The sequence below is a fragment of the Limnoraphis robusta BA-68 BA1 genome (genome assembly GCF_034932365.1).
GTDB classification, from domain to species: domain Bacteria; phylum Cyanobacteriota; class Cyanobacteriia; order Cyanobacteriales; family Microcoleaceae; genus Capilliphycus; species Capilliphycus robustus.
Genome location: NZ_JAYGHR010000077.1, coordinates 1 through 57,671 on the forward strand (window position 1 = coordinate 1; position 57,671 = coordinate 57,671).

The following is a 57,671-nucleotide window of genomic DNA, read 5'->3' on the forward strand; positions in this document are numbered from 1 at the left end:
CACTGTCAACTCGTACTCATAAATGTAGTTGTGGATGTGAATTGCAACGTGACCACAACGCAGCCCTGAACATTCTCAAGAAAGGATTAGGTACGGTAGGGCATATCGGAACCAAGCTCATAGAGCATAACGCTTCTGAAGAGACGACCTATGAGTTGACGGGTTAAAACCAGTCAGTGAAAGCCGACTCGTTGAAAGAAGAATCCTCGTAATTTATTGCGAGGAGTGTCAATGACAGCTCGGGCTGATTCGTGAGTTGATCTAAAATGAGTTTGATATTTTGTTGATTCAGAGCGCCATCTAACCTTACCTTGCTTCTCGATTATGACTTCAGTACCCGTAGTTCGTAGCGATACCGAAATCCCACCTATTTTCACACCCTCTCCGACACCGACTCCCACACCCACACCGGGAGAACCCACACCCACACCCACACCGGGAGAACCCACACCTTCCTTTGATGATGCCAGACGAATTGATGATCCCACAGGTGATACGCTGCGAGGAACAACAGGTGCAAATTTACTCCTGGGTGATTCTGGCCCCGATACGATCTACGGTGGGGGAGGGGCTGATTCGATTTATGGACGTGGCCCAGAAGATAATGATGATAGTGGTGACTCTCTACTGGGAGAAGATGGGAATGATCGCTTATTTGGCAATCAGGGACTTGATACTCTACTCGGCGGTGACGGCGATGATACGATTTTTGGGGGTCAAGGGAATGACTTGATTTTTGCGAGTGAAGAAGACTCAGATCGAACCAATGATGAGGAGTTATTATTTGGGAACTCGGGTAATGATACGCTGGTCGGGGGTTTGGGTGATGATACCCTCTACGGAGGTCAAGAAAATGATAGTCTATTTGGACTTGAAGGTGATGACTATCTCTCGGGCGATCGCGGTAGTGATACGCTATATGGGGGTGAAGGCGAAGATTCTTTTGTGATTGGTCGGGCAGGAGAGACTTCTATCGCTTCCCAAGCCGATGTTATTCTTGACTTTACCGACAATGATGATGAAATTCTCCTCACAGATGGTCTACGTTTCGGAGATTTAGAGATTGAAGATACAACAATTGGCGGACAAAGTGGTGCTTTGATTCGGATTGATATAGATAGTAACACGAACGATTTGTTTATTGGGTTTGTTGTTGGGGTCAATGCGAATGATCTCTCATCAGGTGATTTCCGCACCTTAAGTCAATAAGTTGTTAAAATCAATAAGCGTTTGAGCCTTTATTCGTTAAAATATGCAGGGCTTTCTCAATCTTAATAAATCGGCGGGTTGGACTTCCCACGATTGCGTGGCAAAGGTGCGTCGTCTCCTGAAGTTAAAACGAGTCGGACACGCAGGTACACTAGATCCGGCGGCTACGGGAGTTTTGCCTTTGGCAGTCGGAAAAGCCACTCGTTTGCTACAATTTTTGCCGTCTCAAAAAGCTTATCGGGCGACCATTCGCTTTGGGGTTACAACGACAACGGATGATTTAGAAGGTGAAACTCTCACGACTCAGAAAGTTCCTGAGTTAAAGTTAGAACAAATTCAGGCGATTTTACCCCATTTTTTAGGTAAAATTGAACAAATTCCCCCTCGTTATAGTGCGATTCAAGTTCAGGGAAAACGGTTATATGATTTAGCCCGTCAAGGAAAAGTGGTAGAGATTCCCAAGCGAACCGTTGAAGTCTTTGATATCAAAGTTCTAGATTGGCATTCCCGAGAGTTTCCTGAATTAGAGTTAGCGATTCATTGTGGGTCAGGGACTTATATTCGCTCAATTGCACGGGATTTAGGTGAAATGCTGCATACCGGGGCAACATTAGCCAACTTAGTTCGCACTCAAAGCAGTGAGTTTTGTTTAGAAGAGAGTCTCACCATAGAAGCGTTAGAAATGCAGATTCAGCAAGGCTGTTTTCAACCGATATCGGCGTCTGTGGCTTTGAAACATTTAAAAGCGATGACTCTCAATTCGGCTGAAGATGCTAAACGTTGGTGTCAGGGACAACGGATTGTCTGTGAATCTGAAAATACCACTCCCTCGATTTTAAGAGTGTATCATCCGGATGGTTTACTATTGGGGCTAGGTCAACTAATTTTCAACGACTCCCAAAGCGTTTTAAGTCCTCAAATCGTTCTAACTGAATCTGAAGTTGCTCTCAATCAGGGCAAGGCAAACTGAACCCAGTCATGCCCTACCCAAAAGAGATTAAACCTTAGAATACCTCGAAATCTCCAACCGTGAGATCGGGGTTGTTCAAGAAGGTGGCAACAAGTTCTCCATCAAAGTACAGTTCACCTGTTTCTCGGACATAAACCAAAGGAGTCTCTGCGTCCCCTCTTTGAGCATCGACATCAACCGCAGTAAACTCGGTAGCTTCAACATCTCCACCCAGAGAGGAGAACACATCCCCACCTAGAGCAATTGTTTCTCCAGAGGCAAAGTCTACTACTGTGTCTGCATTGGCTTCACCCGTCTCGGTAAAGACGAAAGTATCGGTTCCTGCACCCCCAATTAAGCGATCTTGTCCCTTATCACCCAAGAGAGAGTCGTTACCGTCTCCACCTTGGAGAGTGTCATTGCCTTGACCGCCGAATAGGGTGTCACTTCCGGCTCCACCTTGGAGAGTGTCATTGCCTGCGTTGCCGTAGAGGGCGTCATCATCATCGCCGCCATTCAGCAGGTCGTTGCCCTCACCCCCAAACAGAGTATCGTTACCGCCGCCTCCATCTAGGGTGTCATTACCCAGATCCCCTTGTAGTCGGTCATCATCATCTCCACCCAAGAGATAATCATCTCCTTCACCACCATAGAGGGCATCACTTCCTGAGCCACCTTTGATGGTGTCGCTACCTTCGTTTCCAAAGATCTCGTTGTCTCCCTCTCCACCAATAATGGAGTCATTGCCACTCAAACCAAAAATGGTGACATCGGCTTCAGCACTTCCAACAACAATCACATCATTTCCGCCTTGTCCTCGGATTTCTGTGACACCAGTCAGGGTCGGTTGGATTCTATTTGCGCCAGAGGCTTCTTCACCAATGACGAGGTTTCCTCCACCTATTCCACCACCTACAATCTCTAAACTAGAACTTCCACCAATATCTGACATATCTCCTCCGCACGAGAGTTGTACACTTGAATTTCAACAATGGGATTCTACAATAGGAACCGCTAATCTGGTAGACTCAATCTGTTATTTGAGTAAAAACTTACCAGATATTACGCTTAGTTTAAGCCAAATCCGGTCTGGCTTACTTAGAAAAATAACAGAATACCCAGTGTATCAAAACACTATAGGATCTAGGGGATAACTGGGCATATTTTAGTGGCTTGACTTTAAGTTTTCATTATGGGACACTTATTTGTCCTCACTCGGGTGAGGGATAGTTATCAACAAGTCAATTCCTAAAAATTCTGTACTAGAATATCAGAAGTGCTTGAGAGAATGCAATAGATTGGGGTACAGAATGCGAAACAATTGGATGCAGCCAATACCAAAAATCTGATGCAAACTAAGCCTCAATCACCTCCTCAATTAAAACACTCTCACCCTCAGACCCCCTATTTAAAAAACACCTCGGAAGAACTATTCTTGCTCAACTGTAGAATTTTATCAGGTTTCGCTTCGGAACTATCTGATCACAGATGAGGTCAGGAAACGGGGGCCGGGACAGACGAACTAGAGAAACACCAAATAAAAACTATGTGTCACCATATCATCTAGCGTGACAATATTTGTGCGTGAAATGTTCCCGACCAATCCCAAAAACTGAGAAAATAAACAAATTGGGAAAATAGGCGACGAATTGGGCCAGGATGTCCGACTAAAAGTAGCAAGCGTTTGGGGTTTGAGGGTGACGGATCAAGGATTGGAGTGATCAAGACCTGAAATCTTGAACTTCTGTTCTGAAGCTGGGTTTATACGTCGTGCTGAATTCGTTAAAATTCTCACAGTATCTCAAAAAATTCTATGACTAAACCACGTTTTACCATAAAAAAGGCTTGTTGTATTAATCAAAAGTTTCCACAAATCCCTTTAGTCCCTATCTTCTCCCCAGTCAGAATCCGTCAATTGAGTTTAACATTAGTGTTGGGAGTCACCCCATTACTGGCAACCCCTACCCTAACCAACGCTCAAATTTCCCCTTCTCCTAGCCAACTGTTTCCTCAAACTCCCCAAAGCGAACAATTTGTTCAAGCCCAAGTCGTTTATGTTGATCCCGTCAATGGGGTTGATAGCGAAACTTCTGGAAATCAAGCCAATCCCTATCAAACCCTAACCTACGCCCTGCAAAAAGCAAAATCCGGTGTGACGGTACAACTCGCCCCTGGAACCTACAGCCAACAAACCGGAGAAATCTTCCCCATTTCTGTTCCCGACGGGGTAGTGCTTCGCGGTGATGCTTCTAATAATGGTCAAAATGTGGTGATTATGGGGGGCGGAAATTTTGTCAGTCCTACTTTTGCTCGTCAAAATGTGACACTGAGAACTGTAGGAAACAGCCAAATTAGCGGAGTCACCGTCACAAACCCCAACACACGCGGAACCGCTTTATGGGTTGAATCCTCTGCACCTACAATTAGCAATTCAACGTTTGTTAATAGCAAACGAGATGGTATTTTTATTAGTGCAGAAGGTAATCCCAAAGTTGAGAATAACATTTTTGCTCAAAATGAAGGGAATGGGATTTCAGTGGCGCGTTCAGGTCAAGGAGAAATCCGCAGCAACTTATTTCAAAATACCGGATTTGCTATTTCTATTAATGACCAAGCGGCTCCTCAAATTGTTGAAAATAAAATTATTGAAAACCGAGATGGAATTGTGGTTTCCCATACGGCTCAACCGATTATTCGCAATAATCTGATTGAAAATAATACCCGAGATGGAGTTGTAGCGATCGCTCAATCTCAACCCAATTTAGGAACCTCTGAAAATCCTGGAAATAACATCATTCGCAGCAATGGTCGCTATGATGTTTACAACGCGACTCGCGGAAACACCCTGTTAGCGGTGGGGAATGAGATTGACGAAAGCCGAATCTCCGGGGCGGTGGAATTTGTAGCGGCATCTGTGAATGCACCGAATGTTGATCTGGCGGCGGGTACTTTATCTGATTTACGGGGTCATTGGGCGCAGGCTTATATTGAGGCTTTAGTCGCTCAAGGAATTATGTCTGGGTTTGATGATGGTTCCTTCCGTCCCGATGAACCGATGACTCGAGTACAATTTGCGGCAATTGTCCAGAAAGCGTTTTCACCCGCTCCCCAACAACCGATGGCTGACTTTAGCGATGTTTCTGCGAATTTCTGGGGATACAACGCCATTCAAACCGCATATCGGGGGGGTTTTCTCTCGGGATATCCTGATGGTCAGTTTAGACCGAATGAACCGCTTACTCGGATTCAAGGGATTGTCGGGTTAGCGAAAGGTTTGGGTTATACTTCTGAGAATACCGATGTTTTATCGGTGTATCGCGATCTCAATGATATTCCCAACTGGGCATTACAAGACGTTGCAGGAGCCACCCAGAAGCAACTGATTGTTAACTATCCTCAACAAAATCAGTTAAATCCCAATCAAGTCGCCACTCGTGCCGATATTGCTGCCTTTGTTTACCAAGCTCTGGTCAACGCGGGAAAAGCCCAAGCGATTGATTCGCCCTACCTCGTAAGTAATCCTTAGAAGCAGAATTCGGGAACAGGAAACAGTCACCCGATATCCAACCTCTGTACTTTACAACAGAACACCAGTCCTTCCGAGGAGGAAAGCTGGTGCTTTGTTTTGCTTGTTATAGTTAGGGTCTTTATTAAAGCTGACCCCATTTGAACGATAAAAAGGGATTTATACTTAGGGTCTTTATATTTGCTGACCCCATTTGAGCTTGTTTATACATTTTTGCAGGGATCATCGAGAATCTTTTGTTTCGTAATATTTTCTTTATTTTCTTTTGTTTACGGGATATATCGCTTTGTCTAAAATTGTAAAGTTATGTTACTTGGACTGGGAGGAACGACGGGCGATTCGTTTTTCCAGACGAAACAGCCACACCATCAAAGCCACAACTCCCACCTGAAGGGCAAAGTTGGGTAAAGCAGTCGAAACTTGTCGCCCTGCTAACAGTTGCGCCAAAAATACTAAAGCCCCAATCAAGCCAGAAGCCCCAAATCCTACATAAATAAATTGCCGTAGCCCTCGGTACGGGGCTTTGAGTTCAGCTTTGAGACGTGCGTATTTTTCGGGTGAGAGTTGACTCTTAGGAGGCTGACGGTTTGAGTTAGAATTGGACATGAATTTTTGCCAAGAGCTGCTCGGTATATCTTACTACAGGTAATGATCAGTGTTTCCCTGGCTGGGGGAAGGGAGTTGACAAGCGAAGGCGACTTTTGGTATAGTTGGGATATAAATTTTTATAATTGGATGCAAGCAAAAATATTTTTTTCACAACCACCCCATTATTATATTTATAATACCCGAACCGCCCCCGAAAAGTCAATAGGGAAGGCAAAAAAAATCGCGAAATTTTCGGGAAAGATCAAGGATTTAATCTGAGACTTGCCGGACATCTCCGGACAATACGGTATAATGTCCGAGAAGAGTTGAGTAGTGATCTATTGCCAAATATGTCAAACCCAAGGAAGCGGCCCAAACCCTTGGAGTCAACGAACGAACCCTCCGCCGATGGGAAGAGAATGGTTCAATTGAAGCCATCAGAACCCCCTCAGGACAAAGACGGTACAACATCGAGTCTTATGCCGCTAGAGCTGGCAACAACCGGAAAGTTGTCCTCTATGCCAGGGTCAGTAGTCGCGCCCAACAAAGGGACCTCAACCGACAAGTTGCAGCACTCTCCAACTTGTACCCCCAAGCCGAAATCGTCTCAGAAATTGGGGGCGGACTCAACTTCAAGCGAAAGAAAATGCTTGCTTTACTGGGACAAATTTTGTCAGGAGATGTCCGCATGGTTGTCGTTGCCCACAAAGACCGATTGGCTAGATTTGGATTTGACTTGTTTCAATGGCTCTGTGAACAAAACCGGTGTGAACTCGTGGTTCTCAATGAAACAAGTCTCAGTCCAGAGCGAGAAATGGTTGAGGACATCCTCGCCATCCTCCACTGCTTCAGTTCCCGACTCTACGGACTTCGTAAATACATTGCTCAGGTCAAGGAAGATTCGGATTTACCCAAGCCCTGAGTTAAATCAAGTCTGGCGCAAATGGCTGGCGGCTTGTCGATACTGTTACAACCAGGCGATTGCTATGTCCAGGAGTGGTAAACGCCTAAGCAAACTGAAGTTACGCAATCAGGTAATGCAAAGTGACTTGCCCGAATGGGTCAAAGAAACCCCCTGCCACATTCCAGGGCCGTTTCATTCTCGGTTCAAAAATGCGATCGGCAAATCTTAGAAGCCTTTCTCTGTAAAGAAAAGGAGGATTATTTCAACAGTTTTGAGATTTTCTGTTTAAATAGAGCCTAAAACTTGCCCCCCATCAAAGGTTTAGCGATCGCAAAATTTTAGAATGAAACAGCCCTGCCTGCCACATTCGGCAAAATGCCATCTTTGACGCCCACCTAGCTTTTGCTGCCAGTCGAGATGCCAAGTTTAGAAGTTGCCGTGACCGTTCTCAAGCTATCAAGTTTAATGATGCCAATTTTTCGTCAGGGACTTGGTATCCCAGGCTAACGAAAAGATTGACGTTCACAACTTCAGAACCCATCCCATCAACTTGTGACCAAGGGACTCAATTGGTTTTTGCTAAGGGGCGGTGGTTTGCAATTTTTCCTCAGCCTGTGAAGTTGAGCAAGTCTGAATCGACGGGGGTGATTTCATTAGATCCGGGGGTCAGAACTTTTCTTACAGGGTTTGATGGCAATAGATTTTTGGAATTTGGCTCAGGGGATATTGGGCGCATTACTCGGCTATGCCAACACTTAGATGACTTGATGAGTAGAATCGCCAAACAACCAAGCCGGAAACGGCGAAGGCGGATGCGGCAAGCAGCTCATCGGATGAGAAGCAAAATCCGCAACTTGGTGGATGAGGCTCATAAGCAAATTGCGCATTACTTGACTCACAACTACAGCGTGATTTTTCTGCCCACCTTTGAGACTTCCGATATGGTTGCCAAGGTCAAGCGGAAAATTAAATCCAAGACGGCGCGAGCTATGCTGACGTGGGCGCATTATCGATTCAAGTTAACGCTGAAACATCAAGCCGAAATAACCGGAACCACAGTTTTAGATGTCACCGAAGAATACACGAGCAAAACCTGTACTCACTGTGGTCACGTTCATTCCCAGCTAGGTGGCTCAAAAGTGTTCCATTGTCCTGAGTGTGGTTTCACTCTGCCAAGGGACTGGAACGGTGCTTTTGGAATCTTTCTAAAAGCTTTGCGGGATACCGCCTCTATCACGTTCAAAGGTGATAGTGCTATCGTTGCATTGTCCGGGAATAGCCGGAAAGATGTCGCGTAAATGTATCAGGCAGTCTAACGAAATAATAAGATGATCGTTTGTAAGCAGCCGATAATGACACCTAAAACTCCCCCTAAATTGACAATGGCTTGTAACTCACTTTTAACAATTCCATTGATAGCAACCTCTAATTCTTGAGGAGAAGTTGCGATCACGCGATCAATAATCACCTGATTGATATTTAAAATGGGGATGACTTCAGCGACAATTTTTTCTAAGTCCCGTTCGAGGTAGCGTTCAAGAACTAAAGCGAGTTCTTGACTAACTAATTCTAATGAATTACTAACAACAGGTGAAGCTTGCAGGCGCTTCAAGATGAGGGTGGAAACATTTTCCCAGTCAATCGATAGACTTAAACCTTGAATAATATCAATTCCGCGCTCTTGGAAATAATGACGAACTGAATCTCGCATGGTTTTGCGTAACTGGCGAACCGTGGAAACAGGTAAATTTTGGAGAGACAAATTTTGCAACCATTCTTGCAGACGTTCTCGCAGTCCCAAAGCAATAATTAATTCAGCTAATCGACGATTCGTTTCTTCTTTTTCATCTAAACAAAAAGTCCGTAAGCGCGTTAAAGTATTTCGCAAGCCAAACAAATTAGCAACAACCCAATAAGTACCGCTTGTTCGTTCTCGAAATCCTTCATCAATGATGGCAATATTGCGGTCAGTGAGAAAGTCAACTAAAACTTGTCGAATGACTTCCGGTGGAATCACCACTCCCAGTAACCAGTCCGAGAGTTGACGAGCTTGTAATTCTGTTAACTGAAATTCTAATAAGACTTGATCAAAAATTTGATTAAGTTGAACTTCTAGGAAATCTTCTCGTCTCGCCCAAATTTTTAAAACCCGAGGAAAAGATTCTCCCAATAAATCATGTAAAATTCCACCTAATATTTTAGCCGTTTTTTGTTCAGTATCGGCTTTAACTTGATCTAATGCAAGTCGTAAAAGCCAATTAATCGTCGCTTCCATTCGTTCCAGTTTTAACAAACGACGGGCTAGATTTTGTAACTCCTCGGGAGTGAGGAGAGAATTCATAATCGTATCAGAAATTCGCTTGGCTAACCGTTCTTGGTTACGGGGAATTAAGCCCGGTGTAAAAGGAAGTATACGTCCACCAACACGAATGGGACGATAGGGACGAAATAACATTTTTATGGCTAAATCATTGGTGAAATAGCCAATAACCCCGCCTAAAATGGGCGGAGCAATTAAAACCCAGAATTCAAACAAGTTTGCCATATGACTGATCAGCGAACAGTTATCTCTACTTAGCCTCAACTCAACAAAGCTAACAGCTCAAAACACCTTCGTTTGGTCGTTATCAGTTCAAAAGTTGGGAATAGATCAAAAGGTCGAACTTACCCACTCAGGGGTCAACTTGACTGACGGATAACTAATTACTGCTGAGTATTAACTGTTTTTGTGACCACTAATACTCCCATCATACCGCCTGCGATCGGATAATGGCTGGCCCGTCGGAAGCCCGCAGCCCGAGCCAGGGCGACTTGTTGGCAACCCGAGGGAAATTGATCGAGACTGGGATTAATGTAGGCGTATTCCTCTTTGAAACCGAGACGTTCTGCTGTGGGAACAACCAAGCTATCCAAGTACCACTGCTGAAAGCGTCTCAGCCAGGGATCATTCGGACGGTTCATATCAAGAATGGCTGCGGTGGCCCCCGGCTTGAGAACCCGATGGAGTTCTTCTAAACTGCTGGGAATATCAATCACATTTCGCAGACCATAGCCCATCGTCGCGCAGTCAAAGGTTTGGTCAGCAAAGGGTAAATGGAGTGCGTCTGCTTCTACCCAATTAATGGCAGCCAGGGGGAAGGTGAAGGGTTTCTCGCGACGTTGGGCGTGAGCCAGTTGGTCACAAGAAAAATCGACAGCAAACACCTGACCTTCCCGACCCAAACGTTGGGCGAGTAAAAGGGCGAGATCTCCACTTCCACAACAGAGATCTAACCCAGTCTGTCCGGGTTGAGCTTGACTCCAGGCTATCGCCATCTTTTTCCAAATGCGGTGCTGTCCCCAACTGAACTGATCGTTCATGCGATCGTAGACGGGAGCGATGCGGTTAAAAATAGCTTGAATTCGCTCTTTTTTCATGGCAGATTGAACAATGGGGCGGTTTTTTCGGGTTGGGTTTAACTGCTGAGGCTGGTGATCACTAGAGCGATCGCTTGAGACACCCAATGCAGAGTATCTAGGTCTTCTGGAGTCAGTTGACAAGGTTGTTTCCACTGAAGCGAGAGTAGGGCGACACTTTGCTCTCTAAAAATCACAGGAATACTGATGTGAGCTTGAACGCCTGAAGTTTGGTAGTGTTTGACCTCAGCGTAAGCCGGATCTCTGGGAATATTAATCGAGGCTTGTAAGGTCCGGGTTTTCAGGGATTCCTGAACCAGAGGGTCTATCGCTAACCAATTTTCGACGGTCTTGCTGTGGCTCGATGATCCTGCGGCAGAAGTTAATTGACTGCTGATCACCTGTTGTAAGATGCAGGTATCTGTTTGGAAATTCTCCGCGATCGCACTTGCCATTAACTTGAGACTGGTTTCTAGACTTTGAGACTCTTGAGCAACTTGCATGAGCGTTCCCAAGAGTAGGGTTTGTTCTTGGGCGTGTTTTAACTCTGCGGTGCGTTGGTTTAAGAGTTCATAGGTTTCTGCGGCCCGCTCTACAACGGTTTTCAGTTCGTTCGGGTCCCAAGGTTTGGTAATGTATTTATAGACTTGGCCTGAGTTTATCGCATCGACGAGATCTTCGATATCGGTGAAGCCTGTGAGGATAATTCTCACCGTATTAGGAAATGATCGGACTGTTTTGCTGAGAAACTCTGTTCCTTTCATTTCGGGCATTCGTTGGTCGGAGATGATCACAGCGACTTCACCCTCTGCCTCTAGGATTTCTAGGGCGCGAATGCCACTTTCTGCTTTCAAGACGTTAAAGTTCCGTCGAAAAGTGCGATAAAGCAAATCAAGATTATCTGGTTCATCATCGACGACCAGCATTTTGGGTTTTTTTTGTCGATTTAGACTCATTAGCTGGCGCTTGATAGTCTCTAGGTCTGAAGTTTCACGTTCCATTGATACTGACGTGATGATTCGGATACTAATTAAGTCTATCCCAGTTCAATCGTTATTCTGTATTGCAACAACATTAGTAAAAAAAGAATAATCCACCAATGAGTGCGGCAATCAAAATTAATGCCATCGACAGAAAGCCATTATCTTTGGTATTTACCTGAGTCAGATCAACGGCTTCGGGGGACGACGACTTCGGAGTAGAACGTTTCAGGGGTGTTGCAGAACGAGTTAGCAGATCTTTGGTTGATCGGCTTGACTCATCTATACCAGTCATATCGGGAATTTGGATCAATCCCTCCAGATTACTTTTTAACTCCGGGGCTTCGAGAATTTCCAGTAAGCGGCGAGATTGTTTGCGGGTTTCCCAACTCGGATGACGGCTGAGTTGTTTACAGAGGGCGATGGCATTTGGGGTTTTTCCGAGGGCTTGATAGGCTGTTGCTAGCCAAATTTGAATTTCTCCACCCAAACGAGAGTTTTTGTCTACCAAGTCACAAGCGGTCTCCAAATGTTCGATAGACTGGCGATAACGACCGCGTTCAAAGGTAATTTTACCAGAGCGGTACTCGGTTTGAATTTGTTCTAAGGGGTCTAAACTCACGCTAACAATTGATCTTGACTAAAAAGGACTATCTTTATGACTTGAACTCTGACCTAATTTTGCTAAGATTCCTTTCAAAATTCCTCATAACTGGTTTCTGGCATACTCTCGTTATCGCGCTTAGAACCGAGTAACTCGAGTTGCTCAACTCGAATAACGGGTTTAGAGCGTTTCACCCCAGTAGCGCGATCGTCCCAGTAGTCAAACTTGAGCGTGCCTTTTACCCCGATTAAGCTTCCTTTACGAACGTAGTTTGCAGCTATTTCTGCGGTTTTGTCCCAAATTTCCAGATTGAACCAGTCCGGTTCATCCGTGCGGCGACGGCGGTTAACGGCTAAAGTGAGATTACAAACGACTTTACCCGACTCAAAATACTTCACTTCGGGGTCTCGACCCGCACGACCGACAAGGGTAACAATATTAAGGCTCATTTGGCTTTAATTTTTCGACTCTGGATGATTGTATATCTATTTTACAGGCAACAAGCAACAGGTTACAGGGGATAGGGGAATAGGGAATAGGGAATAGGGAATAGGGAATAGGGAGTTGGGAGTTGGGACAACTGGTAACTGGGACTGGGACTGGGTAACTGGTCACTGGTCACTGGTCACTGGTCACTGGTCACTGATAACTGTCTCTTACCCCCAGGACTAGACTCTTGCCTCAAAACATAATACAATCCACATCGATTCCTTCAAGTTGTGCTGGTAGCTTCCGGTATCGCCTGAACTACCCCAGAAAGAGAAAGCAAAGATGGTAGAAAAAGCTTTGGACTCAGCAAGCCAAGGGAATTCCGCTACGGACTTGGGGTGAAGTCGTTTGTTTTTGACCAAACCGAACCGATAACGGTTTGTACTGTTACGGTTGAGATCAGAAAGTGGAACAATCAATGTGTTGGGGTGTAATAGGGTCTGGATCGATTGAGTTGGGTCTGTTTTCAAAAAAGTTCTATTGGTTTTGACTTAAGGGGCAAAAAAACGGTGGGTCTTCTAAATCGCTTTTCCTTATCGCGGGACATGGGTATTGACCTGGGGACTGCGAACACCTTAATTTATGTTTCTGGCCAGGGTATTGTTCTCCAAGAACCCTCTGTGGTTGCCGTTGATCAAGATGAGAAAATTCCTCTTGCTGTCGGAACAGATGCCAAAAAAATGCTCGGTCGAACTCCCAATAACGTAATTGCACTGCGACCTTTGCGCGATGGTGTGATTGCCGACTTCGACTATGCTGAACAGATGCTGAAGTATTTTATTCGACGAGTGCATCAAGGCAAAACTCTGATTGCACCTCGAATTGTCATTGGAATTCCCAGTGGAGTCACTGGGGTCGAACGACGGGCTGTAATGGAAGCGGCTTTGCAAGCGGGAGCGCGAGATGTGCGCTTGATTGATGAACCCATTGCGGCGGCTATTGGTGCAGGACTGCCTGTTGCTGATCCGACTGGAAATATGATTGTTGATATCGGTGGAGGAACGACGGAAGTCGCTATTATAAGTTTACAAGGAACGGTTCTGAGTGAATCGGTTCGGATTGCTGGAGATGAACTCAATGAAGCAATCATCCAGTATATGAAAAAAGTTCACAACTTAGTAATTGGCGAACAAACTGCCGAGGATATCAAGATTCGTATGGGTTCGGCTTATCCAACCTATGAAGATGAGGATAGCATCATGGAGGTGCGAGGAATTCACTTGTTATCGGGTTTACCTCGAACCGTGACGATTAAAGCCCCGGAAGTGCGGGAAAGTATGTCAGAACCTCTGTCTATTATTGTGGATGCGGTGAAACGTACCCTAGAACGAACACCTCCAGAATTAGCAGCCGATATTGTTGATCGCGGCATCATGTTAGCGGGGGGTGGGGCTTTAATGAAAGGGATTGATACTCTGATTAGTCACGAGACTGGCATTGTGACTCATATCGCGGCTGACCCGCTTTGCTGTGTCGTTTTGGGAGCCGGACGGGTTTTAGAAAATCCGAAACAGCTTGAACGGGTATTTACGGCGCGATCGCGTACAGTATAACCCCTTGGGGTTAGGGTAGAGATATGCGCGGCGGCGTGTGTCTCTACAACAGACAACGGATTGATGATTGCGGAACGGATTGACTTTGTGCGCTTGTCAGTATCAATCGATGGGGCTTGAAATGAATTGCATTCGTTCTTTTTGACATACTCCCCATTTCTAAAGAAAGGGGATTCTCCAAACCTCACGGCTTTGGATTACTGATTCATTGACAACCCTTACAGCAAGCTGGTTTCCTAACCTACTCCAGAGGGGTTCGTCTCCCCAGTCGTTCATCCCATTTCAGAGATAGTTTCGGTATGCCCTACCGTACTTGAGAAAAAAATGCTTGATTCTCTGTACTTGGTGCTTTAAGGTTTTATCTTGCCAAAGCATTCCTGGCAAGAACCCCATACCTTAAGTTTTCAAGGTTCATTGCATCGATTAGATGCTGGGTTTTTCAACTGGTTGAATACCCTGCCAGTAGAGTTATTATAGCATTTGAAAGAGCCTTATATCCCCATACCTAAAAGGTAGGGGCGTGTGCGGCAATTTTTGGTAATAAATATCCGTTTCTCATATTGTTGGAGGATGCGGGGTTAGATTTGGGAGAAAGCCTGATGAATACAAGGAGTTGGTGGAATCGACACGGATCACAATTAACACTCTTGGGTTTAGCGGTGTTGACGGCGTGGCTGGTAAGGCAGACTCAGGGAGCGGCATTGTTTGAAATCTATTATTGGGTGAGTCGGCCGTTTCATCAGTCTGAGGAACAGGCGATGATTGTTCAGCAACAGGGAACGGTGTTAAATGCCCGTATTGATCAGTTAGAAGCTGAAATTGAGGAGCTAAAAAACCAAAATCAAAAGCTGCAAAAACTTTTAGGATATATTTCTTCTAAACCCAATGATAAAGGGGTTGTTGCCCCTGTGATTGGCCGCAGCGCAGAACATTGGTGGCAGCAAGTGACTTTGGGACGCGGTAGCCAAAGTGGGATCAAAGTGGATAATTTGGTCATGGGGCCAGGAGGGGTTGTGGGTCGTGTTGTTAGCGTCACGCAAAATACCAGCCAGGTGTTGCTGTTGAGTGATCCCACCAGTCGGGTGGGGGTAGCGGTCAGTCGCACTCGGCAAATGGGCTATCTCAAGGGTCAAGGAAATAATCAGGGTGTGATGGAGTTCTTTGACAATGTTCCGAAGGTGAAAGCCGATGATGTGGTTGTGACTTCGGCGTTTAGTCAAATTTTTCCGGCGGGTTGGCCTGTTGGCAAGGTGGTTTCGGTGGATTTGAATAAAGCACCTGCACCGGAAGCTGTGATTGAATTTTTCGTTCCCTTGGGATCGCTGGAATGGGTGGTTGTCTATCCGAACCCGAAATCCATTGAAAAAGTTGAGATTAAAAATTAGAAAATCGTTATTTTTGTAGACTTGAACTGTTGTTTGATTGTATGGGAGTGATGTCTGTGTTGACTCGTCAAATTCTTAACTCTAGTGTCACCGTCACTTCTGTGATTATTTGTGTTTTAGTGGTGTTGGCACCGATCCCAGCCCTGGAATTGTTCGGCATTAAACCCAATTGGCTGTTAATTTGGTTAGTGGTTTGGAGTTTGAAGCGATCGCTGTTTTCAGCCGCAGTTGCCGGGTTGGTTTTAGGATTAATTTTAGATGGAATTACGGCTTCTAATCCGAGTCATATTTTCTCTTTTATGCTGGTTGGAGTTCTGACGGTCTTCATTTACAAGCATCTTATGAAAAAAATGCAGGAAGACTTTGTTTCTGTGGCTTTAATTGTGTTTGGAATGGCAATTGTGGTCGAGACAATTAGAGCCTTACAATTTAGTCAAATGGGCAATCATTCTTTAATGGATTTGTGGGTCTATCAGCAACAGGTTGCTCTGAGTTCTGCCATTTTGAGCAGTCTATGGGCGCCGGTGGTTTACTTTCCCCTCAATCGTTGGTGGGAGTTGATGAAATCATCGAATTCAATCCATTACTGATCTCAAGAAAAGTAGGCAGGAGGCAGGAGGCAGAAGGAGAATTCAAAAGTTGATCGAGATAACTGAGAATTGCTGACTCTTGCTCTTGATATTGTAACGGGAAGTTCAACCTCAACTGCGGAAGTTAAAATACCCTTTAAAATCGGGATATTCTGACAGACATTGCTAAAATTTAAGCTTCAAGCTTAGACAATATATAGCTATGCTCAAACAGAGTGATTTTGATCAAACCGATGAAGTCAGTCGGGTAAAAGTTCTCAGTGAAGCCCTACCTTATATCCAAAAATTTGCGAACCGCACCATAGTTGTGAAGTATGGAGGGGCGGCCATGAAGGAAAGCCATTTGAAGCAACAAGTGGTTCGGGATATTGTGTTGCTGTCCTGTGTGGGAATTCGTCCTGTTGTGGTTCACGGTGGCGGCCCTGAGATTAACACTTGGTTGGGCAAACTGGGAATTGAACCCCAATTTAAAAACGGTCTACGGGTTACAGATGCGGCGACGATGGATGTCGTAGAAATGGTTTTGGTGGGGCGTGTCAATAAGGAAATTGTCGCTCTCATTAACCAAGCTGGGGGTTCGGCAGTGGGATTGTGTGGGAAAGATTCTAACCTGATTGTAGCCCGACCTCAAGATCAAGAGGGAATTGGGTTTGTCGGAGAAGTGAATAGTGTCAATATCAAGCTGGTGGCGTCTTTAGTTGATAGTCACTATATCCCAGTTGTTTCCAGTGTAGCCGCAGATGATACTGGACAAGCTTATAATATTAATGCCGATACGGTAGCGGGTGAAATCGCGGCGGCTTTGGGGGCTGAAAAGCTGATTTTGATGACGGATACGACGGGAATTTTAGAAGACTACCATAACCCCGAAACGCTAATTGCTAAATTGGATATTCAAGAAGCGAGAGGCTTAATTGAGAAGGGAATTGTTGGAGGTGGAATGATTCCCAAGGTCAACTGTTGTGTGAGGAGTTTAGCCCAAGGAGTACGGGCAGCGCATATTATTGATGGTCGGATGCCCCATGCCTTGCTTCAGGAAATTTTCAGCGATGCGGGTATTGGTACGATGATTGTTGCTTCGGAATTTTTGTCCTAACCTTCAGCACGGTTAGAATTGAGGGCTTCAGATTCGGGTTTGGGGTAGGGGGATGTTTGAGGTTCCCTACCCGCTTCCTCATAAAAACTTTCGGGATCGCTGTGGCTGAAGGATTCTTCTAAGTAAGGATCACGACGCTCTGCAAATCGAGAAACGGGCTTTGGTGAGGGGGTTAACCGCTCAACCGGACGACGACTGCCTTGACGAAACGTGTTCCAGCCGACCTTAAACCCTTGAAAAAAACGCTCTGTTGTGGTTTGTACTTTCTCAGCCTGTTTTTTGGCATTGTCAATACTGCGATCGACTTGTTTAACGACTTGACCTGCACTCTGCACCCCTTCACTGACATCATCGGTGAGTTCACTAATTTCTAATCCCGTCATCCGAATTGCTTCTAGAGTCGGGGGAAACTCCCGAGATAGGGTATCTGCAAGCTTTTCAAGACTACGAGCCGCTCGCGCCAGGGCTTGCAAAGCGGGTAAAGCGGCAATTAACACGGCGCTCAGACTGGCAGCAACCAGTAAGATAGACAAGCCAAGCCAAAACACGGGGTCGCTCACGGGATTAAAATTAAGGATGCAAGAGGTTAACGGGATAGAGTTGAGAGGTTGAGAACAACCTACTCTTTATTTTCTCTAGAATTTGTTATCTGTTACACTGGCTCAAGAGCGATCGCCAACCTTGGGAGCCAGAGATAGAAACCATCAGTTCAGAACCGATGGCGGTTATTATTCTATCACGCTTACTTTGAGGCCTCCTCCGCTTCATTCTTGAGAGAGAGCTTTTGACACTCCCACGCCTTAAAAGGCGGGGATTCTTCATTCTACGACTCAACTTGCTGAGACAGGATTTCTCCTATCACAGTAGAGGACAAATCTCCTGAAGCGTTTTGATCTAAGATCCAAGTTCCGCTATGCCCTAGCGTACTCAAAGCTGAATTCAGAATATTAATTGCGGCGTTATGATCCCTGTCTAACTCGCACCCACACCGACAAATATGAGTTCGAGTTGATAGAGATTTTTTAACGGTTGTTCCACAATTTGAGCAATTTTGAGAAGTATAAGCGGGGTTAACGGCAACCGTTACCCGACCAAACTTGCTTCCAAAATACTCCAGCCATTTTCTGAATTGATACCAACCCGCATCATTAATTGACTTGGCTAGACAATGATTCTTTACTAAGTTCTTAATCCTCAAGTCTTCGTAGGCGACCAAATCGTTTGATTGGATTACGCAACGCGCCAGTCTTTTGGCGTGTTCTACACGTTGCCTACTTATCTTGAGGTGTACTTTGCCTAGTCGCTTAATCGCTTTTAATCGGTTAGCACTGCCAATATTTTTTCTTGAAACACGTCTTTGACAAAATTTAAACTGTTTTTCGCTTTTTCTGTAGAAACGAGGGTTTAACTCAGTATTGCCATTACTATCGGTGTAGAACTCTTTTAATCCTACATCTAACCCAACTGTTTTCCCTGTCGGTTGTATTTTTACCTTCACATCGACTTGGATACAAAATTGAACGTAATAGCCGTCAGCCCTTCTAACCAGCCTCACTCGTTTAATGTGTTCAACTGGATAGAATGCAAGATCCCAGGTTCCAAGAAGTTTGAGTTTTCCAATCCCTTTTTTATCGATAAATTCGATATGTTTGGGGTCTAAAAGTCTCCATCCGCTCTGTTTGTATTCAGCAGAACGACTATTCTTCTTGAACTTTGGATAGCCTTTCCTACCCGGAATATTCTTTTTGCAGTTATCGTAGAATCTAGCAATAGCTGACCAACATCGTTCTACAGATGCCTGACAAGCGTGTGAATTAAAGTCCCTGACAAAAGGGTACATAGCTCGGAGTTCAGTGTTATATCGATACAACTCTTTTCTTCCGAGTCCGCGATTATCCATCCAATACCGCAAGCAAGAATTCCGAACAAACTGAGATGTTTGGATGGCTTCATCGATTGCTTTATATTGATACGCTTTTCCTTTTGCTTTAAATTCGTAGACGATCATTGACACTGGCTTGCTTGGCGTATAATATTATGGTACCACATAGATGCTATATGCAGAAAGTAAGTTAACCGTCGTAAACGACGGGGCTTGCATCCCGCTTTTTTTCGGTCAGGGCGGTTTGATGAGATACTGTTCAACAGAGTATTTCCGGCTCACCCGCCCGAACAATCTAGTTTTGATCGCCAAGGGCTCTGTAAGAGGTCTCTGTGTTTTTCACCTGATCAGACATCACTTGGCGTTCCTGTTGACTGGCTTCTAAGCCCGCAGCAACGGCTTCTTTGAGTCTGATTAAGGTATCTTCCCAGCTTCGCAAAGCTGACTCGGAGAGTCGATCTGCTTGGATTTGTACGCTAGTTGAGAGATCTTCCACCAATTCTGGCAGGGCTTGAGCAGACTTTTTCAAGACTTGTCTAGTTTCCTTCCCAGAGCGGGGTGCGACTAACAAACCGATGACGGTTCCTACGGCAGATCCAAGTATCAAACCACCAACAAACGAGCCAGAACGATTATTTGACATACCTAAAACTTAATATCCCCTACAGTCATTGTAGACAGCTTTGCGCCCGTCGTTTCCTGAAACCTTTAACAATTCTGACTCCAGGCGGTTGACTTGTGCAACTCAAAATCTTTGTCGCCACAGAATGAGTCGAGTTAAGCGGACAATTGCGATTATTTTTTCGAGTTGTTGCAGTTTTTGCTGAAGCGAGTCATACTGCTGTTTGAGTTGAGAACTGGTTGATTGTCCCCGAACGACAAAGTTTCGGGTTCGATACAACAGCATATTCGCACGATGTTCTAGGCGGGTGAGAATCAGGTCAAATCGGGCTAACCCTCTACGAAGCTGCCAAACTTTACGAGCCACATAAAGGCAAACAATGGAGATTAACACATTAATACAGATAACTGTAACAACCATAAATCGTTGACGCTCTAGCTCAATTCACAGCATTTTTGAGTCAGTATCTTTCTTAAGATAGCAAACAGAATACAGGTGTGTGAGTCAATTGATCAAAATTTAGCGATCGCCGTTTTTAGTAAGTAAGGGCGTAAGGGTGTAAGTAGGGGCGTAAGCCTTACGCCCCTACCCATAATTTCAGATGAAATACTTAAATGTTTGCGATATAGGATTGGCGGAGAAGCTGGGGAAGTGGTTGGCTTTTGTCTTTGAAAAGTTTAAGGTTGACATTGAATTGTCGGTTGTCGCTGACGTTGAACTCCGGTTCGAGTCGGGTCATAACTCACAAGAATTACCTCTCCTTTCTGATTGCGTATCCATCCTCTAGCAGGGAGAATATCTGCACTCGAAACCTGATCAGATTTTCTAGAGTCATTTCTGGAAATTCTATTTCTTTGAGAGGGTGAATGATTGCGGCGAGACTCAATATCTGGAGGCAATTCTATTAAAGGAACTAACGTTTCTTCACTGCGTAAACTTTCTTGCGGACTGGGAGGTAAACCGCCTCGACCTGTATTCACAAATGAACTATATTGACCTTTTTTACAGGCATCTTGAGCAATTAATGCAGCCGGATCAACAACCGTTTGAGGGAGTTCTACTAATCCTTGAGCGGGGTCAATTTCGCTATTTAATTCAACCGTTCCGCTAAATTCTGCACCCAGTTCAGAGGTTGCAGTAATATCACTGGCTGAGGTTTGTTGAGTACGGAATTGAGTTCCAAAAACGGCATCTGCATTAATAATCACTTGACCCCCTAACCCCGCTTGAGCATTGGCAGAAATATCGCTATTTTCAATTGCAACTAACTGATTACTATTAATCGTAATATTTCCACCCGTGCCTGTTTCTAAGGAATTTGTGGTAATTTGACTGCCTCGACGCAGTTGAATATCGGGCGAATTTATGGTAAGATTTCCTTGATTTCCCAGACGGGTTTCAGCTCTCAGACTAGCGTTATTCAAACGAATAGAATTCGCTTCAATATTTAAACTTCCTGCTTCTCCTGTTCCCGTCGCACTCACGTTAACTTCTCCATCATTTGCAACGGTTAAATTAGGCGTAAAAAGGCTTATATTCCCCGCATTTCCCGTTCCTTCTGCTAAGGTAAATAAACGACTATTTTCAACATTCGAGCCAATCGTATCAGTTCCCGTAATTTCTACAGATTCAGAAGCATTTACTGTTAATGTTCCGCCCGAACCCCGTTCATTATTAATAGCATTTTCTTCGACAAGAGAACCCGCCCCAATTTGTCCTCCATCCCGAATAATTAATCGATTAACATTTAAGTTAACATTACTTCCGCCACCCGTCCCAAAATTATCCGCAGAGATTCTCGCCCCATTTTCAACAATTAATTCAGGGGTATTTATAATTAATTCTCCAGCATCAGCAGTGGTAATAAACGGTTGTCCTGACTCATCTAGAATTAAATTCCCCTCATTATCACGCGCCGGCGGTTCAGCCGAAACAAAAATCCCACTTCTTTGGTCTTGCTGCGGTTCTGGTACAGATGTAGTTCCGCTTAAAATAACGGAATTCACAGCATTAATCGTCACATTTCCACCTTGACCTCCATTTCTAGCAGTGCTGGATATCTGCGCCCCATCTAGTACAGAAAGTTGTCCAGTTTCGATAATTAAGTTTCCAGCATCACCTGTCGCTCCTGGTTCAACTTTAGTAAACAATCCACTTGGAAATGTATTTTCTGATGTGATTTGACTACCCTGCAATACAACAGAATCAGAGGCTCTTATGATTAAATCTCCAGCCTGACCGGAATCAAAGGTAGAAGCTGATATTTGCGCTCCATTTCTAACAATCAACCTTTCAGTATTCAGAGTAATTGTTCCTCCTGTACCTTCATCAAAAGCTTGAGCCACCAACGCTGTAGGACTGGAACCCTCTGTTCTTGTCTCTATCAGTTCTACTGAGTCGCTAGCATTTATTATTAAATCTGCTCCTTGACCTGTGCTAGAAGTAACCACAGAAACTTGCGCTCCATCCCGAATAATTAACTGTTTCGTGTCAATTGAGAGGGTTCTTCCTTCGCCTGTAGCTTCTGCTTCAACTTCTGCAAATAAACCACTTGGTAACTCATCTGTTGTGGTTCCTACTAATTCTACTGATTCAGTTGCACTAACTTCTAAATTTCCGGGTTGACCTTGACCTCGACCAACAGTTATGACAAATGCACCATTTTGGATAGTTAATCTTCCGGTTTCAAGTATTAAATTACCTGCGGCACCTGTTCCTTCACTATAGGTCGCTAGTTCGGTTGCATCTCCACTCATATTTAAAGATTCAGAAGCAATAACAATTACATTTTCTCCGGGTTCTGCACCAAACGTATTGGAAACAATAACAGAATCACCTGTGAGATTTACTTGTCTTCCCTGAATTTGAATTCCTCCTCCTCGTTCACCACTTGTATCTATTAAAGCTCGGTTAGATAGACTAATATTTTGAAAATTCTGCACGCCGTCGTAATTTAAAGTAAATCCTTCTGGTACGGTTGTAAGGCTAACAAAGCTATTTCCGGCGACACTACCTAATTCAATTCGTCCTCCTGTTGTTGTCAGAATTCCACCTTCTAGATTAACTTCTCCTCCAATAAGAGCCAAAGTTTTTTCAGGTGGAACTTGCAAACCGATAGGTGTCTTAAATTCAACTCCTGTTTCATCAACTTCTACAACAGAAGCAAAAGAACGGTTAACAATTTGACCTGGATTTTCTCGAAACCCTAAACCAACAGGAATATTAATGATTAATAGCGGTGGAGTATTGGGATTAGTTGCTCTAAATTCACTTCCATTAGCGAAAATGATACTATCTGCACTTGTCGCAAAAAACGAACCTCCAATATCAAGGGAAGCATTTTCACCAAAGATAATTCCATTGGGATTAATTAGAAATAGATTAGAAATTCCATTCGCTCTCAAAACGCCATTAATTTCTGAAATGGAACCCCCTGTAACGCGAGAGAAAATATTCTGAACCTCAACAGCGTTATTAAAAAAAGCAGTTTCCCCCGTCTGGACAGAAAACCGCTCAAAACTATGAAAAAGATTGTTCCCGTTTCTTGTTCCTCCATCAATTTGTGTGACATTACCTTGGGGAGTAACGATAGAGTTTTGGGGTAGGGTGTTATCTGGGACAATTTGTGCATCTGCGGGGAAAGGAGTAAACAGAATACTGAGAAGACTTCCTCCGATAAACCCGATACACGACAATTGAATGAGGTTGTTCAACATGATTTCGATGCACTGCGACAGGTGAGCGGGTAAGAGAGCAGACAACTCTGTTATGAAGGTTTTTACCCAAAAAGTCAACCCTGTTTGAAACGGATGTTGAAGAAGATGGATTAACTTGGAGATTTTGGAGTTAATGGTTGAGGAAATGGATATGGAAACGAATGAGTTAACAATGCTTCTGTCTGCTTTCCAAAGCGTTAACGGAAGAAAAATTAATTTCATCCGTTTCCCCGCATCCTGAATTCAAGAAAATTTATGATTTACGATTCAACTTACGCTGAAGTCCCCAACCTGCACCTACAACTCCTAGAATGAGTAAAGAGTTTGAAATGTCAGATTCAGGAACAGATACTTCAACGACTTCTATCTCCGAATTTTCTAAATTTTGTTGTAATAGCCTCTCAATCAATGATGGCTGTCTGAAAAGAGTGAAGATATCTTTTAAGGAATTAACTGGATCGAGTTCCTTTGGTATTTCAGCTAAAGGTATCGCAAAGTCTACCAGAGTAACACCTCCTGAACCTGGTGGAATAAATTCGTTCCTGCCCGTCTTGGGATTAATAAAACTATATTCAATGAAAAGACTACTTTCTGAACTACTTTCTCTCCTGCCTGTCTGAGAATTAATAACACTATATTCAGTCAATCCCCATTCTTGTCTTATCCTTGCTCTCAAATCCAAAACATCAAATGAATCAGATTCTAGTATCTCAGGGGTTTCTTCAGGAGAAGTACAACATTCTGTTACTGTATAATTAAAATTCTGAATAGCTCCCTTAAAAATACCCCAGTCTTGGCGGTTCGGTTGACTATCAAATATTTCTTCACCTTCAGGCGTTTCGGTAAATAAGCTGAATTCATAATTACTATCGAATCCACGGAAACTATTTATAGACCATCTACCCCCTCTTGCCTCTGCTGACTCTACAATAGTTCCGAAAACAGCCCCCACCGTTAACGCTGTAACGGTCATTAACTTGATCATTTTCATTTGCACTAATCTCCAGATGATGTAAATAACTGTAAGCTTTGATTGAATTTTTATTTCTGAACAGAGTTTGAATACTTAGACAATCAATTCAATCTTAGATCGGGGTTAACCTACAGAGTGTTAGAAGTTTAATGTGTTCATACTATACTAACCTGTTCGTAACAAGTCAACATCCTTTACCCAATCTTTAAAATATAAAGAAATGTTCTTTACATAAAGGGAATGTTTGTAAAGTTGACTCCTGGGGAATGGTCTATCGGTCTTGATTTCAGCCATTTTTTACCTCATCTAACCCTCTCAATCGTCTACATCCAATGGAATCACTAAAAACTTTTTGATGTTATTTCCCGCCAGCGTTTCTAGTAAATCTTCTACATTACACCAACCGTAAACTGTTTGAGACTCAGCATTAATGATCCGCACAAACTGATCAGACGATAAATACTGATTCGCAAGTTCAGCAGGTAAAATTGAGGGAGTTTTTTTGGACATAATAGACCTCAACAGGGAGAATAATCGTAATCAAACGATTCTCGGAATAAACGCAAAAAAAGATGAATATTAGTCAATCACCCAAAAGCCATTATCTCGCCAATATTGCTCTTTGATTGCTTGTTGTAAGTCCTCCTCTCCAATTAATCTTTGTGTTACCAGTAGTTCCCCTAATTTCTGAGAAGATGAAGACTGAAACGTTAGGGCTTGTTCTAACTGAGAGAAAGAAATCAACTTTTTCCGAACCAATATTTGTCCTAACTTCACTTGAGTCATTCCTCCATGAAATTAGCTGTCAGTGCGCGAGCCTTGTCAACTGTGTTCTACATATGTTTCTGAACTTGTTTTACTTTTTTTCGTAAATTCGATCTTTTTTTAGAAAAATTCCAAAAAATATAGCGATCGCGTATTTTATTAGAAAAATGCGATCGCTCATATCAGTTCAAAAATCAATTGAGTAACTTCTTTAAGAATTGTTCGCTTTACAAAGAAGCCACATCATCCCACCAAAGATCGTAGGTATTACCAGAATCAGAATAAGGGTAGACTTCTAGATAAAATAGCGGATGAAATCATGGGAACCATCGAAGTTCGTATCCATAAACGCTTCAAAACCCCGTCGCACGGCGAGGTTATCGCCACCATTCCCGTCCCAATTCCCGACTAAATATTCATCTTCGTTGTTGACTCTGCCGTACTGTTGCAACACATCATGGGAACCATCGAAGTTCGTATCCATGAACACTTGATTACCCCGTCGCACGGCGAGGTTATCGTCACCATCCCCGTCCCAATCTCCGACTAAATATTCATCTTCGTTGTTGCCAGTGCCGTACTGTTGCAACACATCATAGGAACCATCGAAGTTCGTATCCATGAACACTTGATTACCCCGTCGCACGGCGAGGTTATCGCGACCATCCCCGTCCCAATCTCCGACTAAATATTCATCTTCGTTGTTGCCTCTGCCGTATTCTTGAATAATGTCGGGGATTCCATCGCGGGTGTAATCCATGAATACCCGAAACTCATCTCGAATTGCGAGATCATCTATGCCATCACCATTCCAATCACCGATTAAATATTGGTCAATCTCAGACTCAGCAGGCACAGGAATAGTATCAAGTAGACTAAATTCAACGGCACCAATATCGGGGTTACTTCCAAAAGGTCGGGAAACGCCCCGTTGATCTGTCAACTCAGAACTACTCGCCGCATCGATGGCAGGACTACCAGAAACCAGAGCATGAGTCTCGGTAAAACCCCCGTTATTTGCTAATACGGGATCGATAACCGAGTCAATCGGTACAGTTAACTGTTCACTGCTGTTAAACCCTGTGCTACCTCCTAAATTACCAATCAGGTTGTTGCCATTGCTGTTAAAACTGCCTTCAACATCGTTGGAAACAGCATCGGTTTTATTGCCAGCAACTATTGTATTGTTGACAGTAACGACACCAGAGTTGCTTTGAATGCCTCCAGCGATAAAAGTAGATGTATTGCTGTCAGGGTTAAGTACAATCTCGTTATTGGTAACTGTACTGTTACTAATGGTCAAAGTACCATCCAAAGAATTAAAAATTCCTGCCCCTCCAAATCCAATTTCTGCGGCGTCAATTGTATTGCCGCTAATCGTGCTATTCCTGATCTCCAAGATGCCGCCACTATTAATAATACCACCACCATTTTTTCCGGAACTATTGTTACTAATAGTGCTTCTTTCAATCTCCAGGGTAGCCTCACTAAAGTTGGCGATACCGGCTGCTCCTCCAACTGCTCCTCTAAATAATCCGTTACTGTTTTCTTTTACAACGCTGTCAGATATTTTTAGAAATCCTATATTACCTATGCCAGTACCTCGAGAACCACCTTGATTATTGGTGACGATAACATCAAACAATTCGAGTCTCTCATAATTGAGAATGCCGGCACCAGAAGTCAAAGTCCGGGGTAAATGACCATCAGAAATAGTTAAACCATTAATCTCAACGGGAATGGAGGTACTATTATCACTATCATCAATTAGGAAAACACGGGAATTATTATTACCACTGATAGTTAGGTTTTCCGCACCCAAAGCGTTGATAGTGAGAGGTTTATTAATGTTCAGTTGTCCTTCAGTGAGGGTGATAGTGCCACCTATAAGGCTGGAGTCAAAGTTGATCACATCCCCAGGACTAGCATTTGCTATTGCCTCTCGTAAAGATAGATCTCCAACACTGAGATCGCCATCATTCTCGTCTACAAGGGTATCTACAAAAATTATTGACATTTTCAAACCTCCTGCAATAATTTATTCTGAAGTTGAGTTATGTCTGGGTTTCTGAACTTGCTCTACTTTTTTTCGGAAATTCAAGATCTTTTTTGAAAAAAATTTTGTTTTGTGTCGCTGAAAATTGCTTATAACTCTGTCTAGATAAGCGTTAGAGAACATTCACAACACCTCAATAAACAACTCTTTTGTCTAAAACTTTGTAACAAAAACTGAGTCGTCCGAAAAAACGACCTCCGACAGCAGAAACTATACAGAGAGTCCTAAACAAGGGATGGGAAGTATCTATGCACCAGGGGAAAAGTCCAATTGATTCTCAGTTCAACCAACTCGCAAGGGAGGCTCAACAGCATCCGAAAGGAAGCTACGAGCGCCGACGAGGGTTGAATATATTGATGGATAAAATTTTAAAATCGGATCGTTTGATACGTCCGAAAAAAGGCTCATTTCCTTTTCCAGTAAGTATTTATGAGGATTTGTACAATGAAGCTAAAAGTATAATGATGATGGAAATTTGTCAAAATATTGATAAGTACAATCCCGAACAAGATGTGATGGCTTGGTGTAATTTTCTCTTGGATAAACGATTTATTGATTGTTTCAATCAATATACCCGTCGAGGTCTAACTTATTTACCTAAAGGTGAGAAAAATGAAGATGTTGCTTCTTTACCTAATTTAGAAGACTTAGATAGTTTTAGGCTACCTGCCGAACAAATTTCTGAATCTCAAGAACTTCAAAATTTAATTGAAGAAAATCCAGATAATATCTTTACCAAAGAGTATATTAAAGGACAGCCGAAAGCGACGTTTCAATTTTTGGCGATCGCTAAAATTTGGCAAGATCGCAAATGGAAAGATATTTCAGCCGAATTAAATGTGCCTGTTTCTTCGTTGTGTGAGTTTTATAAAAAGCGGTTAAAGGAATTCACACCCTATTTCCGAGAATACTTACAAAATTAGTTCGATTTCGTTAAACTAAGTATATTGAGGTATTTAAAATGAAAACTAACAATCTTATGGAATCTTTAACGTTTACTGTTCCTCTTTCGATCAAAACTCATCAAAAGGCGGATGAGTTTCGCCATAAACAACTTGATACTAAACACGCTAAACAAGTTTATCTGAATACTTTAAGCGTGTATGCGGTGGAGTTTTATTTGAAATGTATGGGATTTGAACCGGATTGGAAATCGAGTGAGAGTTTCGATCCAATGATGCAAAAATTTAGCGATGTAGCCGATTTGAATGTGCAGCATTTGGGTAAGTTTGAATGTCGTCCGGTTCTTCCTTCTCAACAAATTGTTTCTATTCCGCTTGAGTCTATGAATCACCGCAGAGGTTATTTTGCGGTACAACTCAATAAGGCTTTAACTGAAGCCAATATTTTGGGTTTTATCAAACAGGTTTCTACTGAAGAAGTTCCTTTGAATCAGTTAAAATCTCTGGATTTTTTTCTCAAATATGCGAGTCAAATCGAAAATGCGGTTAAACTTAACCAATGGCTACAGAATACTTTCGAGGGGAGTTGGGAAACCCTAGAAACTTTTTTTTCTCCTCCGAAACTGGCGTTCCGAAGTAGAAATATAACTTCCGATTCTCTAATACCTGTAAATTCTGATTTGGGAGTTGAACGAATTAAAAAGTTTAGTTTAGAACCAACGGCTGAACAGGTTGGCTTATTGGTTCGTTTGCAACCGAGAACAGACTTAGAAATGGGTATTGAGGTTGAGTTGTATCCCGCTAATAATCAAGTTTATTTACCTCAAAATCTACAACTGATGTTACTCGATGAAAATGGAGAAACTGTCATGCAAGCCGAAGCCAGGAGTACGAAGAATATTCAATTAAAATTTAGTGGGGAATCTGGAGAAATTTTTAGTGTTAAAGTGGCTTTAGGAGATTTGAGTATCGTCGAAACCTTTGTGATCTAAAATTGGAGTTAGGATGAGTAACCCATGATGGAACAGCAAGTTGTCCTAAAATTAGAGGGAAATTTGGAAAGGGGGGTAAGAGTAACCCTGGAAATTTGGTTAGCAAACCAACGAGAACTAGAAATGACAGGCGGTTTACCTCCCAATCTTCAACTCGCAACTTGCTTACAAAATCATTGGGAAAAGTATCGTTTAATTGGTGCGCCTTACCGGATAAAAGTTGAAGGTATTGTTTATGATGGTAGTATTAATCGAGTTGAGGCTTGTAAAGACTCAGCGAAAGAACTGAGTAGTTGTTTTTTAGCGTGGCTAGATGCTTCAGAGTTTCAAAAAATTGATCGAAAATTACGAGATTGGTTCAGTCTCAATCAAACGCTTCGAGTGTTAATTCGCACTTGTGATCCTCAACTTCAAAAACTACCCTGGCATCTTTGGGATTGGGTGGAATCTCGTCTGGCTGAAGTTGCCTTTAGCACTCCAGAATATCATAACATTTCCTCTGAATCTTCGCCTAATATTCAGGTGAAAATTTTAGCAATTCTGGGACACAGTGAAGGGATCAATATTGAACAGGATCGCCAACTTCTTGAGAGTTTACCGAATGTAAATCTTGTATTTTTAGTTGAACCGAAACGTCGAGAAATCAATGAGCAACTCTGGGAAAAAACTTGGGATATTCTGTTTTTTGCGGGACACAGTGAAACCAAAGGTGAGCAAGGAACAATTTACATTAATTCTCAAGAGAGTTTAACCCTGAGTGAGCTTAAATATGGTTTAAAACAAACAGTTCAATCGGGGTTAAAACTAGCAATTTTTAATTCATGCGATGGATTAGGATTAGCTAAAGAACTCAGTGATTTGCATATTCCTCGAATGATTGTCATGCGAGAAATTGTTCCCGATCAAGTGGCTCAAACCTTTCTGAAGTATTTTCTGACTGCTTTTTCAAGCGGAAAATCTTTTGCTTTTGCAGTGCGGAAAGCACGGGAACGTTTACATGATGAATTAGAAAAAGAACTTCCCTGTGCGAGTTGGCTGCCTGTTATTTTTCAGCATCCCACAGCGCGATCGCTGACTTGGGAACAGTTGTGTCAACCGCCTAATAAACCTCAGTCTAAACCCCAAAAAACTCCTTTATTTCGATGGAATGATTGGCAAAAAATATTGACGATAAGTGTCGTTATAACAAGCTTAGTAATGGGTGTGCGATCGCTCGGAATACTACAAACTTGGGAACTGAAAGCAATAGATGCGTTAATTCGGTTAAAACCCGATGAACCACCTGATCCTCGGATTTTAATTATAACCGTAACAGAGAAAGATATTCAAGCTCAAAATCCCAATGAATTACGAGGTTCTTTATCGGATACAGCACTGAAACAGTTATTAGAAAAACTCAATCAATATCAACCGAGAGTGATTGGTTTGGATATTTATCGTCCTTTTCCCGTTCAAAAAAATAAGCAAAAATTAGCCAATCTCTTAAAACAAGATGAAAAATTAATTGTTGTTTGTGAAGTTGGCGACGGTGAAAATAATCCTTCTATTCCTCCTCCCGATCAAGTTCCGCTTCAACAAGTAGGGTTTAGTGATGTACCTATTGATCCGGATGGAATTGTTCGGCGTCAGCTTTTGGGAATGACTCCAAACTCTAAATGTAATACAGAAAAATCCTTTAGTTATAAGGTTGCTTATCGTTATCTCAAGGCTGAAGGAATTGAATTTAATCGCACTTCACCGAATACTTTTAAAATCGGTTCAGTTGAGTTTAAAAAGCTTGAACCTGCAACGGGAGGTTATCATCAATTAGATGCAATGGGATATCAAATTATGCTCAATTATCGATCTTCTGAAGCTCCCGCTCAAACCGTTACATTAAGTGATATTCTCAGCGATCGCTTTGATCCAAGGTGGATTCAAGATAGAATTGTTTTGATTGGTACAACGGCTCAGAGTATCGATGATGGTTTTCTCACGCCTTATAGTGCGGGTTATTCACCGATTAAATATACTCCGGGAGTCTTTATTCAAGCTCAAATGATCAGTCAAATTCTCAGTGCAGTTCAAGATAATCGACCCTTGCTTTGGGTGTTACCCAAGTGGGGAGAAGTTCTCTTGATTTTCGGATGTGCTGTGATTGGAGAAATCCTCTTTATTTTTTATTTTTATCGCCAAAAACCTACAATAATATTGTATCTTATTATTGGTAGTGTGAGTCTAATTTTTATCGGTGGTATTGGCTATATTACTTTAACAAAAGGAGGTTGGATACCGATTGTTCCCTCTGGGTTGGCATTGATACTCACTGGTGTTATAAAAGTTGCTTTTCCTAAGACTATATAATGAAAAATGACTCAGATAAAGCTATACTTCACAACCCTCTTATTTTTCCTAAGTTTTACAGGAAAAATTAGTTATGGAATTGATGAGCCTTCAAAAGCTAGCTCATTTTTTCAGCTAGCCAGCAACAACTTCGATTTTGATGGAGATGGCAGACCGGGTAATCGTAAAGGGGGAGCAAGTCGCGGAAATTGCCCTGCAACTCAGCCCCCTCTAACCGCTTTAATCCCTCAAACAAACCTGGGTTTGACGACAAAAGAATATCCAACATTTTGGTTTTATATTCCTTATCATTCTACCGAAATTCGTCAAGCTGAATTGATGCTTTTAGATGAAAATCAAAGTCCGGTTCTCGAAAAACCGATTTTAGTTCAACTATCAAAAACACCGGGAATTATTAGTGTTAAACTTCCCTCAACCGCAAAACCCCTAGAACTTGAACGGGAGTATCGTTGGTTTTTTGAACTGGTTTGTGATTCGGAAAATCCATCAAACAATCACAGCGTTCATGGCTGGATCAAACGAGTTCAAGGGAGTCAAGAATTGAACAGTCAGTTAGGAAATAATCAAACCGAAAAAAGTTATCTTGTTTATGCAGAAAACGGTATTTGGTATGATGCTTTAACGAGTCTTATTCAGGGAATGAGCGCTAACCCGTCTGATTCGACTTTAACCAATGATTGGTCTAACTTCCTCAAATCAGTAGAATTAGAAGAATTCATTCCAATTCCCATCATTGACTGCTGCTGACTCGCGAACCGAGTGAAAATCAACAGGTTTTTAAGCAGGGTCGAGAAACTTAGCGACTGTTTGCACATCTTTATCACCCCGTCCCGAACAGTTTAAAATAATCCGAGGACTGCCTTCTAATTGCGGACAAAGGGTTTCTAAATAAGCAATCGCATGGGCAGTTTCCAACGCCGGAATGATTCCTTCTAACTTCGATAACCGTTGAAACGCATCTAAGGCTTCTTGGTCAGTAACACTATAATATTCTGCCCGTTGGCTATCTTTTAAATAACTATGTTCAGGCCCAACGCCGGGATAGTCCAAACCCGCACTAATTGAATGGGCTTCGATTACCTGTCCGTCATCATCTTGTAATAGATAACTCATCGCCCCATGCAACACCCCAACTCGTCCTTTGGTGAGGGTGGCGGCGTGTTTCCCCGTCTCAATCCCTGAACCTGCCGCCTCGACGCCAATGAACCGCACAGAGGATTCATTGACAAACTCGTGAAACAGTCCCATCGCGTTAGAACCACCCCCCACACAAGCCAATAAAATATCAGGTAAACCGCCCCATTTTTCTAAACATTGGGCGCGAGTTTCTACACCAATAACTCCATGAAAGTCTCGCACCATCATCGGGTAGGGATGGGGGCCTGCGACGGAACCGAGAATGTAGTGCGTCGTTTCTACATTTGTTACCCAGTCTCGAATCGCCTCACTGGTGGCATCTTTCAGGGTTCCGGTTCCCGCTTCAACGGGTTTGACTTCTGCCCCCAACAGCCGCATTCTAAAGACGTTTAGGGCTTGTCTTTCCATATCATGGACGCCCATATAAATCACGCATTGCAAGCCAAACCGCGCACAAACGGTTGCTGTAGCGACGCCATGTTGACCTGCGCCCGTTTCTGCAATAATTCGCTGTTTGCCCATTTTAAGGGCTAATAACGCTTGAGCCAAGGCATTATTAATCTTGTGGGCGCCGGTGTGGTTGAGGTCTTCGCGTTTGAGGTAAATTTGCGCTCCCGTACCATCCGGTTTGGCGTAATATTGGGTTAAACGTTCAGCAAAATACAACGGACTCGGACGACCCACATAATCGCGCAAAAGTTGTTGTAATTCCTGTTGAAATTCCGGGTCGTGGCGGTATTGTTTGAAGGCGGTTTCTAATTCCGCTAAAGCTGGCATTAAAGTTTCTGGAACATATTTGCCTCCAAACTGGCCGAAGCGTCCCTGGTCGTCGGGGCGTTGGGTAGAAGTGGGTTGAGAATCCGGGCGGAGGGGTGTTGTAGTCACTGGCTCAAAACGTTAACTGAACGATTGTTTATTATTATATAAGTTTGGGGTCTGGGTTGAATTAATTTTATATTTTATTCGATTCTTGGCGATCGCACTCCGTTTTTTCAGTTTACAGTTTTGTTGGGGTAATTCATCAATTACCCTGACCCGTCACTTAAGTTGCTGCCAACGAGGGTAAAAAGCTAACAATTTGCGGAAATACAATAATCAAGACTAACACCATTAATTGTAGCAGAATAAAGGGAATTGCGCCTAGATAAATATCTTCGGTTGTGACTTCGGGCGGTGCAACACCTCGTAGATAAAATAACGCGAAGCCAAAAGGAGGCGTCAGAAATGAGGTTTGAATATTAGCCCCAAGTACCACACCAAACCAAACTAAATCCATCCCAAAACTTTGGGCAATGGGAACGAGTAACGGCACGACAATAAAAACAATCTCAAAAAAGTCAATAAAAAATCCCAGAATAAAGATTAATAACATTGTAATGACTAAAAAGCCGATAGCCCCTCCCGGTGTATTAGAAAGGGAATCTCGGACTAATTGTTCACCGCCGAGTCCGCGAAACACTAAACTAAATGCCCTCGAACCAATTAAAATAAACATCACCATGCAAGTGGTTCGCAAAGTGGCATCACAAACTTGGCTGATATTTTCCCAATTCAGTCGGCGGTTTGCTGCGGCTAAAATCATCGTCCCGACACAACCCACAGCACCCGCTTCTGTTGGAGTCGCTATCCCAAAAAAGATAGTTCCTAAAATTAAGGTTATCAGTAAGATTGGTGGAATTAAAACTTTAATAATTTTGCCTCCGAGTCCCGGTGCATCTAGGACTTCTTGCGGTAACGCTGGGGCAATATCAGGGCGTAAAAAGGCTACAATTAATACATGAATTAAAAAGGCTCCCGTCATTAATAAACCCGGAATCACTGACCCAATAAATAAGTCACCGACTGAAACCCCGAGTTGATCGCCTAAGACCACTAAAACCACACTAGGTGGAATAATTTGTCCGAGGGTTCCTGATGCGACAATCACTCCAGTAGCCAGCTTTTTATTGTAGTTATATCGCAGCATTGTCGGCAAAGAAATTAATCCCATTGCAATCACCGTTGCCGCGACAACACCTGTTGTAGCCGCAAGTAATGCCCCAACAATGATCACCGCAACGGCTAACCCACCCCGCACCCGTCCGAATAAAATTCCCATCGTTTCTAAGAGGTCTTCAGCAATGCCAGATTTTTCTAACATTGACCCCAAAAAGATAAAATAGGGAATGGCAAGTAGGGTAAAATTATTCATAGTACCGAAAATTTGTTGGGGCATTGCTGACCACAAAATCGGGTCAAATATTCCCAACGCCATACCAATAAACGTAAAAAAGAGGGCAACTCCTCCCAGTGAAAAGGCAACGGGATAGCCAATTGCAAGAAAGACTAACACCGCCCCAAACATTAACAGACTTAACAGATCTGGATTCATAGCATTCGACAAGATTTAAACAGATTTCAATTCAAAAGACTTGAAATTATGATCAAACTAGAGGAAGTTTATGTCATCAAATTACTCAATACAATTCTGGGATTTCAGCTATTCCAAAGATCGGCGACTGGGATCTTCAATTTCCGGCGTGAGAATCCCTTTAAAAATGGCAAAGTTTTTAATCGCCTCAGAAATTCCTTGCAAAATTAACAACAAGAAACTGACAATAATTAAGCTTTTAATTGGATAACGAGGTAAACCACCCGGATCAGGTGAAGTTTCTAAAATTGCCCAAGAATTGCTAACAGCCCCCCAAGAATAGAAGATCACCATCACACAAAAGGGAATCAGGAAAAATACACTTCCAAATAAATCAACTAAAGCTTTTTGTTTGGTATTAAGGCGACTTTGAATCACATCAACTCGGACGTGTTCATTGTGCTTTAACGTGTAAGCCGCACCTAACAAAAAGATCACATCAAAAATATACCATTGCGTTTCAAGGAGGACGTTTGAACTGAGATTTTGCCCGACTGTCCGCCCTACATAACGACCGACAACATTCCACGTTCCTACAGCAATCATCAGCAGGGCAAACCAATAAACAAAACGACCAATCGATTCATTAAACTGGTCAATTAATCTAGAAATCTGCAATAGAACTTGCACAATCAACTCCCATTTGTAATCAATGTAACAGATAGACTCTTGTTTATCTTATATCATTAAAATTAGAGTGCATCAAACAGATTACTCTCTTTCTGGTCAAAAAATGAGGTCATTTGATGCACCCTACAGGCAGTTAACTGTTAGCTTCCAACTGACACAGCAACACCGCAAACCAGGGGTGAGAATCCGTCCAAACCTGTAGCGAGATTAAACCTTTAGATTTCAGGTAAGCTTGCATTTTTTCTAAGTTAAACTTGCGGGAAATTTCAGTGTGAACCGTTTCTCCGGCGGCAAAATTCACCGTTAAGTCTAGACTCCGCAACTGAACGGTTTGCGATCGCAAACTTCTCAAGTGCATTTCGATCTGATGCTCTTGTTGATTGTAAAAAGCCCAATGTTCAAACTGTTGTAAATTAAAATTACCTTCAAAACGGCGATTAAGATGTTGCAGCATATTCAAATTAAACGCCGCAGTTACTCCTTGAGCATCATTATAAGCCGCTTCTAAAATCTTAGGAGGTTTTTGCAAATCAATTCCCAAAAGAAAATACTCTCCGGGTTGTAATGCGGTTGTAATTTGAGCAAAAAATTGATCAGATTCCGCCGGACTGAGATTTCCCAACGTACTCCCCAAAAAACCAATCATCCGGGTTGGTAATGGGGGAGATTTTAGTTGTTGAAGCGCGAGTTCATAGGTACTAACCAAACCATGAACCTGCAAAGAAGGATAATCTCCTAACAATTCATAGGCACTTTTTTCCAACATTCCCCCGCTAATATCAATCGGTAAATAGCGTAAAGGATAATTGAGCTTTTGGTAAGCATCTAGCAGAATTCGCGTTTTTGTCGAACTCCCACTTCCCAACTCAACCAATTCACAAGGGCCTGTCAAATGAGCGATTTCTGAAGCACAATTTCTCAAGATAGCAGTTTCTGTGCGAGTCGGATAATATTCCGGTAACTCACAAATTTCCTCAAACAATACCGAACCGCGATCATCATAAAAATACTTGGGAGAGAGAGTTTTTGGGCTTTGAGTTAACCCGTGAATTACATCCGTCGCTTGAAGAATATCCGACTCCAGAGAAGCCGTCTCACTGACAAGATTTTCGATCCACAGCCGTTTTTTCAGAAGTGAACAATCACTCTCTTTAGAAGTTGATGGGTTTGAAATTTGCATTGCAACTTAGCTAGACGCAGCAATTGAGACCAACGCCGACTTGCCCAGTCATTTTCAGGGTTGACGGACAAATTTAAGACGATCTCGTTTATTATTGTCTCATAAGTTGGTAAGCTTCCGCAGAACAGCAAGCGAACTGGAAGAGATTTCTTCGACTTGATCGGATATGATAGAACCACAAGCAACTAAAGGAGCTTGTCCCTCACGGAAAACCGCACAGTCCCCGACAAGCATCACACCTGGACTGACTTCTAAAGGTAGATTTTTGTTGAAGTTAACTGCAATTGTAGCAGGACTGCGATCGCCTATTTTGACTGATAAAATAATCGCATCAGAAAAAGATGACAGTAAATTCACGGTAACTGTAGGAACCCGATCTTTTGCAGGAACCAAAACCCAAGCAAAGCAGGTTGAAGCTTGAATTTGAGTTGAATAAATCGCAGTTGGATTGGGTTGTTTATGGTTGTATTCTCGACTCCACCAACCTTGAACCGGATTTTCTTGACCTTGAATTAAATTAACCATCCAACCCACCGGAGAAGCCGGAATTATTTTCAGATTTCCTAATCCCGCATCCACTGAACCGACAGAATCTCCTTCTACAACGACGGTACAATCTGGATGAAAATGCCATAAAGTCTCCAGTTTACGCGGACAATTTGTAATAATTTGATCGACAACGATCCAGTATTGATCATGCAGATAGACAACCGATCTTGTGTGAATCGCCGTTCCTGAAACCCTTTGAAAACCCTGATCAAACTGACCCCGAGCATAGTCTAATTCTGATGAGATACTATAGTTAATATTCTCAACAAGCGGACGACGAGCTTCTCGGATATCCATCTTCTGTCCGCCTCCATCAACCAAAATTACATTATGACTCGCTGACCCTCGAAAATAACGCCAGTAAGGACTACGAACATAACTATATCGACCACTATCGACTAATAAATCTCGTCCATAAGCCGCGATAGAAAGATGCAATTTATCGTTATGAATGTGATAGTTAATTCCCATTGGCCCGATGTCAAAAAATGCCCAATGAGCCTGGGTATCCCAACCATTTCGCATGATCATTTGACCCGCCCAAGGAAACAGGACTGATGGCTCTCCTATTGGCTTCAGACCCAGCTTTCCATTTGTGGTAATATAAGTCCAGTCAGGACGATCATAGGTGATGGCTGCTTCCTGCACAGGCCGTTGATTCTCATCTCGATCTGAATCATTATTCAAAACACCACTGCCATCGGGACGCATGGAATAAGCCAGATAATTCCACATCTGTTCTAAGCGTTTTTTAAAAGGCAGAGGAACGAACTGATCAGCTTGATTTAATAACCTCGCAAAACTTTGAAAATCATTCATGGTGACTCGATGATAATGACTGGTTAGTTCTTTGTGAACACCATCGGGATACACCTGAATATCTATTTCTTTGATAAAACGATTTTTCGCATATTTCAACCATTCTTTAGCCTGTTTAAATTCCGGCCAGTAAAGAGATATTGTCGCTAAACCATTCATTTCTCGACACAGCCAGTTCGCTCCCCAACTATGAAGATGTCGCAGATAATAGCCATGATTCGGAATACTAGATAGCATGAGAATACGAGCCACATCCGAAAATTCTTGGACGGGTTGCAAATGATAAAAAATTGACGACCAATGAATCATTCGCCAAGCAACTTCTAAGCCTCGCCACTGCGCCCAGGTGGAAGGATTTGTTAAGGATGGACTCGAAAGAATCCAATCAATAATTTGATGGTTTAAGTAGCCAATATAATAGGGTTTTCCGGTATGTTGATAAGCCATCAACAAGTCAATAAAATGATAGTGACGATTGAGAAAAAAAGCCCACTGTTCATCATTGTTTTCTCCTTTGTATGACCAATCTAAATGATGGTTAGCTAACCGAGGAACTTGGCTACTTGCTAATTGAAAGGTGAAAATATCTTTTAGTAATAAATCAGCCTCAGAATCATTGACTGAATTCGGTTGAACTGCTAGCTGATGATGCCATTGAGTCGGATGATCGTTTCGGTAATATTCAAGTAACGCTTTACAGGCGCCTAACCAATTGCCTTTGGAGACTTCTATTTTAGTAATTTTTAAGCCTTCTATTTCTAAGTTGAGATTGGAAAATAGATTTTTAATTCGCTGCGGATATCGCTGACACAGATCTTCAAGTGACATGAGACTCCAATCAACGTGATATTCTCCTTGACTTAATCTTTGGGGAGTATTGATTGAGATCAGCCAAATTGTATTAAAAGGATAAATCAATCCTTTTTTGATTTTAATGCCTGCTTTTTTCAGATTGATTTTTAATTTTTGAATCCCATCATAAAAAAGATCGATGTTCAACGCTTTATCAATCATGGTGTACCTGTTTTTCAAACCGAGAGGTGATATTTAGGCGAATCGAATTTTTTTGATTTTATTGAAAAGCCAAATTCTGTTCCTGCACCGAAGGAACATACCAATTTTTTTTGTTTTATATCAAAAAATTAATAGGGCAGGATGAGAAGATAATTTTTGAGATTCTCTCCTCTGTCACCCTGAAAGCTTCTCTAGCTAGCTAGTACAACCCAACTCTAGGATTCCCTGTGAAAAACTAGAAATTGATGATCGCGATAATATACCCAATATATCAAAGATTATAAAATTAACAAATCTGAAGATTTAGACAACATAGCGATATCCAGACTCTCCAACCCCCAATCGAATATAATGTGGTAGATTAATAGCATTCCTTGAGCGGGTTGTAATTTTGGTTCAATATCAAGTCCCTAACACTCATCTCAAATCTTTCGTCTAATGACCCTTCAACCTCCAACTGACTGCGACGATCAAAACTTGATTCTGCGTGAGTTGATCACTCAGCAAATTACCGCTAGCCCAAATCAGCGCATTTCCTTTGCCGATTATATGAATGGGGTTCTTTATCATCCCCAACAGGGATATTACGCAACTCCTCACACTCGCATCGGTGCAGAAGGCGATTTTTTTACCGCCCCTCATTTGGGCGCTGACTTCGGAGAATTACTCGCTGAACAGTTAGTGGAGATGTGGGAGATTTTACATCAACCTCAGCCGTTTACCCTCGTGGAAATGGGCGCCGGACAAGGGATTCTCGCGGCGGATATCCTACAATACATTCAGCGACAGTATCCGCACTGCTTCGAGGTTATCGATTATATAATTATCGAAAAATCACCCGCCCTCAAAGCCGAACAACAACAAAAACTCCAAAACACAATCGGTTCTGCTGTCTCTGTGCGTTGGTGTGAATGGCCGGAGATTCCTGATGATTCAATTACAGGCTGTTTCTTCTCTAACGAACTCGTGGACGCTCTCCCGGTTCATCAAGTGATTGTTCGCGATCGCCAACTCCGAGAACTCTATGTATCGTTAAATTCCCTAAATTCCCATAGAGAGGGCGAGTATAGCAGTAATGCTTATTTTACCGAAATTGAGGGTGAGTTGTCAACCCCCCAACTTTTAAGCTATTTTTCCCCGCTAAAAATAGACCTATTATCCAATATTTATCCCGAAGGTTATCGCACTGAAATCAACCTAGCTGCTATCGATTGGATAACAACAATTGCCAAAAAATTAAATCAAGGATTTGTATTAACCATTGATTACGGCTACTCTGCCGAGCGCTATTATACCCCAACTCGTTCAAGCGGAACCTTGCAATGCTATTATCAACACCGTCATCATAACAATCCTTACATTTATATTGGCAAACAAGATATAACCGCTCACGTAGATTTTACCGCCTTAGAAAAACAAGGAGAACTATTAGAATTAGAAATCATCGGCTTCACTCAACAAGCCCTATTTTTAATGGCATTAGGACTCGGCGATCGCATAGCAGCAAATTCCCAAACTCCAGGACAAAATTTATCCGAAGTGTTACGAAGACGTGACTCCTTACATTCTCTGATTAACCCAATGGGTTTAGGGGGGTTTGGAGTTTTAATTCAAGGGAAAAGGTTAACAGCCTCAAAGCCAATTCAGCTTAAAGGTTTAACCATTCCCCAATTTTAATCGGAAGAAAAAAAGAACACCAAGACACAGAGACACCAAGAGAAAACTTTCGTGTCTTTGTGTCTTCGTGGTAAATTTCCCCCTCAACAAAATGTTCTCGATAATAGAGACATAAGAAACAACACCAAGAGCAAATCTTTGTGTTTTTGTGTCTTCGTGGTGAATTTCCTCCTCAACAAAATGTTCTCGATAATAGAGACATAAGAAACAACACCAAGAGCAAATCTTTGTGTCTGTGTGTCTTCGTGGTGAATTTCCTCCTCAACAAAATGTTCTCGATAATAGAGACATAAGAAACAACACCCAGAATAAATTTTTTCTATTTTTAAAATTGACTTCGTAAATTTTCAGCCTGTTGATGAATCATTTGGCGTTCATTTTCAGAGATTTTATCCAGATGAGAAAGAACTAAATTCATTCGTCCTTGAGACTTGAGTTTTTCCCGATGTCTATCGAGAAAATCCCAGTAAAAAACATTAAAGGGACAAGCTTTTTCTCCCGTGCGAATACGGGGGTTATAAATACAAGTTTTGCAGTAATCGCTCATTTTATTGATATAATTTGCTGAAGCTGCATAGGGTTTAGAAGCGAGAATTCCGCCATCGGCAAATAATCCCATACCAATTACGTTTGTTTGCATCACCCAGTCATAGGCATCAATAAAAACTGCATGAAACCAGTTTTCAACTTCTTGGGGAGAAATTCCGGCAATTAACGCAAAATTACTTAAGATCATTAACCGTTGAATGTGATGAGCATATCCTGTCGTTTCTACTTGAGATAAGGCTTGATGTAAACAGTTCATATCGGTTTTTTCAGCATCCCAAAAAAACTCCGGTAAAGGTTGAGTGTGATTAAACCAATTGTGTTCGGAATAATCAGCATCCATGACTCGATAAATTCCGTGCATATATTCTCGCCAACCGAGAACCTGGCGAATAAATCCTTCTACACTATTAAGCGGTAAGTTATTTTGATAATAAGCTGTTTCTGCGGCTTGAATCACTTCAAAAGGATGCAGTAAACCTAGATTCAAATAAGGAGAGAGTAAAGCGTGCCATAACGTTTGTTCACCCGTGACCATCGCATCTTGATAGGAACCGAAAAAAGCCAGACGTTGTTCTATAAAATTTTGCAAGACTTCCAAGGCTTGTTGGCGAGTCACCGCCCAAGCAAAGGGTTCAATTTTTCCATATAATGGAAGTGAAAGTTGTTTAACTTGTTCAAGAGTTTCTTGGGTGATTTCATCCGGTTCAAACTCAAGGGGATGAGGAGGATTTAATTTTCCTTTGGGCGGTTTGCGATTTTCCTGATCAAAATTCCAACGATTTCCAATCGGCTGATCATCCGCCATCAAAATATTAAATCGTTTGCGTCCTTCTCGATAAAAATCCTCCATCAATAAACGTTTCCGACGCTTTGACCATTGCTGAAACTCGGGTTCACTCCACAGAAAATGGTTATTTTCCAGCCAATTCAGTTGACAAGGTAACTGTAAATTTTCGATCAATTGTTGGAAAGGTCTATCATTGGGAATCATGACTCTAAGTTGAGTAATTTGATGATCTTGAATCCATTTTTTCAGGGGAAATTCCACAGATTCCTCTGTAATAATATAAGTTACAGACCAGCCTGCCTCTCGCAACTCAGCCGCAAAATGTCGCATTGCTGACCACACCAACACCAGTTTTTGTCGATGATAAGGTCTAACTCTCACAAAGTCTAGAGATTCAATCAAAATAATCGGTGTATCCTGATGAGAATCACAACTTTTTAATGCAGCTTGTTGACTCCAAAGCTGATCTCCTAAAATCCAAATACCTACTGTCATTGAACTGATTTCCTGATTTAATTTTCAGAGCGGCGGTGTTGTCTTAATGTTTGAATCTCGAATCCGTTTAGTTTGATTAAAATCCCGAAAAAGACGAATTGTCAAGAGAGAATGCTTCCTCAGAATCAATTCTGGAAATATCAAGATTTTGTTTCAAAGACGAATTAGACCTGATCAGCAGCATTTTATCGCAAATCATATACTCGGGGGAGGCAATCGAGGTTAACAAGGGTTACGATCTAAAAATACAACTGAAAGATCACTTATTATAGAATTGGAGTATATAATCTCACCGGATCGGGTTGGCAATCTCACCGCAGAGTTAGTTTACTCCCTACCCTAGCCACTCAACTTTTAAAGCTTACATTTGCCTTTTTCTCGATCTAGTCTTACTTTAATTTAGGTCAAATTACTCTCCTATCATGCACCCTCAGTTCAAACAGTTCAAAACGGACTATGCCTAAACCCAGTCAATCCTCCTTTCGTCGCATTCTGCTGTCCCGGATTTTACTGCTCAGTGTTCCGGTTCTTCTTGTTGGAGAATATGTCACCTATCGCAAAGCAAGATCGGGTTTATTAGAAACTGCTCGTCTGAATTTAACTGAAAGTGCAGTCGATATGGCAGAGTATATTAACAACTGGATAAAATTTCTTCAGTCTAATCTAATTTTAGCAACTAACAGCACAATATTACAATCCGAACAAATCGAAAATTATCAACAGTTTATCAAGCAGCTTGAACAACAACTTCCCACGCAAGTCAACTGTCTACAACTGGTTGATATCCAAACCAATGAAGTTCAGGCTAGCAGTTGTGGAAACGAAGCCATTATTTCCACTCCCTCTAACCTCTGGGTTCAACAAAAACCCTCAAATCAGGTTTTAAGCCCAGCGAATGTTTACATTCAAAATAAAGAGTTTAAGTCTAAAATCGACGAGGAAACACCCGTCTCCGAAACTTCCGCAGCTATTACCCCCTGGAATAATAAAATTCAGTTGGTTTTTATGGCTCCCGTTTATATCACCAATGCCGAAACAAATCAACTCCGTTACGTGCTTATTTTAGAATCAAATTTACCCTTATCCTCTAAAGATAGACCCAAATCCTTAACCGGTTTTACCGTTGTTCTAGATGAAGCCGGTCAAATTATTGCTCATCCCGAAGCTTCAAAAGTTGGAGTGAATATTAATCAAGAAGTTGACGGTCCCCGTCTGCAAAATATCATTAATAGTGCCTTATCAGGAGAAAAAGATTTTGTTCATCTATTCTTCTTTGATCAAAATGGGAATGAATTACTCGCCGGATATAATGCCATTCCCAGTCCGATTTCTCAGGAAAAGGGAAGTCAATGGGTGATATTAGCCGTTACCAGTTTAGATGATGCACTCTCCGGTTTAAAAGACATCAACTCCGTTTTATTTTATTTAACGATTAGTTTAATTGCCGCGAGTATTATTGCAGCCCTTTATTTATCGAGAGACTTGGCTCGTCCTCTCGAACGGTTAAGAGATTATGCCTTAACAATTAATAGCCGAGAATCACCGAAACCTGTCCCGCAAAACTTGAGAATTCGAGAATTTATTCAACTTGGACAAGCCATTAGTATTATGGTTGAACGGTTGCAATCAAGAGCCTCTGCTTTAGAATTAGCCACCCAAGAAGCACAAATAGCCAATCAATTGAAAGATGAGTTTCTGCGAGTGATTTCTCACGAACTGAGAACCCCACTCAATGGCATTATTAACTCCCTGCAATTTCTCCGAGATGATTTGTGCGACAGTCCCGAAGAAGAACAAGAATATTTGGATATGGCGAATGAATCCGCTCTGCATTTATATAGTATCGTTAATGATATTTTAGATATTGCTCTGATTCAAGAAGGCAAGTTTTCAATCAACCCAAAAACCGTTGATTTAGTCAAAATTATTCAAGAAGTCATTGCCATTCACAGCTTAGAGATTAACCAAAAAGGTTTAAAATTAAAACTGCACATCGAAAAACCGATTAAGGTTTTAGCTGATTCCGATAAATTGAAACAAGTTTTTGTCAATATTTTGAGTAATGCCGTTAAATTTACAAAAAAAGGCAGCATTACCATCACAGCCGATATTCAACCCATCGTTCACTGTGATTTAATTTCCTATGAATCCTGCGAGGAAAAATCTCAAGTGATTATCACCGTCAAAGATACCGGAATCGGAGTCGCTCTCGATAAACAAGATAAACTCTTTCAACCTTTCGTCGTCGTCGATGGTTCAACCACTCGAGAATTTGACGGCATTGGCTTAGGATTAAGCATTTCCCAAAGTTTAATGAAAATGATGGGAGGTTCAATTGAACTTTATAGCAAAGGCGAAAACCAAGGTACAACCGTCACTCTTTCTATCCCCGTTGTCTCATCCCCATCTGATACAAAATTGCGTTAAAATTACGGTAGGGTTCATCAAACCCATTAATCTTTTGAGACAAGGGAAAGTGTTGAAAATTTGATGGACTCGACTTTAAAGTTGAATCGGTTTTCCCCCTTGTTGAAGAGACTCACTTAAACCACAAAGAACCCGCACTAAATCAGTCCCAATTTCACCCGAAGAAATCGAACAAACTTGATTGTGACGAATACAATTTAAAAAGCGATCGCAAACTTCAGCCAACGGTTCAGCAGGTTCGACTTCAACCGTTTCACATTCAACCCCAGCCGCTTGCCAACCTTCTCCCACCGTCTCTAAATAGCCGCGTTGTAAGGTTAACGGCCTATCTTTTAACATCTCATCAAAAATCAACGTTCCTTCACTCCCCACAAGCGCCAAACGTCGCTGTTTATCCGGGTTCAACCAACACAAATGTAAAAACGCTTGAAAACCTGACTCATAAGTAATCGTTGCCATCACCACATCTGACAACCCCGAAATATTATTAGAAATAGGAAAACTCGGACTACTCAAATCAAAACTGCGATCCGGTTGCAGCCAAACCGTTCCCGTTGCTTGTACCTCAACAGGTTTTTGTCCTAACCAAGTATTAAAAATCCCAATATCGTGAATCGCTAAATCCCACAACGCATCTACATCTTGTCGTACAGGTTCTAAGTGAGTCCGAGCCGCATAGCCATACCGCAACTGTCCCAACTGTCCTTGTTCAATCACCGCTTGACCTTTCGTAACCGCCGGATGAAACAAATAGGTATGATCGATGAACAGTTGACGATTATGCCGTTTAGCCAAGCTACAAAGGCTCTGTGACTCCGAAAGTTTCAGCGTGAGAGGTTTTTCGGCAAAAACATGATAACCCCGCTCTAGAGCCTCATAAATCAGGGTATAGTGCGTTGAAGCGGGAGTCGCAATCACAACAGCATCCAGTTCACAGTCGTTAATCACCTTAAACCAATCCGTCTCCAACTGCACCGTATCATCAAGCAGCAAACGCTCCTTAGCCTTTTGAAGTCGTTCAAAATGAGGATCAGCGATCGCCACCACCTGCGCTTGAGGATGTTGATAAAAATTGCGGATCAAATGGGTTCCCCAACGACCCGCTCCGAAAATAGCAACTTTGATCGGATTTGTCATCTGTTCATCGTCCGTAATTAGAATCAAAAAATTGAATTAATCTTGAGTTTTCTTTTGAGTCGGAACCACCAAAATCCTATAAGCCTCTTGAGCCGCTGCTTGTTCAGCCGCCTTGATCGAACGTCCGCGACCTTCACCCACAGATTGACCTTGAAACCAAACTTTAGCCGTGAACCGTTGATCATCGCCCATCGGCCCGCTTTCTTCTACGGTATATTCGGGTAAAACTTTATAATAACTTTGCGTCCACTCTTGCAGTGCAGCCTTGTAGTTTTGACGAGCCGGATCGCGTAAAATCTGAGTCGCTCCCTTTTGGAAGTGAGGTTCTAGCCAGGGACGGATCAGTTGTAAATTTTGGGTACTCAAGTACAAAGCCGCCAGTATCGCTTCCAAACAGTCCGCTAAACGTGACTGGTTCCCCATGCGATCTTGCGCCGCACTCCCGCCAATTAACAAATATCGACCCATGCCATAACTTTCGGCAATTTCTGCCAAAAACCGATCACTGACCAACACCGAGCGAATGGCGCTAAACTCTCCAACAGGTTGATTGGGATAAGTTTCCCACAAAAATTCGGAAGCCGCCAGTCGCACAACAGCATCTCCCACAAATTCTAACTGCTCATAGTTAGCTTCCGTTGAAATCGAAGGATGCGTTAGGGCCAGATCTAACAAATGCCACTTAATGGCGTCTTGTTCCGACAGTCCCAAACGTTCAACCAGCTTCTGCAACTGACGTTGGCGGTTTGGATAGCCGATTTTCATTGGGTTCTCACCTCTCTAACCTGCTGGAGACTCCCGTTATAATCTTTTTGATTTAACGGTGAGAGGAAAGCAGGGCAGGGCGTACTGCTTCCTTACTAATTTTGAGAACCCCTACCGCCTTGGATGTACTAACGACATTCGACGTTTTGCATTCGCCTTTCGCCTGGACAGTTACAGGCTTGTGCGTTCTACCTGTACGCATAGGGGTTGTTTTTCGGCTTAACGCCTCTCCCTTTCGGGGTAAAGTGAGCTTCGCCAATGTTAGAGGTCGGTACTTTCCAATCAGCACTACCACTGACCCGACGCGACTGTTTAACTGCTTGGTTCTAGAGCGGGGGACTAGCTACGCATCCCCCGGTAGGAACTTTAACACTTACCTCTAACGTAGTGCGCTAGACACTTAGGCTGGTCAACTTGGGCTTTTTAAAGCCCCCGTTAGAGTCCTAGAACTTAACGGCGGGTTGTTGACAGGTTCGGAGCAATCCGAAAAAGAGAGAGTCAGACATAAGCCGGGTTCTGTTCTTTCAACTGCTAGCAGTCAAAAGGGCAGTTATCTATCTGGGATGTTTGTTACCAAACACCTCTAGCGGTGCCACCTCAACCGGAACCGGGAAAAGACCAACCGTAGTTCCTCCGACCTTGCTCCCACCTGGGGTTTACCGAGCCAACGCCTCACGACGTTGCTGGTGCGCTCTTACCGCACCTTTGCACCCTTACCCTTTCAGTGATCAGTAAACAGTTATCAGTTCTCAGTTATTCACTGTCTCCTGTCCCCTCTCTCCTGTTGACTGAAAAGGCGGTATCTTTCTGTGGCACTATCCTCACGATCGCTCGCACTGGGCGTTACCCAGCAGATTTAGTCTTTTGGGAGCCCGGACTTTCCTCAGACTCGGGTATTGAGTCCGCAACTGCCTTCGCTGACTCTCTCTAGTCCATAGTATCTCAAAATCTCTTGATTCCATCATCAGCTACATTTACAGGCGTCTAGTTTGTGATGTTTAATAACGGTGTTGTGTGAGGAGAACTAGATGCCGCGACTGTTTCGTTGGGCCACTACTATGATCAGTAGTTTGGCGATCGCAGTGGGTGTAGGACTGACTCAAACCTTACCGATGTTCGGATCATCGAATGAGTTCTATGGCGCTCGTTCCCTAGATGAATTAATTCAACTGCGAGATCAAATCATTCAAGAATTAGAAACGCCTGTTCAAGACTCTTCTGAACCTCGCTTTTTGAATTCTTTGTTATCGGAAACGCCTTCATTCAATCCCGATCAGGAGTTATTCCACAAGCTCAAAGAAATAGAAGTCCAAATCTTGATTGAAAACCGAGCCAATGATAACTGGAAACAAGCCATTCGTTTGGCGACAATCGCCATAGAAACCGAGAATAATTCATCAGATTCTTTAGGCCGCAAAAAGCAAGCCCAGCAACTTTGGCAACAAGCTATCGGCAATTTAAATGAAGTGCCGAAAAATTCATTAATGGCTAGCCAAGCTTCCCAAAAAATCGAACAATATCAAGTCAGCTTAATCGGCTTAACCAAACAAATCCAACTCGCTCAATCTTCTTTTCTAGAACAAATTCGCGCCGAAAGTAACTTATCAAAAACCGCAATGATTAGTGTTTGTAATCTCAACCGAGATTGCGCTCATCTGCGAGGCGAACAACCCCCCGCAAGTCCCGCCAGTTTGATTAAAGTTCCGATTGCGCTTGCCCTTTTAGATAAGGTTTCAAAGGAAAAGATTAGTCTCGAAGAACAAGTTTATGTCGATGGCGGAAACTTTACCGAAGATGCTTCATCAATTCAAGCTAGAAAAAGCTATTCTCTCAAACAATTAATGGGAGAAATGATCGATCATAGTAGTAATATTGCCACCAATCAACTGATTGATTATGTGGGTCAAGATTCTATTAATAATATCCTCAAAAAACAAGGCTATAAAGAAACTCGCGTTCAGTTTAAACTCATGGGCGATCGGATCATGCCCCGACGTCCCGGAAAAGGTCGTAACCGCCTGACTAGCAGCGAACTCACCGAAATGATGGTTAAAACCTATAACCATGAATATCCCGGTTCAGAAGCCTTAATAGAAGCCCTAAACCGCCAGTATGATCGAGCAATTGGTTACGCGGCGTTAGAAGGATTAAAAGCCGAATGGTTAGGCGAAAAAACAGGTCAAAATTCTCGCGTTTTAGGAACTACTTTAGCCGTTAGCATTGATGGCGAACGCTATATTATCACTGTGATTGACAATAATACAGGTAATATTTTTGAAATTCGTAAAGCCATCTCAAAAATTGCCGATCATATTATTCAAAACGGTCATCTTTAAACATTACTTGAATGATGGAATTCCTACCGTTAAAAACGATAATTCAAGGCGAAGGATTTCCGATTCTTTGCCTTCATGGTCATCCCGGTTCCCGTCAATGTATGTCTGTTTTTACCGATTATTTATCCCATCGCTTTCAAACCGTTGCGCCGGACTTACGCGGATATGGTCAGAGTCGCGCTTCTAGAAGCTTTCAAATGCAGGATCACTTAGTTGATCTCGAAAACCTACTCGATCAACTGAATATTCAACATTGTCTGATTTTAGGATGGTCTTTAGGGGGAATTCTCGCCCTAGAACTTGCGTTAAAATTTCCTCAACGAGTCACCGGGTTAATTTTAGTCGCCACCGCCGCTTATCCCCGAGGAAACCATCCGCCGATCACTTGGCTTGACTATGTTTATACAGGTTTAGCGGGAATGATTAACGGGTTGGTTCCCGGTTGGGAGTGGAATATTAACACCTTCGCAAAGCGATCGCTATTTCGATATCTTATTCAACAGCATACCCCCACCGCCTACCAATACATCGCCCGGGAAGCCTTACCCGCCTACCTACATACCTCTGGCTATGCCACTCAAGCCTTAAATCAAGCCCTCCGAGCCTCCTACAACCGTCAAGCGGAACTCGAACAAATACACTGTCCTTGTTTGGTTCTTGCAGGTGCGGAAGATCGTCATATTACAGCCTTATCTAGCCAAGCCACTGCTCAACATCTGCCTAACGCTCAGTTTCGTTGTTATCCTCAAACCGCTCATCTTTTCCCTTGGGAAATTCCAGAACAGGTTCGAGGCGATATTGAGAGTTGGCTGAATACTCAAGTTCTCTAATCAAATAATCCCTGTCCCCTGTTGGCTGTTTTCTAAACTAAGATTGAGGACTGAAAGCTGGAATAATCAGTTGATAAATCGTTTTTTCAAGATCTTCAGCAACCGTTAGGCGAGAGGGTTTACAGCGTCTAACCGAAACTTTGTAAGTGTTCACTCCTTCACTTTCGATGTCTTCTCGATAACCCACTTCAGCAGAATGAGCTTCTTTTGCCGTCAAAAAAGGCCCGAAATAATAAGTGCAATTTGGGCTTTCGGTAATGATTTCTACCCAAAACGCCAAGCCAAAAAAATTGAGCAAATTAATCAAAAGTTCTTTCATGTCTGTTTTTTTCCGTTTCTTATAAGGGCTAGAGATGCTGCTTCACAACTGGACAAAATCTGTCACTGATCCGATCAGTCAGTAATCGTGTTCTCTCAAGCTCAACTGGATATCAATCTTTACCCAAAGTTTGCCGCACACGCCCCTACCTTCAGGTATGGGGATATAAGGCTCTTTCTAATGCTAGAATAACTCTACTGGCAGGGTATTCAACCAGTTGAAAAACCCAGCATCTAATCGATGCAATGAACCTTGAAAACTTAAGGTACGGGGTTCTTGCCAGGAATGCTTTGGCCATATAAAACCTTAAAGCACCAAGTACAGAGAATCAAGCATTTTTTCTCAAGTACGGTAGGGCATACCGAAACTATCTCTGAAATGGGATGAACGACTGGGGAGACGAACCCCTCAAAGAGTAGGTCAGGAAACTAGCTTGCTGTAAGGGTTGTCAATGAATCAGTAATCCAAAGCCGTGAGGCTTGGAGAATCCCCTTTCTTTAGAAATGGGGAGTATGTCAAACTGGGTTATACTCGGTCACATTTCTTTTTTCAATCGCTTTAATTCAACTAGCGACTCTTCCCAGAACACACCCTCACCTAGTGCTTCACTTCTCTCCGACTGACAATATCCAGTTTTGTTAGTTTATCTTAATCTTTCGGACTGAGACAGAATCCATTTATACGGTTTAACGAAGCCGACGCTGACGATAAATTTCATAGAGTGTCATTCCTGTAGCCACTGAAACGTTCAGGCTAGGTGTAGTGCCTTCTAAAGGAATTGAAACCAACACATCGCAACTCTGCTCAATCAACCGACTCAAACCTTCACCTTCACTGCCAACGACTAGGACAATCGGGCCACTAAAATTCACCTGATACAGGGGTTGACTCGCTGTTGCGGATGTACCGTAAATCCAAAAACCTGCCTGTTTAAGTTCTTCGAGAGCGCGATTGAGATTGACAACCCGAGCAACAGGAAACGTTTCTAATGCGCCTGCGGCTACTTTCATCACGGTTGAGGTAATGCCGACCGCCCGACGTTGGGGTAAGATTAACCCCTGAGCGCCGATCGCTTCTGAAGTGCGGATAATCGCACCTAAGTTATGGGGATCAGTTAATCCCTCCGCCATGACTAGCACAGGTTCAGAACTTGCCGCTTGAGCTTGATTGATTAACTCCGCGAGTTCTTTGTACTCATAGGGGCAAACTTGAGCAACAATGCCTTGATGATTGGCGCCTGGTACAATTTGATCGAGACGTTGATGGCTCACCCTATCAATAAGGGTACCATTTGCTTTTGCGATAGACAACCCCTTCTCGAAACGATGATCAGATAATAGTTGCGGGATCATCCAGATGCGATTGAGCGATCGCTGATTTTCCAGGGCAGCCAGAACAGTATGACGACCGTAAATCAAGTCACTGTCTGCATCAGAGGATAATTGTTGGGCTTCGCTCTGGGGATGAGTCGAGGATTGAGAAGAGGGGACTTGAGGTTTAGGTGATGGGCGCTTCGGACGAATTGACTGTTGATCACTTGACTGTCTCTGAGAGCCAGAACGTCGCTGAGGCTTAGAATTTCTATTCATGCCGGGGGGTACTTACTTTCCAAGTCTAACTTCGCGAGTAACTGAGACAAACGTTCGGGATCGGTTAAGTAGAGGTATCCCACTAAAGTTTCTAGACTGGTTGCCAGTTGATAGGTTTGGGGATTAATGCGTTTTGGGCATCTGATCGTCGCATTGCGTCCTCGGCGAACTACTTCCAATTCAGCCGCCGAAAGATAGGGTTCCAGCGATCGCAAGTGACGGGCTTGACTCTCAGCTCTCACCTGAGAAACCACAAGCTGGTGATAAAGTTGAGATCGCTTTGGAGGTCTCAGATAAAAATTACGGATATACAGCTCGTATACCGCATCTCCGAGATAAGCCCAAGAAGCCGGAGACAGTTGTTGAACTTGTTCAAATTTCAGCAGGGGATGATCCATTTCCATAAAATATCAGCCAGACAGCGAGCTGGCCGATGTTTGTATCTCTGTGATCTAGATAGCTAGCTCGGTTCACTATGAGGATTTTTTGTCTATATTCTCGATCGCCTCTTCAACGGAAGACTGCAACGAGAGAAACTTTTCCAAGCGAACTAGCTTGACCGTCTGGGTAATACGAGGATTGGTTACGATTTGTAAACTTCCTCCCTCTGTCTGAGCCTTCTTGACAAGTTGTACAAGTGCGCCTAACCCAGAGCTATCTACAAAATCTATTTTAGACAAGTCCAATACGATGTTTGTTGGCCCCTCATCAATGCAGTTACTCACTTGCTTTCGGAAAGTTGCTTCCGAAAACGCATCTAGTAAGCCCGTCAGACGGAACAACTGATAATTCTCTTTGACATCGCGATTGCCCCTTAGGCTTACAGTCAAGTTTAATGGCTCAGGAATGACACCCTCCTAACTCAAGTAGTGCGTACATTGCCGATCAAGTATAATTTCTTTTGGTCAAATTGTCTAGAGCTATGATTGGCAACTCTAGAACAACATCGGCCTAAAGTCTCTTTGCCTGTTCCATCTGCTGAATAAACTGTTCAAACAAATAGTCGGCATCGTGAGGGCCAGGGCTAGCTTCCGGGTGATACTGCACCGAGAAAAAGGGCAAACTCTTGTGTTTCAATCCCGCTACCGTCTGATCATTGAGATTCAAATGGGTAATTTCTACCCCATCGCTGAGACTTTCCGGGTTAATCGCAAATCCGTGATTTTGGCTGGTAATTTCTACCTGTCGTTGTTTTAATCCGGCGGGCTGGTTCAAACCTCGATGACCAAACTTTAGCTTAAACGTTTCTGCCCCAAGAGACAAGCCCAAAATTTGATGTCCCATACAGATGCCAAACACAGGCTTATTGGCTTTCAGGAGTTCGCGAGTTGTTGTCACTCCCTCCGTCACCGCCGCCGGATCTCCAGGGCCATTAGAGAGAAAAATCCCATCAGGATTGTACTTGAGAATCTCCTCAGCGCTGGTATTAGCCGGAACCACAATCACCCGACAGCCATAACTGGCTAAACGACGCAAAATATTCCGTTTAATCCCAAAATCAATCGCCACCACCGTATAACCCGGTTTTGCCGCCTCCGAAGAAGCCAAGGACGGACTAAACTCCCACACGCGATCTGTGGGTTCAGACCATTCATACATCGTCTGGGTGGTGACTTCCTTCACCAAATTCAACCCCGCCATACTGGGAGCTTGTTCTACCCGGGAACGCAATTCAGCCGGATCAAGAATTTCCGTGGAAATTGCCCCATTCATCGCCCCAACGGTGCGAATTTTGCGGGTTAAAGCCCGAGTATCAATCCCATAAATCCCTGGAATATGATGGTGTTTGAGATAGTCTGACAAAGATTGAGTCGAACGCCAGTTTGAGGGACGAGCGCAAATATTCCGAGCTATAGCCCCTCGAACTTGCGGACGTTGAGATTCTTCATCTTCAGGGTTTACCCCTGTATTTCCCAACTCAGGGTAAGTAAACGTCACAATTTGTCCCAGATAACTCGGATCAGTCAATACTTCCTGATACCCAGTCATCCCGGTATTAAAAACCACTTCTCCGATAACCGTTCCAGACGCACCAAAAGACCAACCTCGATAGGTGGTGCCATCAGCTAGAACCAGTAGGGCGCTTTGAGCAGAAACAAGCGACATGGACTTCTTCGACCTACAACTGAAATGATCATTGTTGATTATCCCAAACCTTTTCGTCAGGAAATGTGTTCCTTGGGATGATTTTTTGCGATCGCCTGACCCATCTTTCCTATTTTCAACCCACGAATCCCTCTCAGTCCGTATCTCCTAGATTGACGATCTGACAAGGCATCAACCCTCTTGATAAAATTAAGATAAAACCCAATTTGAGGTCAAGCGAACCCCCCTGAAACTTCCCCAAGAGTCACGAGATCCGCTTCAGAGACTGCCAACCCTCTTCATCCTTTCTTCAGAATTTCCCAATTTCAGTTTTGTAGCGTTCAAAAACAGTTGAGGTCGGCACCATGAATCAAAACTTAACATTCTCCGTCTCTAACGCTCAAGTCCCCTTGATTGATCAACCCCTTAAACCCATCAAGTGGCTCGGGATCTTGATCTCGATTAGCGGATTTCTAGTTGTCCCAGCAATGACGGCGATCGCTCAAGAACTTCCGGGTTGTTTTCTGAGAAATAAAGCCGGAAACTATGTTCGTCTCAATAGCATCTGCATTTTTCCAGAAGCCCAGTTAGATCCGACTTCCCAAGCTTCTACACCCGGAGTCTATCAAGCTCAAATTATCCGCCGCCAAGCCGGAATTCCGGTGATTGAAGTCGTTTTCAATGAAAATCAAACGTTTGAAATGTTAGTCGATACAGGCGCCAGTGGTACGGCGATCACACCCGCGATGGCGGAACTGTTAGGTGTGATTCCCACCGGACGAGGGACAGCAGACACCCCGAGCCAGAAAAATGCTCAATTTGATATCGGTTTAGTTCAGTCTGTCACGGTAGCGGGTGTCAAACAATTAAATCTTCCGGTGGCGATCGCTCCGGCCCTCAGTACGGGACTGTTGGGACAGGATTTCTTTGGCCGATACGATGTCACTATTAAAGAAGATGTGATCGAATTTAGGGAACGCAGTTGAAGGTTGCTATCATCAAAAAGACAAGTCAGCTTTGGAATGAATTCGGGTTCCTGAATGCTTACAGAAATTGTTCGTCCACTGGTTCGCACTCAGATTCGTCTGTTAGCCAACTCCAGCAGCACTCGCCAAACCCTAGTTCAAACGATTGGGCGATGGTTGAGTTACTTGGGTGTAGAAGCACAGGTGACTCAACTCGATAGTAATTGCGATCAAATACAGGTCGCCTTGCGGGTGAAAAAACCACAAAGTTGTGATTCGACAGACTGGCAAAAGATTATCGATAATATTGGTAATGAGGGGAATATTCCCTCAACCAACTTAACCAATGGCTTAACTTACGATCAAATTGCTCCCAAACAACAGATTAAATTGCAACGTTTGCTAGCTTATATGATTCAAGTCGAGCAACCCGAGTCCCAAACCGATTGGGATCGAGTTTTACCTCTACTGGAAAGTCTGGAATTAAATCCTGAGTTGATGACGGGGATTCGTTCAGCCTTAAAAATTCCTCAATCTCTAGATCTTTTAGTTGAAGGATTAGAACCCGATGTGGCGGCGATCGCCCTCGAAAAAGCCGTTGGAATTGCTTTGCTGGATCGTCGAGTGAACCCACAAGAAGATCGGGCTTTAAGTCTTTTATTAGAAGCCATGAAGCGTTCAGACTAAGTTCGTTGTAACGGTGTTACTCAACAATCAATCCTAGAATTCCCTTGTCAAATTATATTTGATTGAGCCAAAATATATAGCACGACAAGGGGAAGTTTGGCAAACTTTATTACTCCTGAAAGACCAAAAATTAACACCACCAAGACACTAAGACACAAACAGAGAAAATCTTCGTGACTTTGTGTCTTAGTGGTGAGTATTCAAAACACCTCAAAAGGATTTTGAGTGGGTATAATCTTGAAAAAATTGGGTAATTCAATTAATTGATCACTCATTTCATAACAAAAAAAAGTAAAATTTAATCATCAAAATACCGATTTCTCTACAAAAGCCAAAGTTTAACATTTTGTTAACGACTGGCTCCCAGACCAATGGTACACTGCTCATAGTAATAGCAACATACCTCTGTACTTTCTCCCCTCTGCACCCGCAATTGCAGTGATTAATGGCAGCGATATGACTACCTGTTTACAATAAAGACTATGGCAAAAGCAGAAAAAACCGAAACCAAGGCATCTGACAACATCAATTTAAGCGATCCGAAATACTACTTAAATCGAGAATTGAGTTGGCTAGAATTTAACCGTCGCGTTTTAGCAGAAGCTCTAGACCCTCGTACTCCTGTAATTGAGCGTCTGAAGTTTTTAGCGATCTATAGCTCTAACCTCGATGAATTCTTCATGGTGCGGGTAGCAGGTTTGAAGCGACAAAAAGAAGCCCAAGTTAACAAGTTAACACCAGACGGTCGCACACCGCAACAGCAGCTTAACGAAATTCATCAAAAACTGTTGCCGATGGTCTCTGAGCAACACAAATTTTTTGATAAAACCCTCAGACCCGAACTGGTTAACTTTGGTGTTCACTTACTCAACTATATTGATCTCAACCAAGAACAGCGAACTTACTTACAAAGCTATTTTGAGGAGCAAATTTTTCCGGTTCTCACTCCGTTAGCCATTGACCGCAGTCATCCCTTTCCCTACATCTCTAACCTCAGCCTCAATTTAGCCGTTGTTCTGAAAAATCCCGAAACGAAAGAAGACTTACTCGCTCGGGTCAAAGTCCCCAAACTTCTGCCTCGGTTTATTTCACTTCCAGAGAACCTACGTGTCAAAAAAGACGACCAAAATAGCGTCTGGACAGGAGTTCCCCTAGAACAAGTCATCGCCCATAACCTGGAAACTCTCTTTCCGGGAATGGATATCTTAGAATATCATCCCTTCCGCATTACCCGCGATGCCGACTTATCGGTTCAGGAAGATGAAGGGGATGACTTGTTATTAGTGATCGAGCAAGAACTGCGGAAACGTCGCGTCGGTGGGTCGGTGGTGCGAATGGAAATCAATCCGACTATGCCGACTTCTATCAAAGAAATGCTCTATGAGGAGATGGAGTTAGAAGCAGAAGATATTTACACCGTTGAGGGAATATTGGGTTTAAAAGATCTCATGTCATTTATGGGACTTCCTTTACCCCAACTAAAAGACAAGCCTTGGAGTTCTGTTTTACCGCGATGGCTACAACAAACCGAAGATGTTTTTGACTCGTCGGAAAACGGCGAAGCCGCCAAAGATATTTTTGCCACCATTCGCCAGAAAGATGTATTTGTGCATCATCCCTATCAATCTTTCTCCGGCACCGTTCAACGGTTCATCGAACAAGCCGCTTATGATCCAGATGTGTTGGCGATTAAAATGACGCTGTACCGCACCTCTGGAGACTCTCCCATTGTTAACGCGCTAATTGCGGCAGCCGAAAACGGTA

The 57,671-nt window shown here is 42.9% G+C and carries 50 protein-coding genes, 1 other RNA gene and 1 pseudogene (1 of these 52 running past the window's edge); 22 read left to right on the forward strand and 30 right to left on the reverse strand.

All coding sequences use genetic code 11. The features are described from left to right. Window positions 1-2: 2 nt before the first annotated feature. The 3 genes from VB836_RS22290 (at window position 3) to truB (ending at window position 2,179) form a co-directional block, all read left to right on the forward strand. A complete protein-coding gene (locus VB836_RS22290; RefSeq protein WP_456085767.1) occupies window positions 3-167 on the forward strand; it encodes a zinc ribbon domain-containing protein in 165 nt (54 codons plus the stop codon). Window positions 168-324: 157 nt separating this feature from the next. Next, the gene (locus tag VB836_RS22295; RefSeq protein ID WP_323222657.1) at window positions 325-1,209 is read left to right on the forward strand and encodes a calcium-binding protein; all 885 of its coding nucleotides are present in this window, start codon (window positions 325-327) and stop codon (window positions 1,207-1,209) included. Window positions 1,210-1,252: 43 nt separating this feature from the next. Continuing rightward, window positions 1,253-2,179: a tRNA pseudouridine(55) synthase TruB gene (gene truB / locus VB836_RS22300; RefSeq protein ID WP_323222659.1), complete on the forward strand. Its 927-nt coding sequence runs from the start codon at window positions 1,253-1,255 to the stop codon at window positions 2,177-2,179. Window positions 2,180-2,213: 34 nt separating this feature from the next. On the opposite strand, the gene VB836_RS22305 is transcribed toward truB, so the two are convergent. Further along, window positions 2,214-3,110, reverse strand: coding sequence for a calcium-binding protein (locus VB836_RS22305; protein WP_323222661.1), 897 nt, complete (start codon window positions 3,108-3,110; stop codon window positions 2,214-2,216). An 861-nt stretch (window positions 3,111-3,971) separates the two neighbouring features. Between VB836_RS22305 and VB836_RS22310 the strand changes: the two genes are divergently transcribed. Continuing rightward, the gene (locus tag VB836_RS22310) at window positions 3,972-5,684 is read left to right on the forward strand and encodes a DUF1565 domain-containing protein (RefSeq protein ID WP_323222663.1); all 1,713 of its coding nucleotides are present in this window, start codon (window positions 3,972-3,974) and stop codon (window positions 5,682-5,684) included. A 309-nt stretch (window positions 5,685-5,993) separates the two neighbouring features. On the opposite strand, the gene VB836_RS22315 is transcribed toward VB836_RS22310, so the two are convergent. Beyond that, a complete protein-coding gene (locus VB836_RS22315) occupies window positions 5,994-6,290 on the reverse strand; it encodes a DUF3493 domain-containing protein (protein WP_046281564.1) in 297 nt (98 codons plus the stop codon). 322 nt (window positions 6,291-6,612) lie between these two features. Here VB836_RS22315 and VB836_RS22320 point away from each other — a divergent pair, with 322 nt between their 5' ends. From VB836_RS22320 to VB836_RS22330, 3 genes and pseudogenes are all read left to right on the forward strand, one after another. Next, window positions 6,613-7,194, forward strand: a complete 582-nt coding sequence (locus VB836_RS22320) for an IS607 family transposase (RefSeq protein ID WP_046279296.1) — start codon at window positions 6,613-6,615, stop codon at window positions 7,192-7,194. Continuing rightward, the gene (locus tag VB836_RS22325; protein WP_323222665.1) at window positions 7,154-7,405 is read left to right on the forward strand and encodes a helix-turn-helix domain-containing protein; all 252 of its coding nucleotides are present in this window, start codon (window positions 7,154-7,156) and stop codon (window positions 7,403-7,405) included. Before VB836_RS22320 ends, VB836_RS22325 begins: the two co-directional genes overlap by 41 nt. A 130-nt stretch (window positions 7,406-7,535) precedes the next feature. Continuing rightward, window positions 7,536-8,474: pseudogene (locus VB836_RS22330) on the forward strand (RNA-guided endonuclease InsQ/TnpB family protein); the annotation flags it as partial. 14 nt (window positions 8,475-8,488) lie between these two features. Here the strand turns inward: VB836_RS22330 and VB836_RS22335 are convergent. From VB836_RS22335 to VB836_RS22355, 5 genes are all read right to left on the reverse strand, one after another. Next, window positions 8,489-9,721: a DUF445 domain-containing protein gene (locus VB836_RS22335; protein WP_323222667.1), complete on the reverse strand. Its 1,233-nt coding sequence runs from the start codon at window positions 9,719-9,721 to the stop codon at window positions 8,489-8,491. A gap of 158 nt (window positions 9,722-9,879) precedes the next feature. Then, window positions 9,880-10,593, reverse strand: a complete 714-nt coding sequence (gene ubiE, locus VB836_RS22340) for a bifunctional demethylmenaquinone methyltransferase/2-methoxy-6-polyprenyl-1,4-benzoquinol methylase UbiE (protein ID WP_046277832.1) — start codon at window positions 10,591-10,593, stop codon at window positions 9,880-9,882. Window positions 10,594-10,631: 38 nt separating this feature from the next. Then, on the reverse strand, window positions 10,632-11,573 hold the full coding sequence (locus VB836_RS22345; RefSeq protein ID WP_323222670.1) for a response regulator: 942 nt from the start codon (window positions 11,571-11,573) through the stop codon (window positions 10,632-10,634). Between the two features lie 73 nt (window positions 11,574-11,646). Further along, window positions 11,647-12,174, reverse strand: a complete 528-nt coding sequence (locus VB836_RS22350; protein ID WP_046277830.1) for a tetratricopeptide repeat protein — start codon at window positions 12,172-12,174, stop codon at window positions 11,647-11,649. Window positions 12,175-12,248: 74 nt separating this feature from the next. Beyond that, entirely contained in the window at window positions 12,249-12,605 is a 357-nt protein-coding gene (locus VB836_RS22355; protein ID WP_046277829.1) for a single-stranded DNA-binding protein, read from the reverse strand. A gap of 585 nt (window positions 12,606-13,190) precedes the next feature. Here VB836_RS22355 and VB836_RS22360 point away from each other — a divergent pair. From VB836_RS22360 to argB, 4 genes are all read left to right on the forward strand, one after another. After that, window positions 13,191-14,198: a rod shape-determining protein gene (locus tag VB836_RS22360; RefSeq protein ID WP_323222673.1), complete on the forward strand. Its 1,008-nt coding sequence runs from the start codon at window positions 13,191-13,193 to the stop codon at window positions 14,196-14,198. A gap of 599 nt (window positions 14,199-14,797) precedes the next feature. Then, a complete protein-coding gene (mreC, locus tag VB836_RS22365) occupies window positions 14,798-15,583 on the forward strand; it encodes a rod shape-determining protein MreC (RefSeq protein ID WP_323222675.1) in 786 nt (261 codons plus the stop codon). Between the two features lie 50 nt (window positions 15,584-15,633). After that, window positions 15,634-16,173 (forward strand): rod shape-determining protein MreD, encoded by a 540-nt coding sequence (mreD, locus tag VB836_RS22370; RefSeq protein ID WP_323222677.1) that lies wholly within the window; start codon window positions 15,634-15,636, stop codon window positions 16,171-16,173. Between the two features lie 202 nt (window positions 16,174-16,375). Next, entirely contained in the window at window positions 16,376-17,269 is an 894-nt protein-coding gene (gene argB, locus VB836_RS22375; RefSeq protein ID WP_046279380.1) for an acetylglutamate kinase, read from the forward strand. Here argB and VB836_RS22380 read toward each other — a convergent pair. From VB836_RS22380 to VB836_RS22420, 9 genes are all read right to left on the reverse strand, one after another. After that, complete coding sequence (locus tag VB836_RS22380) at window positions 17,266-17,829, reverse strand: hypothetical protein (RefSeq protein ID WP_046279379.1); 564 nt, start codon at window positions 17,827-17,829, stop codon at window positions 17,266-17,268. The two genes, argB and VB836_RS22380, sit on opposite strands and share 4 nt — an antisense overlap. A 263-nt stretch (window positions 17,830-18,092) precedes the next feature. Beyond that, window positions 18,093-19,277, reverse strand: a complete 1,185-nt coding sequence (locus tag VB836_RS22385) for an RNA-guided endonuclease InsQ/TnpB family protein (RefSeq protein ID WP_046279378.1) — start codon at window positions 19,275-19,277, stop codon at window positions 18,093-18,095. Window positions 19,278-19,446: 169 nt separating this feature from the next. Next, window positions 19,447-19,794, reverse strand: a complete 348-nt coding sequence (locus VB836_RS22390; RefSeq protein WP_046279377.1) for a YtxH domain-containing protein — start codon at window positions 19,792-19,794, stop codon at window positions 19,447-19,449. Window positions 19,795-19,896: 102 nt separating this feature from the next. Continuing rightward, window positions 19,897-20,193: a hypothetical protein gene (locus VB836_RS22395; RefSeq protein ID WP_323222681.1), complete on the reverse strand. Its 297-nt coding sequence runs from the start codon at window positions 20,191-20,193 to the stop codon at window positions 19,897-19,899. 257 nt (window positions 20,194-20,450) lie between these two features. After that, window positions 20,451-23,489, reverse strand: a complete 3,039-nt coding sequence (locus VB836_RS22400; RefSeq protein ID WP_323222683.1) for an S-layer family protein — start codon at window positions 23,487-23,489, stop codon at window positions 20,451-20,453. Window positions 23,490-23,742: 253 nt separating this feature from the next. Beyond that, complete coding sequence (locus VB836_RS22405; protein WP_323222685.1) at window positions 23,743-24,480, reverse strand: hypothetical protein; 738 nt, start codon at window positions 24,478-24,480, stop codon at window positions 23,743-23,745. Between the two features lie 297 nt (window positions 24,481-24,777). Beyond that, window positions 24,778-24,972 (reverse strand): hypothetical protein, encoded by a 195-nt coding sequence (locus VB836_RS22410; RefSeq protein WP_323222687.1) that lies wholly within the window; start codon window positions 24,970-24,972, stop codon window positions 24,778-24,780. 69 nt (window positions 24,973-25,041) lie between these two features. Then, on the reverse strand, window positions 25,042-25,248 hold the full coding sequence (locus VB836_RS22415) for a hypothetical protein (protein ID WP_323222689.1): 207 nt from the start codon (window positions 25,246-25,248) through the stop codon (window positions 25,042-25,044). Window positions 25,249-25,522: 274 nt separating this feature from the next. Further along, window positions 25,523-27,244, reverse strand: coding sequence for a choice-of-anchor Q domain-containing protein (locus VB836_RS22420; RefSeq protein ID WP_323222691.1), 1,722 nt, complete (start codon window positions 27,242-27,244; stop codon window positions 25,523-25,525). A gap of 287 nt (window positions 27,245-27,531) precedes the next feature. On the opposite strand from VB836_RS22420, the gene VB836_RS22425 reads away from it, so the two are divergent. From VB836_RS22425 to VB836_RS22440, 4 genes are read left to right on the forward strand one after another with little or no spacing between them, the layout of a single operon-like run. Continuing rightward, entirely contained in the window at window positions 27,532-28,206 is a 675-nt protein-coding gene (locus VB836_RS22425; RefSeq protein WP_323222693.1) for a hypothetical protein, read from the forward strand. 38 nt (window positions 28,207-28,244) lie between these two features. Continuing rightward, window positions 28,245-29,177 carry a DUF1822 family protein gene (locus VB836_RS22430; protein ID WP_323222695.1) on the forward strand — a complete coding sequence of 311 codons (933 nt, stop codon included), beginning with the start codon at window positions 28,245-28,247 and terminating at the stop codon, window positions 29,175-29,177. A 24-nt stretch (window positions 29,178-29,201) separates the two neighbouring features. Continuing rightward, complete coding sequence (locus VB836_RS22435; RefSeq protein ID WP_323222698.1) at window positions 29,202-31,520, forward strand: CHASE2 domain-containing protein; 2,319 nt, start codon at window positions 29,202-29,204, stop codon at window positions 31,518-31,520. Window positions 31,521-31,526: 6 nt separating this feature from the next. After that, window positions 31,527-32,267 carry a DUF928 domain-containing protein gene (locus VB836_RS22440; RefSeq protein WP_323222700.1) on the forward strand — a complete coding sequence of 247 codons (741 nt, stop codon included), beginning with the start codon at window positions 31,527-31,529 and terminating at the stop codon, window positions 32,265-32,267. 30 nt (window positions 32,268-32,297) lie between these two features. Here the strand turns inward: VB836_RS22440 and trpB are convergent, their stop codons facing one another. The 5 genes from trpB to VB836_RS22465 form a co-directional block, all read right to left on the reverse strand. After that, a complete protein-coding gene (trpB, locus tag VB836_RS22445; RefSeq protein ID WP_046280807.1) occupies window positions 32,298-33,542 on the reverse strand; it encodes a tryptophan synthase subunit beta in 1,245 nt (414 codons plus the stop codon). Window positions 33,543-33,699: 157 nt separating this feature from the next. After that, window positions 33,700-35,028, reverse strand: coding sequence for a TRAP transporter large permease (locus VB836_RS22450; RefSeq protein ID WP_323222702.1), 1,329 nt, complete (start codon window positions 35,026-35,028; stop codon window positions 33,700-33,702). Window positions 35,029-35,136: 108 nt separating this feature from the next. Then, window positions 35,137-35,697 carry a TRAP transporter small permease subunit gene (locus tag VB836_RS22455; protein ID WP_046280805.1) on the reverse strand — a complete coding sequence of 187 codons (561 nt, stop codon included), beginning with the start codon at window positions 35,695-35,697 and terminating at the stop codon, window positions 35,137-35,139. A 133-nt stretch (window positions 35,698-35,830) separates the two neighbouring features. After that, on the reverse strand, window positions 35,831-36,877 hold the full coding sequence (gene egtD / locus VB836_RS22460; protein ID WP_323222704.1) for an L-histidine N(alpha)-methyltransferase: 1,047 nt from the start codon (window positions 36,875-36,877) through the stop codon (window positions 35,831-35,833). A 99-nt stretch (window positions 36,878-36,976) separates the two neighbouring features. Continuing rightward, window positions 36,977-39,259, reverse strand: a complete 2,283-nt coding sequence (locus VB836_RS22465) for an alginate lyase family protein (protein ID WP_323222706.1) — start codon at window positions 39,257-39,259, stop codon at window positions 36,977-36,979. Window positions 39,260-39,697: 438 nt separating this feature from the next. Here VB836_RS22465 and VB836_RS22470 point away from each other — a divergent pair, with 438 nt between their 5' ends. After that, window positions 39,698-40,936 carry a class I SAM-dependent methyltransferase gene (locus VB836_RS22470; protein WP_046280802.1) on the forward strand — a complete coding sequence of 413 codons (1,239 nt, stop codon included), beginning with the start codon at window positions 39,698-39,700 and terminating at the stop codon, window positions 40,934-40,936. A gap of 325 nt (window positions 40,937-41,261) precedes the next feature. Here VB836_RS22470 and VB836_RS22475 read toward each other — a convergent pair whose 3' ends face one another. Beyond that, window positions 41,262-42,767: a cryptochrome/photolyase family protein gene (locus tag VB836_RS22475; RefSeq protein ID WP_323222709.1), complete on the reverse strand. Its 1,506-nt coding sequence runs from the start codon at window positions 42,765-42,767 to the stop codon at window positions 41,262-41,264. A gap of 456 nt (window positions 42,768-43,223) precedes the next feature. Here VB836_RS22475 and VB836_RS22480 point away from each other — a divergent pair, with 456 nt between their 5' ends. After that, a complete protein-coding gene (locus tag VB836_RS22480) occupies window positions 43,224-45,194 on the forward strand; it encodes a sensor histidine kinase (RefSeq protein ID WP_046279782.1) in 1,971 nt (656 codons plus the stop codon). Window positions 45,195-45,269: 75 nt separating this feature from the next. Here VB836_RS22480 and VB836_RS22485 read toward each other — a convergent pair whose 3' ends face one another. The 3 genes from VB836_RS22485 to rnpB form a co-directional block, all read right to left on the reverse strand. Further along, on the reverse strand, window positions 45,270-46,331 hold the full coding sequence (locus VB836_RS22485) for a Gfo/Idh/MocA family protein (protein WP_046279783.1): 1,062 nt from the start codon (window positions 46,329-46,331) through the stop codon (window positions 45,270-45,272). 36 nt (window positions 46,332-46,367) lie between these two features. Continuing rightward, the gene (gene rnc / locus VB836_RS22490) at window positions 46,368-47,096 is read right to left on the reverse strand and encodes a ribonuclease III (RefSeq protein ID WP_046279784.1); all 729 of its coding nucleotides are present in this window, start codon (window positions 47,094-47,096) and stop codon (window positions 46,368-46,370) included. A gap of 490 nt (window positions 47,097-47,586) precedes the next feature. Next, window positions 47,587-48,021: RNase P RNA component class A (rnpB, locus tag VB836_RS22495), an RNA gene on the reverse strand. Window positions 48,022-48,124: 103 nt separating this feature from the next. Between rnpB and VB836_RS22500 the strand changes: the two genes are divergently transcribed. Next, a complete protein-coding gene (locus VB836_RS22500) occupies window positions 48,125-49,432 on the forward strand; it encodes a serine hydrolase (protein WP_046279785.1) in 1,308 nt (435 codons plus the stop codon). A 14-nt stretch (window positions 49,433-49,446) separates the two neighbouring features. After that, entirely contained in the window at window positions 49,447-50,262 is an 816-nt protein-coding gene (locus VB836_RS22505; protein WP_407659731.1) for an alpha/beta fold hydrolase, read from the forward strand. 37 nt (window positions 50,263-50,299) lie between these two features. Here VB836_RS22505 and VB836_RS22510 read toward each other — a convergent pair whose 3' ends face one another. From VB836_RS22510 to carA, 5 genes are all read right to left on the reverse strand, one after another. After that, a complete protein-coding gene (locus tag VB836_RS22510) occupies window positions 50,300-50,581 on the reverse strand; it encodes a DUF1816 domain-containing protein (protein WP_046279787.1) in 282 nt (93 codons plus the stop codon). A gap of 686 nt (window positions 50,582-51,267) precedes the next feature. Next, window positions 51,268-52,170 (reverse strand): 23S rRNA (guanosine(2251)-2'-O)-methyltransferase RlmB, encoded by a 903-nt coding sequence (gene rlmB / locus VB836_RS22515; protein WP_323222713.1) that lies wholly within the window; start codon window positions 52,168-52,170, stop codon window positions 51,268-51,270. Next, the gene (locus VB836_RS22520) at window positions 52,167-52,568 is read right to left on the reverse strand and encodes a Mini-ribonuclease 3 (RefSeq protein ID WP_323222788.1); all 402 of its coding nucleotides are present in this window, start codon (window positions 52,566-52,568) and stop codon (window positions 52,167-52,169) included. Before VB836_RS22520 ends, rlmB begins: the two co-directional genes overlap by 4 nt. A 75-nt stretch (window positions 52,569-52,643) precedes the next feature. Next, window positions 52,644-53,000 carry an STAS domain-containing protein gene (locus tag VB836_RS22525; protein ID WP_323222715.1) on the reverse strand — a complete coding sequence of 119 codons (357 nt, stop codon included), beginning with the start codon at window positions 52,998-53,000 and terminating at the stop codon, window positions 52,644-52,646. A 121-nt stretch (window positions 53,001-53,121) separates the two neighbouring features. Then, the gene (carA, locus tag VB836_RS22530) at window positions 53,122-54,276 is read right to left on the reverse strand and encodes a glutamine-hydrolyzing carbamoyl-phosphate synthase small subunit (protein WP_323222717.1); all 1,155 of its coding nucleotides are present in this window, start codon (window positions 54,274-54,276) and stop codon (window positions 53,122-53,124) included. A gap of 344 nt (window positions 54,277-54,620) precedes the next feature. Between carA and VB836_RS22535 the strand changes: the two genes are divergently transcribed. The 3 genes from VB836_RS22535 to ppk1 all read left to right on the forward strand — a co-directional run. After that, window positions 54,621-55,241 carry a retropepsin-like aspartic protease family protein gene (locus tag VB836_RS22535; protein ID WP_046279039.1) on the forward strand — a complete coding sequence of 207 codons (621 nt, stop codon included), beginning with the start codon at window positions 54,621-54,623 and terminating at the stop codon, window positions 55,239-55,241. Window positions 55,242-55,295: 54 nt separating this feature from the next. After that, window positions 55,296-55,907 carry a hypothetical protein gene (locus VB836_RS22540; protein ID WP_046279038.1) on the forward strand — a complete coding sequence of 204 codons (612 nt, stop codon included), beginning with the start codon at window positions 55,296-55,298 and terminating at the stop codon, window positions 55,905-55,907. 482 nt (window positions 55,908-56,389) lie between these two features. After that, window positions 56,390-57,671 carry the 5' portion of a polyphosphate kinase 1 gene (gene ppk1, locus VB836_RS22545; RefSeq protein WP_323222720.1) on the forward strand. The gene runs 872 nt beyond the window's last position, so only the first 1,282 of its 2,154 coding nucleotides appear in the window; its start codon is at window positions 56,390-56,392; its stop codon lies off the right edge, out of view.

Coding starts and splice junctions, on each gene's coding strand:
- VB836_RS22295 (WP_323222657.1), top strand. CDS start 325: ATGACTTCAGTACCCGTAGTTCGTAGCGATACCGAAATCCCACCTATT.
- truB (WP_323222659.1), top strand. CDS start 1,253: ATGCAGGGCTTTCTCAATCTTAATAAATCGGCGGGTTGGACTTCCCAC.
- VB836_RS22305 (WP_323222661.1), bottom strand. CDS start 3,110: ATGTCAGATATTGGTGGAAGTTCTAGTTTAGAGATTGTAGGTGGTGGA.
- VB836_RS22310 (WP_323222663.1), top strand. CDS start 3,972: ATGACTAAACCACGTTTTACCATAAAAAAGGCTTGTTGTATTAATCAA.
- VB836_RS22315 (WP_046281564.1), bottom strand. CDS start 6,290: ATGTCCAATTCTAACTCAAACCGTCAGCCTCCTAAGAGTCAACTCTCA.
- VB836_RS22335 (WP_323222667.1), bottom strand. CDS start 9,721: ATGGCAAACTTGTTTGAATTCTGGGTTTTAATTGCTCCGCCCATTTTA.
- ubiE (WP_046277832.1), bottom strand. CDS start 10,593: ATGAAAAAAGAGCGAATTCAAGCTATTTTTAACCGCATCGCTCCCGTC.
- VB836_RS22345 (WP_323222670.1), bottom strand. CDS start 11,573: ATGGAACGTGAAACTTCAGACCTAGAGACTATCAAGCGCCAGCTAATG.
- VB836_RS22355 (WP_046277829.1), bottom strand. CDS start 12,605: ATGAGCCTTAATATTGTTACCCTTGTCGGTCGTGCGGGTCGAGACCCC.
- VB836_RS22360 (WP_323222673.1), top strand. CDS start 13,191: ATGGGTATTGACCTGGGGACTGCGAACACCTTAATTTATGTTTCTGGC.
- mreC (WP_323222675.1), top strand. CDS start 14,798: ATGAATACAAGGAGTTGGTGGAATCGACACGGATCACAATTAACACTC.
- mreD (WP_323222677.1), top strand. CDS start 15,634: ATGTCTGTGTTGACTCGTCAAATTCTTAACTCTAGTGTCACCGTCACT.
- argB (WP_046279380.1), top strand. CDS start 16,376: ATGCTCAAACAGAGTGATTTTGATCAAACCGATGAAGTCAGTCGGGTA.
- VB836_RS22385 (WP_046279378.1), bottom strand. CDS start 19,277: ATGATCGTCTACGAATTTAAAGCAAAAGGAAAAGCGTATCAATATAAA.
- VB836_RS22390 (WP_046279377.1), bottom strand. CDS start 19,794: ATGTCAAATAATCGTTCTGGCTCGTTTGTTGGTGGTTTGATACTTGGA.
- VB836_RS22395 (WP_323222681.1), bottom strand. CDS start 20,193: ATGGTTGTTACAGTTATCTGTATTAATGTGTTAATCTCCATTGTTTGC.
- VB836_RS22400 (WP_323222683.1), bottom strand. CDS start 23,489: ATGTTGAACAACCTCATTCAATTGTCGTGTATCGGGTTTATCGGAGGA.
- VB836_RS22405 (WP_323222685.1), bottom strand. CDS start 24,480: ATGAAAATGATCAAGTTAATGACCGTTACAGCGTTAACGGTGGGGGCT.
- VB836_RS22410 (WP_323222687.1), bottom strand. CDS start 24,972: ATGTCCAAAAAAACTCCCTCAATTTTACCTGCTGAACTTGCGAATCAG.
- VB836_RS22415 (WP_323222689.1), bottom strand. CDS start 25,248: ATGACTCAAGTGAAGTTAGGACAAATATTGGTTCGGAAAAAGTTGATT.
- VB836_RS22420 (WP_323222691.1), bottom strand. CDS start 27,244: ATGTCAATAATTTTTGTAGATACCCTTGTAGACGAGAATGATGGCGAT.
- VB836_RS22425 (WP_323222693.1), top strand. CDS start 27,532: ATGCACCAGGGGAAAAGTCCAATTGATTCTCAGTTCAACCAACTCGCA.
- VB836_RS22430 (WP_323222695.1), top strand. CDS start 28,245: ATGAAAACTAACAATCTTATGGAATCTTTAACGTTTACTGTTCCTCTT.
- VB836_RS22435 (WP_323222698.1), top strand. CDS start 29,202: ATGATGGAACAGCAAGTTGTCCTAAAATTAGAGGGAAATTTGGAAAGG.
- VB836_RS22440 (WP_323222700.1), top strand. CDS start 31,527: ATGACTCAGATAAAGCTATACTTCACAACCCTCTTATTTTTCCTAAGT.
- VB836_RS22450 (WP_323222702.1), bottom strand. CDS start 35,028: ATGAATCCAGATCTGTTAAGTCTGTTAATGTTTGGGGCGGTGTTAGTC.
- egtD (WP_323222704.1), bottom strand. CDS start 36,877: ATGCAAATTTCAAACCCATCAACTTCTAAAGAGAGTGATTGTTCACTT.
- VB836_RS22465 (WP_323222706.1), bottom strand. CDS start 39,259: ATGATTGATAAAGCGTTGAACATCGATCTTTTTTATGATGGGATTCAA.
- VB836_RS22470 (WP_046280802.1), top strand. CDS start 39,698: ATGACCCTTCAACCTCCAACTGACTGCGACGATCAAAACTTGATTCTG.
- VB836_RS22475 (WP_323222709.1), bottom strand. CDS start 42,767: ATGACAGTAGGTATTTGGATTTTAGGAGATCAGCTTTGGAGTCAACAA.
- VB836_RS22480 (WP_046279782.1), top strand. CDS start 43,224: ATGCCTAAACCCAGTCAATCCTCCTTTCGTCGCATTCTGCTGTCCCGG.
- VB836_RS22485 (WP_046279783.1), bottom strand. CDS start 46,331: ATGACAAATCCGATCAAAGTTGCTATTTTCGGAGCGGGTCGTTGGGGA.
- rnc (WP_046279784.1), bottom strand. CDS start 47,096: ATGAAAATCGGCTATCCAAACCGCCAACGTCAGTTGCAGAAGCTGGTT.
- VB836_RS22500 (WP_046279785.1), top strand. CDS start 48,125: ATGCCGCGACTGTTTCGTTGGGCCACTACTATGATCAGTAGTTTGGCG.
- VB836_RS22505 (WP_407659731.1), top strand. CDS start 49,447: ATGGAATTCCTACCGTTAAAAACGATAATTCAAGGCGAAGGATTTCCG.
- VB836_RS22510 (WP_046279787.1), bottom strand. CDS start 50,581: ATGAAAGAACTTTTGATTAATTTGCTCAATTTTTTTGGCTTGGCGTTT.
- rlmB (WP_323222713.1), bottom strand. CDS start 52,170: ATGAATAGAAATTCTAAGCCTCAGCGACGTTCTGGCTCTCAGAGACAG.
- VB836_RS22520 (WP_323222788.1), bottom strand. CDS start 52,568: ATGGATCATCCCCTGCTGAAATTTGAACAAGTTCAACAACTGTCTCCG.
- carA (WP_323222717.1), bottom strand. CDS start 54,276: ATGTCGCTTGTTTCTGCTCAAAGCGCCCTACTGGTTCTAGCTGATGGC.
- VB836_RS22535 (WP_046279039.1), top strand. CDS start 54,621: ATGAATCAAAACTTAACATTCTCCGTCTCTAACGCTCAAGTCCCCTTG.
- VB836_RS22540 (WP_046279038.1), top strand. CDS start 55,296: ATGCTTACAGAAATTGTTCGTCCACTGGTTCGCACTCAGATTCGTCTG.